Annotated in this window: 42 protein-coding genes, 1 pseudogene, 1 riboswitch and 1 other annotated feature (1 of these 45 only partly in view); of the genes and pseudogenes, 28 read left to right on the forward strand and 15 right to left on the reverse strand. The window is 56.1% G+C overall.

Going from position 1 to position 57671, the window contains the following annotated elements:
• Positions 1–115 precede the first annotated feature (115 nt).
• Both AC3Y2E_RS00450 and AC3Y2E_RS00455 read left to right on the forward strand, forming a co-directional pair.
• Complete coding sequence (locus tag AC3Y2E_RS00450) at positions 116–403, forward strand: hypothetical protein (protein WP_332072714.1); 288 nt, start codon at positions 116–118, stop codon at positions 401–403.
• Positions 404–1110: 707 nt separating this feature from the next.
• Entirely contained in the window at positions 1111–2976 is a 1866-nt protein-coding gene (locus tag AC3Y2E_RS00455) for an SLC13 family permease (protein ID WP_379206009.1), read from the forward strand.
• Between the two features lie 845 nt (positions 2977–3821).
• On the opposite strand, the gene ileS is transcribed toward AC3Y2E_RS00455, so the two are convergent.
• On the reverse strand, positions 3822–6902 hold the full coding sequence (gene ileS / locus AC3Y2E_RS00460) for an isoleucine--tRNA ligase (protein WP_379206011.1): 3081 nt from the start codon (positions 6900–6902) through the stop codon (positions 3822–3824).
• 58 nt (positions 6903–6960) lie between these two features.
• Positions 6961–7214: a binding site (T-box leader), on the reverse strand.
• A 194-nt stretch (positions 7215–7408) separates the two neighbouring features.
• Between ileS and AC3Y2E_RS00465 the strand changes: the two genes are divergently transcribed.
• The 4 genes from AC3Y2E_RS00465 to abc-f all read left to right on the forward strand — a co-directional run bounded on the left by AC3Y2E_RS00465 (position 7409) and on the right by abc-f (position 16134).
• Entirely contained in the window at positions 7409–7978 is a 570-nt protein-coding gene (locus AC3Y2E_RS00465; RefSeq protein ID WP_379206013.1) for a hypothetical protein, read from the forward strand.
• Between the two features lie 205 nt (positions 7979–8183).
• Positions 8184–9101: an AraC family transcriptional regulator gene (locus tag AC3Y2E_RS00470; RefSeq protein ID WP_379206015.1), complete on the forward strand. Its 918-nt coding sequence runs from the start codon at positions 8184–8186 to the stop codon at positions 9099–9101.
• Positions 9102–9485: 384 nt separating this feature from the next.
• On the forward strand, positions 9486–13583 hold the full coding sequence (locus AC3Y2E_RS00475) for an S-layer homology domain-containing protein (protein ID WP_379206017.1): 4098 nt from the start codon (positions 9486–9488) through the stop codon (positions 13581–13583).
• Positions 13584–14142: 559 nt separating this feature from the next.
• Positions 14143–16134, forward strand: coding sequence for a ribosomal protection-like ABC-F family protein (abc-f, locus tag AC3Y2E_RS00480; RefSeq protein ID WP_379206019.1), 1992 nt, complete (start codon positions 14143–14145; stop codon positions 16132–16134).
• Between the two features lie 243 nt (positions 16135–16377).
• On the opposite strand, the gene AC3Y2E_RS00485 is transcribed toward abc-f, so the two are convergent.
• Together AC3Y2E_RS00485 and AC3Y2E_RS00490 are read right to left on the reverse strand one after the other, a co-directional pair.
• Positions 16378–17742: an ABC transporter substrate-binding protein gene (locus AC3Y2E_RS00485; RefSeq protein ID WP_379206021.1), complete on the reverse strand. Its 1365-nt coding sequence runs from the start codon at positions 17740–17742 to the stop codon at positions 16378–16380.
• A 281-nt stretch (positions 17743–18023) separates the two neighbouring features.
• Positions 18024–18887 (reverse strand): AraC family transcriptional regulator, encoded by an 864-nt coding sequence (locus tag AC3Y2E_RS00490; RefSeq protein WP_379206023.1) that lies wholly within the window; start codon positions 18885–18887, stop codon positions 18024–18026.
• A gap of 140 nt (positions 18888–19027) precedes the next feature.
• Between AC3Y2E_RS00490 and AC3Y2E_RS00495 the strand changes: the two genes are divergently transcribed.
• Positions 19028–20344 carry an ABC transporter substrate-binding protein gene (locus AC3Y2E_RS00495; RefSeq protein WP_379206026.1) on the forward strand — a complete coding sequence of 439 codons (1317 nt, stop codon included), beginning with the start codon at positions 19028–19030 and terminating at the stop codon, positions 20342–20344.
• 147 nt (positions 20345–20491) lie between these two features.
• Complete coding sequence (locus AC3Y2E_RS00500; protein ID WP_379206028.1) at positions 20492–22414, forward strand: glycosyl hydrolase family 28-related protein; 1923 nt, start codon at positions 20492–20494, stop codon at positions 22412–22414.
• A 140-nt stretch (positions 22415–22554) separates the two neighbouring features.
• Here AC3Y2E_RS00500 and AC3Y2E_RS00505 read toward each other — a convergent pair whose 3' ends face one another.
• The 6 genes from AC3Y2E_RS00505 to AC3Y2E_RS00530 form a co-directional block, all read right to left on the reverse strand.
• A complete protein-coding gene (locus AC3Y2E_RS00505) occupies positions 22555–22830 on the reverse strand; it encodes a CD3324 family protein (protein WP_379206030.1) in 276 nt (91 codons plus the stop codon).
• Positions 22827–23789: a hypothetical protein gene (locus AC3Y2E_RS00510; RefSeq protein WP_379206032.1), complete on the reverse strand. Its 963-nt coding sequence runs from the start codon at positions 23787–23789 to the stop codon at positions 22827–22829. The genes AC3Y2E_RS00505 and AC3Y2E_RS00510 overlap by 4 nt, the downstream gene beginning before the upstream one ends.
• Positions 23790–24875: 1086 nt before the next feature.
• Positions 24876–25208, reverse strand: a complete 333-nt coding sequence (locus AC3Y2E_RS00515; protein WP_379206034.1) for a hypothetical protein — start codon at positions 25206–25208, stop codon at positions 24876–24878.
• Between the two features lie 234 nt (positions 25209–25442).
• Positions 25443–28037 (reverse strand): hypothetical protein, encoded by a 2595-nt coding sequence (locus tag AC3Y2E_RS00520; RefSeq protein ID WP_379206036.1) that lies wholly within the window; start codon positions 28035–28037, stop codon positions 25443–25445.
• A gap of 159 nt (positions 28038–28196) precedes the next feature.
• Complete coding sequence (locus AC3Y2E_RS00525) at positions 28197–29507, reverse strand: aminotransferase class I/II-fold pyridoxal phosphate-dependent enzyme (protein WP_379206038.1); 1311 nt, start codon at positions 29505–29507, stop codon at positions 28197–28199.
• Between the two features lie 160 nt (positions 29508–29667).
• A complete protein-coding gene (locus tag AC3Y2E_RS00530; RefSeq protein WP_379206040.1) occupies positions 29668–30426 on the reverse strand; it encodes a YceI family protein in 759 nt (252 codons plus the stop codon).
• Between the two features lie 183 nt (positions 30427–30609).
• On the opposite strand from AC3Y2E_RS00530, the gene AC3Y2E_RS00535 reads away from it, so the two are divergent.
• From AC3Y2E_RS00535 to AC3Y2E_RS00555, 5 genes are all read left to right on the forward strand, one after another.
• Positions 30610–31293, forward strand: coding sequence for a response regulator transcription factor (locus AC3Y2E_RS00535; RefSeq protein WP_379206042.1), 684 nt, complete (start codon positions 30610–30612; stop codon positions 31291–31293).
• Positions 31278–32702, forward strand: a complete 1425-nt coding sequence (locus AC3Y2E_RS00540; RefSeq protein WP_379206044.1) for a HAMP domain-containing sensor histidine kinase — start codon at positions 31278–31280, stop codon at positions 32700–32702. Before AC3Y2E_RS00535 ends, AC3Y2E_RS00540 begins: the two co-directional genes overlap by 16 nt.
• A 413-nt stretch (positions 32703–33115) precedes the next feature.
• Positions 33116–33592, forward strand: a complete 477-nt coding sequence (locus AC3Y2E_RS00545; RefSeq protein ID WP_223836315.1) for an NUDIX hydrolase — start codon at positions 33116–33118, stop codon at positions 33590–33592.
• A gap of 194 nt (positions 33593–33786) precedes the next feature.
• Positions 33787–34743, forward strand: a complete 957-nt coding sequence (locus tag AC3Y2E_RS00550; protein ID WP_379206047.1) for a VanW family protein — start codon at positions 33787–33789, stop codon at positions 34741–34743.
• Between the two features lie 244 nt (positions 34744–34987).
• On the forward strand, positions 34988–36025 hold the full coding sequence (locus tag AC3Y2E_RS00555; protein ID WP_379206049.1) for an NAD(P)/FAD-dependent oxidoreductase: 1038 nt from the start codon (positions 34988–34990) through the stop codon (positions 36023–36025).
• Positions 36026–36090: 65 nt separating this feature from the next.
• Here AC3Y2E_RS00555 and AC3Y2E_RS00560 read toward each other — a convergent pair whose 3' ends face one another.
• Positions 36091–37758: an AraC family transcriptional regulator gene (locus tag AC3Y2E_RS00560; protein ID WP_379206051.1), complete on the reverse strand. Its 1668-nt coding sequence runs from the start codon at positions 37756–37758 to the stop codon at positions 36091–36093.
• Between the two features lie 465 nt (positions 37759–38223).
• Between AC3Y2E_RS00560 and AC3Y2E_RS00565 the strand changes: the two genes are divergently transcribed.
• The 5 genes from AC3Y2E_RS00565 to AC3Y2E_RS00585 all read left to right on the forward strand — a co-directional run bounded on the left by AC3Y2E_RS00565 (position 38224) and on the right by AC3Y2E_RS00585 (position 43534).
• On the forward strand, positions 38224–39273 hold the full coding sequence (locus AC3Y2E_RS00565) for a FecCD family ABC transporter permease (RefSeq protein ID WP_379206053.1): 1050 nt from the start codon (positions 38224–38226) through the stop codon (positions 39271–39273).
• A 1-nt stretch (position 39274) separates the two neighbouring features.
• The gene (locus AC3Y2E_RS00570) at positions 39275–40309 is read left to right on the forward strand and encodes a FecCD family ABC transporter permease (protein WP_379206055.1); all 1035 of its coding nucleotides are present in this window, start codon (positions 39275–39277) and stop codon (positions 40307–40309) included.
• 63 nt (positions 40310–40372) lie between these two features.
• Entirely contained in the window at positions 40373–40513 is a 141-nt protein-coding gene (locus AC3Y2E_RS00575; RefSeq protein WP_379206057.1) for a hypothetical protein, read from the forward strand.
• Between the two features lie 306 nt (positions 40514–40819).
• Positions 40820–41782, forward strand: coding sequence for an ABC transporter substrate-binding protein (locus AC3Y2E_RS00580; RefSeq protein ID WP_379206059.1), 963 nt, complete (start codon positions 40820–40822; stop codon positions 41780–41782).
• A 129-nt stretch (positions 41783–41911) separates the two neighbouring features.
• Positions 41912–43534 (forward strand): helix-turn-helix domain-containing protein, encoded by a 1623-nt coding sequence (locus tag AC3Y2E_RS00585; RefSeq protein WP_379206061.1) that lies wholly within the window; start codon positions 41912–41914, stop codon positions 43532–43534.
• Positions 43535–43729: 195 nt separating this feature from the next.
• On the opposite strand, the gene AC3Y2E_RS00590 is transcribed toward AC3Y2E_RS00585, so the two are convergent.
• A complete protein-coding gene (locus AC3Y2E_RS00590; protein ID WP_379206063.1) occupies positions 43730–44386 on the reverse strand; it encodes a pyridoxamine 5'-phosphate oxidase family protein in 657 nt (218 codons plus the stop codon).
• A gap of 215 nt (positions 44387–44601) precedes the next feature.
• On the opposite strand from AC3Y2E_RS00590, the gene pdxR reads away from it, so the two are divergent.
• Positions 44602–46098: a MocR-like pyridoxine biosynthesis transcription factor PdxR gene (gene pdxR / locus AC3Y2E_RS00595; RefSeq protein WP_379206065.1), complete on the forward strand. Its 1497-nt coding sequence runs from the start codon at positions 44602–44604 to the stop codon at positions 46096–46098.
• 111 nt (positions 46099–46209) lie between these two features.
• Here pdxR and AC3Y2E_RS00600 read toward each other — a convergent pair whose 3' ends face one another.
• The 4 genes from AC3Y2E_RS00600 to AC3Y2E_RS00615 all read right to left on the reverse strand — a co-directional run bounded on the left by AC3Y2E_RS00600 (position 46210) and on the right by AC3Y2E_RS00615 (position 48803).
• Positions 46210–46365, reverse strand: coding sequence for a hypothetical protein (locus tag AC3Y2E_RS00600; protein ID WP_379206066.1), 156 nt, complete (start codon positions 46363–46365; stop codon positions 46210–46212).
• Between the two features lie 213 nt (positions 46366–46578).
• Positions 46579–47364, reverse strand: a complete 786-nt coding sequence (gene asd / locus AC3Y2E_RS00605) for an archaetidylserine decarboxylase (protein WP_379206068.1) — start codon at positions 47362–47364, stop codon at positions 46579–46581.
• Positions 47365–47570: 206 nt separating this feature from the next.
• A complete protein-coding gene (locus tag AC3Y2E_RS00610) occupies positions 47571–47807 on the reverse strand; it encodes a hypothetical protein (RefSeq protein WP_379206070.1) in 237 nt (78 codons plus the stop codon).
• Between the two features lie 132 nt (positions 47808–47939).
• Positions 47940–48803, reverse strand: a complete 864-nt coding sequence (locus AC3Y2E_RS00615; protein WP_379206072.1) for an alpha/beta hydrolase family protein — start codon at positions 48801–48803, stop codon at positions 47940–47942.
• 268 nt (positions 48804–49071) lie between these two features.
• A riboswitch (TPP riboswitch) is annotated at positions 49072–49180 on the forward strand.
• Positions 49181–49352: 172 nt separating this feature from the next.
• Between AC3Y2E_RS00615 and AC3Y2E_RS00620 the strand changes: the two genes are divergently transcribed.
• From AC3Y2E_RS00620 to AC3Y2E_RS00660, 9 genes and pseudogenes are all read left to right on the forward strand, one after another.
• On the forward strand, positions 49353–49952 hold the full coding sequence (locus tag AC3Y2E_RS00620) for an ECF transporter S component (RefSeq protein WP_379206074.1): 600 nt from the start codon (positions 49353–49355) through the stop codon (positions 49950–49952).
• A 23-nt stretch (positions 49953–49975) separates the two neighbouring features.
• Complete coding sequence (locus AC3Y2E_RS00625; RefSeq protein WP_379206076.1) at positions 49976–51508, forward strand: ABC transporter ATP-binding protein; 1533 nt, start codon at positions 49976–49978, stop codon at positions 51506–51508.
• A 2-nt stretch (positions 51509–51510) separates the two neighbouring features.
• Positions 51511–52305, forward strand: coding sequence for an energy-coupling factor transporter transmembrane component T family protein (locus AC3Y2E_RS00630; protein ID WP_379206078.1), 795 nt, complete (start codon positions 51511–51513; stop codon positions 52303–52305).
• A 17-nt stretch (positions 52306–52322) separates the two neighbouring features.
• Positions 52323–52985: a thiaminase II gene (gene tenA, locus AC3Y2E_RS00635; protein WP_379206081.1), complete on the forward strand. Its 663-nt coding sequence runs from the start codon at positions 52323–52325 to the stop codon at positions 52983–52985.
• Positions 52986–53465: 480 nt separating this feature from the next.
• Positions 53466–54353 carry a helix-turn-helix domain-containing protein gene (locus AC3Y2E_RS00640; RefSeq protein ID WP_379206083.1) on the forward strand — a complete coding sequence of 296 codons (888 nt, stop codon included), beginning with the start codon at positions 53466–53468 and terminating at the stop codon, positions 54351–54353.
• A gap of 264 nt (positions 54354–54617) precedes the next feature.
• Positions 54618–55934, forward strand: a complete 1317-nt coding sequence (locus tag AC3Y2E_RS00645) for an ABC transporter substrate-binding protein (RefSeq protein WP_379206085.1) — start codon at positions 54618–54620, stop codon at positions 55932–55934.
• Between the two features lie 22 nt (positions 55935–55956).
• Positions 55957–57006, forward strand: coding sequence for a M14 family zinc carboxypeptidase (locus tag AC3Y2E_RS00650; protein WP_379206087.1), 1050 nt, complete (start codon positions 55957–55959; stop codon positions 57004–57006).
• Positions 57007–57275: 269 nt separating this feature from the next.
• Positions 57276–57428 (forward strand): annotated as a pseudogene (locus AC3Y2E_RS00655) (zinc ribbon domain-containing protein); the annotation flags it as partial.
• Positions 57429–57643: 215 nt separating this feature from the next.
• Positions 57644–57671, forward strand: partial view of a transposase gene (locus tag AC3Y2E_RS00660; protein ID WP_379206089.1) — the start only. The gene runs 275 nt beyond the window's last position; 28 of the gene's 303 nt are visible here — the first part of the coding sequence; it begins with the start codon at positions 57644–57646; its stop codon lies off the right edge, out of view.

Consider the following 57671-nt stretch of genomic DNA (forward strand, 5'->3'; position numbering starts at 1 on the left):
GCGATAAGGGTTACGGAATGCGGTGCGGCGCAGCTGGGGGGCGCATTTTACTAATGCGCCCGGATCGCAGTTGTGCTAAGCAGTCGTTTCTAAAGGCGGAGCTTGGAGGTGTCCTGTGCCTTATGTGTTAAAGCATGCGGGAAGCTCGGAACTGTTCGCCTGCAGGCTGGTCAACCGCTATGAGCTGGACTATTTCGGCGTGAAGGACTGGGAGGACGAGTCGGCTGCGCGGGAGGAGAAGGATTCCTTCCTCGCCGGCCGTGGAGTCCCGGACGCCCCGGACTGGGAAATCGCCGAGCTGGAAGAAATGAAGCTGAAGATGTGCAACGTGAAGCTGCGCAACGATCCGTCCAACCGCGTTTATGTAGGCGGGGATGGCACGATTCGTGTGGAGAAGCGATGAAAGCGGACTTACAACAGAGTCTCTGGCGGAAGCCGGGGGCTTTGTTGTTTCTGCGACCTGTCTGACACACAGCGTCTGAACGGGGAGTTGCGGCTGTTACGGAATTGAACCAAGGCCGCCGCCTCTGAACCCTGACCTCGCCCCCACCCCAGCCTCCAACTCAAACCAAACTCGGTAGCCACAGTAAACTCGCAGTGCTTCCCAAGCTCATGCTGCTCAAACAAACTAAATAACGGACTTTGTCACCCCTTATTTTTCGGTAGGATGGGCATTTTCCCCATATAGCGGATGATTGTGCCTCCTATTTCAGGCAAAAAGACCGAAGCTGGGTAGCATCAAGCTGAAATAAGAGCTTCCAAAAGCTTCTATTTCAGGAGTTTAGTCAAAGTCGCCTAAAATAGCATGTACAAAAGCCTCTTATTATCAAATCGCCGCGCGAAATGCCCGGTCGCCCCACTAACAGGTACAAACCACATCCAAGCAAGCATTCTCCCCTTTATACCTCCCTCCAAACGAATGTAACTTGCCCTGACACCGCCGTTTACCTCCAAATGGTGCGTCTGCCTCCGATCGGGAACGACTTGATCTCCATCTCAAACTTGAACAAACTCCGACAAGTCGCCCACTAGGCAGGAATGCCCAGAAAAATGTCGAAAAGAGGGGAGACAACGAGTTGCTTAAGTTACTATTGCAAGGGGGAACCAGATGTGGATGGACCGATGATTATTACGCTTGGTACGCTGGCGCTGGCGTCCGCGTTGTTCATATCCGGCAAAATACGTTCGGATTTGGTCGCGATCGGGTCGTTGGTCGTGTTGATGCTGTTTCAAATTTTAACGCCGGGCGAAGCGTTGTCCGGGTTTTCGAACTCGGTCGTCATTATGATGATCGGCTTGTTCGTCGTCGGAGGCGGCATATTCCAGACCGGCCTCGCCAAGATGGCGAGCAGGCAACTGCTCCAGTTGGCTGGGACAAGCGAGACGAGACTGCTCATTATGGTTATGCTTGTCACTTCGGTGATCGGGGCATTCGTAAGCAATACGGGAACGGTGGCGGTGATGCTGCCGGTTGTCGTCAGCCTGGCGATGAGCGCCCGGACGAATCCGGGTCAGCTTCTGATGCCGCTTGCTTTTGCAAGCAGTCTCGGCGGGATGCTGACGCTAATCGGGACGCCGCCGAACCTCGTCATTCAAGAAACGCTCCAAAATGCCGGCTACGGCAGCTTGTCTTTTTTCTCGTTTACCCCCATCGGATTGGTTAGTATTGCTACCGGCATCGTGGCGATGCTTTTCCTGCGCCGATTTTTGCCTAAAAACGATGAGGACGGCGATAAGAAGCACAATGGCCGGACGTTGAAGGAGCTGGCGCGGAAGTACCAGCTGTCCCGGAATTTGTTCCGGATTCAGGTCGGCACGAATTCTCCGATTCACACGAAAACGCTGCTGGAGCTGAATATCCCGGCTTCGTTCGGCATTAACGTCATTGAGATCCGGCGCAAGACGTCGGCGAAAAATCAGTTTTTCAAAACGATCAATCAGGAAATCGCCGGACCGGGAACGGTCATTCAAGAAGATGATATTTTGTATGTAAACGGTACTTTCGAGCACGCACAACGGTTTGCGGAGACGTACGGCTTAGTGCTGCTCGACCGGCAAGCTCCGGAGAATCAGCCGCCCGCAAGCGCGGAGCGGTATGCGACTCATGACGTAGGCATTGCCGAAGTGATGCTGACGCCGAATTCCAGACTGATCGGCCAGCTCGTCAAACAATCCGGGTTTCGCGAGAAATACCGGATTAATATTTTGGGCATTCAGCGGAAGGAGCAATATTTGCTTCACAATCTGAAGGAGGAGAAGATGCGGTTCGGCGATGCGCTGCTCGTTCAGGGGACATGGAAAGACATCGCCCTGCTCGCGGCGGAACAGGCGGACGTCGTCGTCGTCGGTCAGCCGATCGAGGAATCCCGCAAGGTGACGATGGACCACAAAGCCCCGATCGCCGCCGGCATCATGCTGCTAATGGTGCTGCTCCTGATCACCGAGCTGATCCCGGCAGTCGCGTCGGTCATGATCGCCGCCGTGCTGATGGTGGTGTTCGGTTGTGTGCGCAATATGGAAGAGGCGTACAAGACGGTAAACTGGGAAAGCATCGTGCTGATCGGCGGGATGATTCCGATGTCGATCGCGATTGAGAAGACGGGCGCCGCGAAGCTGCTTTCCGAAGGGCTCGTCGGCTCGCTGGGCGGCTTCGGGCCGATTGCTTTGCTGGCGGGCGTTTATTTTACAACGTCGATCTTAACGTTGTTTATCAGCAACACCGCTTGCGCCGTCTTGTTCGCCCCGATTGCGCTTACGGCCGCCGTCCAGCTGGGCGTCAGCCCGATGCCGTTCCTGTTCGCCGTCTCGATAGGAGCGAGCATGTGCTTCGCGTCGCCGTTCTCCACGCCGCCTAACGCGCTTGTAATGTCGGCGGGACGGTATAAGTTCAGCCATTATCTCAAGGTCGGACTGCCGCTGCAGCTGCTGATGGGGATCGTGATGGTTGCCGTGCTGCCGTTCTTTTTTCCTTTCTAACAAAAGTAGAAGCCGCTTCCGGTGGACGTTATTTTAAGTGCGAGTTCAAAAAGTCCGGTTTTCAGCACCGAGAAGATGGGATGAAGCTAGGAAATGAGGAGCGGAGCGTAGTGAAAGCTACGTGAGCACCGGAAGTTCCGGCTGAATGCCATATTCGATGTCGAGCAGGCTTCCTGTATCTGCTTCGTGATCAAAAGTGGACTTTTTGAACAACCTCTTTTAGTCCGGGAAGCGGCATTTTTGGCTTAGTAAAGCAGGAGGGAGACAGTTTTTTTCAAGGATCTGTCGCATCAGATTGGCTGCAGTGATGTTCATTAGCCATGTAGCGGAAGAATGATTTCCTCTATTTCCCCGAAATACGTCAGTTTTACGCTATAGCGGAAATCTGATTTCCGTTATTTTCGCTATACCGGGTAATATAGGCGGTAATACGGGAAATAGCGGAACAGTTTCTTCCGCTATGCGTCTAATTCCCGCTATTGGAAACAAATAGCGGAAGTTTATCTTCCGGAAGCAGCTTCACAGCCAACCCCTGAAGCCGATTACCACTATAACCCCCAACACGAGATAAACAGCTGCCGCGCAACCGAGCACAATGTGTGGGGAGACGAACGGTACGAAATAATCGCCAACTCTAACTGGAGCAGCGAACATACCTGTTCCTCCCGCCGACAAACGGCCATGGGATTGACCAATGACATGCGAGTCCGCTTTTCCGCACCACACCATCCCCCCGCCTCCCCGGGAGCATCGCGCGGTACGGTGGAAAAGCGTCCCCGCGCACGCCAAAAACCGTCCGGTCAACTGTACCGGACGGTTTTCCTGCGTCTTTACCTTGCGCAACGTTACTCAATCAGCAATCCGGCCTTCGACTCCCCGATCGCCACGATCTCCATGCCGGACACTTGGGCATAACGGACGCCGGCTAACAGCACATTGTCGTGCAGAACGTCCGGGAAACGCTCCAGCGCCGTTTTGACTTGCGGGCTCACGTCCAGCACCAGGTTGACGCGTTTCTCGATCGGCAGCTCCAGCTTTTTGCGGTAATCCTGTACGGCGCGTACGACTTCGCGGACGAGGCCTTCCTGTTCCAGCTCCTCGGTAATCGTCGTATTCAAGGCGACGGTCATTTTGTAGCCGGAGGCGGAGGCGAAGCCTTCCTTCGCCTGCTTCTCGACGAGCAGCTCCTCCAGCGTGACGCGGACCGATTCTCCCTCGACCGTGATATCGAGGTAGCCGTTATCCACCGCAAACTTCGACTCGGCCGAAGGGAGCTGCTTCAGATGGTTTTGCAGCGGACCGACCAGCTTGCCGTACTTTTTACCGGCCGCCTTCAGATTCAGCTTCAGGGCGAAGTTGACGAAGCCGCTGTCGCCATGGACGAGGCGGATCACTTTGACGTTGATTTCTTCCTTAATGATCGCCTCGAAACGGCTGAGATCGAATTCGCGGTCAAGCGCGACGAGCAGCTCGGACAAAGGCTGGCGCGTTTTGATTCCGGTCTCGCTCCTGACACTTCTCGCCAGCTCGACGATTTGGCGTGCGGTTTCCATATCCGATTCCAATACGGAATCGATCTCCGCTTCGCTCGCCTGCGGATAATCCGCAAGATGAACGCTTCCCTTGCCGCCGAGGTTGTCGTACAAATCCTCCGCGATCAGCGGCGCATAAGGCGCGATCATCCGCGCTACCGTCAACAGCACGCGGCGCAGCGTCTGGTAGGCTGCGACTTTGTCTGCGGTCAAGCCGCTTCCCCAGAAGCGGTCGCGGGAGCGGCGGATGTACCAGTTGCTCAGCTCGTCGACGAACGTCTCCAGCTGCTTCGCCGGGTTCAGGAAGTCGTACGTCTCCAGCCCTTTGCTTACTTGCTGAAGGGTGGTGTTCAGTCTGGAGAGAATCCAGCGATCCAACTCGTTCGTTGAACGCTGCTCCGGGTGATCTTCCGGCTTGTATCCGTCGATCGTCGCATAAAGCGCATAAAACGCGTGCGTATTATGGATCGTATCGATCACCTTCGATTTGGCTTCGGCCACGATGCCTTTGGAGAACCGCTTGCTGTTCCACGGCGCGCTGTCGGCCAGCAGCGCCCAGCGGAACGCATCGGTGCCGAACTCGTCGATGATGTCCCACGGATCGATGACATTGCCTTTGCTTTTAGACATTTTCTGCCCGTTCTCGTCGAGCACGTGTCCCGTAGAAATAACGGCTTTGTACGGCGATTGGTCGTTATACAGCGTGGACACCGCCAGCAGGCTGAAAAACCAGCCTCTCGTCTGATCGATCCCTTCGCAGATCATGTCGGCCGGATACTGCTCCTGGAACAGCTGCTTGTCGCCGAACGGGTAGTGCTGCTGGGCGAACGGCATCGAGCCGCTGTCGAACCAGACGTCGATCACTTCCGGGGTACGGTCCATCGTTCCTCCACAAGAGCAGCGCAGCAGCACCTCGTCCACGTACGGCTTGTGCAGCTCCAGATTCGGATCGACCGGCTGAACCGCCCGTTCCCGCAAGTCCGCCGCGCTTCCCGGCGCATATTCGCATCCGCAGTCGCGGCATAACCAGACGTTAAGCGGAGTCCCCCAGTACCGGTTCCGGCTGATGTTCCAGTCGACCAGCTCCTCCAGAAACTTGCCGAACCGGCCTTCCCGGATATGGGACGGGTACCAGTCGATTTTGCTGTTGTTTTCGATCAGCTGATCTTTCACCGCAGTCGTCTTGATAAACCAGCTCTCCATCGCGTAATACAGCAGCGGCGATTTGCAGCGCCAGCAGAACGGGTAGCTGTGCTCGTACCGCTCTTTGGCGAACAGCAGCTTGCGTTCGGACAAGCTCTTGACGATATCGACGTCGCAGTCCTTTACGAAACGTCCGGCAAACTCGGCGACCTGCGCGGTATAACGCCCGGCCAGATCGACGACGCTTACGAAGTCGAGCCCGTGCTGGCGGGTCGTCCGGTAGTCGTCCTCCCCGTGAGCCGGAGCGATATGGACGATCCCGGTACCGCTCGAATCGCTGACGTAATCGGCATCGACGACGATAAACCCTTTCTGGGCGGTCAAGTAAGAGAAAGGAGGCTCGTAAGCGGCGCCTACGAATTCCGAGCCTTTATGCACGGACAGCCGTTCGAAGTCTTCCTTGAACCATTTGTCCGCCAGATTGTCCGCCACGATATAGACTTCGCCGGCCTGTCTCACTTTGACGTAATCGAGGTTGGCGTTAACGGCTAACGCGACGTTGGCCGGCAGCGTCCACGGCGTAGTCGTCCAGGCGAGGAAATACTCGCCGCTTTGCTTATTCCGGAACTTCACGGTCGCGCTTAAATCTTTGACGTCCTCGTAGCCTTGAGCGACCTCGTGCGAGCTGAGCGTCGTCTGGCAATCCGGGCAGTACGGGCTGACGCGATGGCCTTTGTACAGCAGCCCCTTCTTATGAATCTCCGCTAAAATGTGCCAGACGCTCTCAATGTAGTCATTGGTCAGCGTGACATACGGGTGGTCCATATCGGTCCAGTAGGCGATGCCTTCAGTCAGCTCGCGCCACTGCTTCTCATATTCGAACACGCTGCCTTTGCAAGTCTCGATGAATTTGGCAACGCCGTACTTCTCGATCTCCTGCTTGCCGGAGATGCCGAGCTGCTTCTCGACGCCGAGCTCTACCGGCAGACCGTGCGTATCCCAGCCGGCCTTGCGGACGACGCGGTAACCGGACATCGTCTTATAGCGGCAAATAAAGTCTTTGATAACGCGTCCGAGCACATGCCCGATATGCGGCTTGCCGTTGGCGGTCGGGGGGCCTTCGTAGAACACGAAATTCGGCCTGCCTTCCCGGTTTGCGATCGACTGCCGGAACGTATCCTCCTGCTTCCATCTCTTTAGTACGCGGAGCTCGCGTTCTCTTGCTTTTTCTTTGACATCCACTTTTCTCATCGCGTTTAGCCATCCTCTCGGGTTCATAACCATAATCAAACAAAAAAATCCCGTCCCTCTAAGGGACGAGATTATCTCTCGCGATACCACCCTTGTTCCGTTCGACCCATGCTCCGAGTCTCCCGGCACCTCAACTGCGCACTATCATGCGCGTCCCTTGTAACGGCGGGACCCCGGGGCGGCTTACTGGAGCGCTTCAGCTTTCCTTCTCGGAGAGGATGTTCGGCTAACACTTGAACGTTGGCTTTCAGCACGTGGCCAACTCTCTGGGGGACAAGGGATTAGCGTACTCGTTCTCGTCAATGAATTTGGTTATGGCATGTAATTATCTCTTTTGTACACTATTCCAATTCAATTGTCAACAAGTGGAACAAATTGGTGCTGGGGTGCGTCTAGTAGTACAAAGTCAGAGTTGTATTTTGAAAAAGGGAGAGAGACTTGCCAAGCGCTTTTTAATCCACTCTCCCTATCGGGTCTGACATCGTACTAAAGGCAGAGGTGATAAGATGAGAAAACGTATGATGACCATCCTGTTGTGCAGTTTGCTAGCTATGGCGGTGATCGGGTTCGCCGCTCCTGCGGACGTATTCGCCTGTTCCTGCGCGGCGCCTCCGTCCGTACAGTCCGAGATGAACCGGAAGACGGCGATCTTCGCCGGGAAGGTGAAGGACGTCAAGCAGCCGGGCAAAATCGGCTTCGCGCAATCGTCGGCCGATCCGGTTCGCGTTACGTTCGAAGTGACGACGGTGTGGAAGGGGCAGGTAACGTCCACGACGGAAGTGTACACGGCGATGAGCTCGGCGAGCTGTGGCTATACCGGATTTGCCGTCAACCAGAGCTATCTCGTCTCCGCTTACGGAACGTCGGACCGGCTGGAGACCGGCATGTGCGAGATGACCAAGCCGTTGTCCGCGGCAAGCCTGGAGCTGGCCGAGCTGGGCGCGGGTCAAGCGCCCGACCCTTCCAAGGCAGTCGCCGAAGGGAGCTACATCGTTCCGGTGATCGTGGCGGTATCCGTGCTGGTAATCGCGGCAGCGGCAGCGCTGTTCATGCTATCGAGGAGGCGGAGAACGTAAACTTGCGCCTTCCGTCCGATTGAAACGCGTTTCGTTCGAAGGTACTATGAAGCTAGTGTCCAGCAAAAAGTTACGAAGTTCGAAGTATAGTTCCGTGTTCCTGGTCTGCATCTGAGATCCGCATACCTTACCGCTTGCAAGTCCGGACGCACGTCTGGACTTTTTTGCAGCCTTTGCCGTATGACGTTCCGGATGAAGGAAGGGGATGGACCGCTTGAATACGTCGCCGCAGCCGCTTGTATCCGGCAGGTACCGGTTTTTATTCGAGAACAAGTTTTTTTTGAATCCGAAGCACTACGAGCTGATTACGTTATTTCAGATCAGCGATCTCAGCTGCAATTCCGGTTTTGTGCTGCGCGAGCATAAGCAGATCTGTTATGAGATCACGTATGTCCTGTCCGGCAAAGGATGGTTTGCCACCAACGGCACGAGGTACGACGTAGAAGCGGGCGACATCTATATCAATACGCCGGGGGAACTGCATTCCGGCGGGGCGGACGATAAGCAGCCGTATCGGTATCTGTGCTTCGGTTACCGGTTCAGACAGAAGCCGGGAGCGGAGCATCCGTTTCTGCATATTCAAAAAATGATGGATGCCAAGAATACGCCGCTCCAAAAAGACCGGTTGGACGTGAAAGCTCCGTTCCTGAACGCGCTGCGGGAGTTTCGGACAATGGAGCGGTATTCGCCGATGCTGAGCCAGATGTACCTCGATCAGATCATTGTACTCACGTACCGGAATTTTTTCTCGGACTGGGACAAGACGTACCGGATGGACCTGCGCCCGCGGGAAGGGTTTCAGGAGGCGGTGTACAATGCGATCAGTTATATCGACAACAACCTGTTGACGATCAAAGATTTGACCGACGTTTCCGAAGCGCTCGGGTACAGCTATTCGCATCTGTCGCACATCGTGACCGAGGAGACCGGCATAACGCTGCGCGACTTCTATGCGCAGAAACGACTGCAGAAGGCGATCGAGCTGTTCCGGTCGAGAAACCATTCGATTACCGAAATCGCTTCCATTTTGGGCTACCAGTCGATTCATTCGTTCAGCAGAGCGTTCAAGAAAGCTTCGGGTTTATCGCCGACTGAATATATTCGTTTGCACTGCGTCGATTAAGGGGAAGCGACCGTTTCGCAACATCCGGATCAGACCTGCCATCTTCGCCTCCATCGTCTTTTCCATATCGTCAAGACCGGGATTCCGTTAAGGAGCTCCGGTCTTTTTCGCATTTTGGAAGGAAACGGCCGCCCAACGAACAAATTGCAAAAAATGTACAATAGAACCGCATAACTGAATAAATACACCTCTATGAAAAACACGTATATTGGTTTTGCAAACGCTTTTACTATAGAAGCGAAGGTGAAACGGGCACCGGGCGGGGGACGTATTCCGCAAAGCCGGCACGAACGCCGAACATGGCGCGTTGGGGCGGGCCGCTCGGCTTGCAGCCGTTAGTTCACCGGGCAGCCAGAGTTTATAGGTGAAAAGGAAGGTGTATGTATGAGGAGCAGGCGAATCTGGTGGAACCGCAGTTTGCTTTACGTGTACATGATCTGTTTGCTCGCCGCCGCATTTCCGTCCGCCGCGTATGCTTCGGCCGGTCCGTCTGCCGGAACGGGCAGCCAAGGCACAGGCGATCCGCAGGCTGCGGCGAGCGGCTCTGCCGGGGAGAGCCCAGTCACGGCTTCGGTTTACGAACCGTCCGTAACGGACAGCGTCTACATCGAATCGGCCGGCGGTCTGAGGAAGCAGATCAACATCGTCGACGCTCAGGGCGCGGGCAATTATTTGGCCGTCTTGACGAGCCGTTTCGGAGATAAAACGAACAATACGAGCAAGTACAACGTCGCCGTTCAGGTCGACGAACATTTCCAAGTGACGAAGGTCGCCAACAAAGCGCCGGCGAACGGCGGCTCGCCTGCCTGGCAGGATTCTCCGGATCTGGCCATTCCGGAGGGCGGGTTCGTGCTGCTGGCGTCCGACAGCGATTATGCGACCAAAGGATTCAAGAAATACGCTGCGGAACATTTCAACGTGGGCGATACAGTCAAGCTGATTGTGAACGGGCAATCGGTGAATCTGGCCGAATTCAAAGCATTAACCGAATCGCTGGCTGAGCCGTCGGTCCTGATGCTGGATCAGGATCATATGTTCACCGTAGCCAAAGAAGAAACGAAAACGGTGTTGTCCGGCAAGCTGTCCAACTACCAAAATGACGGCGTATACAAAATTACAATAAACGGCAAGCCGGTGGAGATCCGGGAAGACGGAACGTTCGCCGAAGAGGTCGCGCTCCAGCCGATGACCAACTACATCGACGTCGACCTGTACCGGGGAGAGACGGTCCGCAAAAAAACGCTTGTCACCGTATACCGGTATATGAAGGTGCATCCGGAACGGGAGGTTTATTTGTGGATCGAGCAGTCGACCAATCTGAACAAATATCCGACCTCCGAGTCGATCCGCAAGCTGCTCGTCAAGGCGAAGGCTGCCGGCGTAACCGCCGTGTCGTTTCCCGTCAAGGGCAGCGAAGGCTTTGCCTCGTATTTGAAAAACGATCTGTCGGGTATCCCGCATATCAGCCAAATTACGGAGACGATCAAAGCGGGCGTTCCCGCCGATCTGGATGTGCTGCAGGAATTTATAAGGCACGGACATGAGCTCGGCCTTCGAATCGACGCTGTATTTAATTTGTACGGAGCGGGCTCGGCCAAGGATACCGGGCTGACGAAGGAGCAGTTTGCCGAATTCGAGGAGTGGGTATACCGTCCGGAGGACCAAGGGGCGATTGTCCCGATCAGCCAAAGCAGCTACAAGCCGCTAGTATACTTCATGAACCCGGCTAACGACGCGAATCAGCTGTATCAGATGAAAGTGATGGAAGAGGTTATGCGCCATTATGACGTGGACGGCGTCGTGTTGGACCGGGCCCGGTACGACAACATTTACGCGGACTTCAGCGACATTTCCAAACGGAAGTTCGAAGCTTACCTGGCCCGAAAAGGAAAAACGCTGGAGAAATGGCCGCAAGATATTTTCGAGCATCAGTATGACGACTCCGGCAATTTTGTCAAAACCGTTAACGGGCCGCTGTTCTACGATTGGCTCACCTACCGGTCCGCCGGAGAGAAAGAGATGTTCATCAAATTCCGGTCGAAAATCGATGAAGTGAACCGGGATACCGGCAAACGGATTCCGTTTGCGATCTCGATGGGGTCCTGGTATACGTCCTATTACGAAGTGGGGCAAAACTGGGCGAACCCGAACTTCAAGTACGATCCTCGGCTTGGCTTCCCGCTGGGCAGTCTGTATACGGAGGAGTATGCGAAAACCGGCTTCGGCTCAAAAGATATTTTCGACTATATGATACTCGGCACCTACTATAACACGCCGGCCGCGGTAAAGCGCGGAATTACGCTGATTCATGTGCTGACTCAGGAGGAGTTCCCGGTGTATGCGGGCTTCCAGCTGGAGCAGCTGCCGCAGCCGGAGGATCAGCGGGAATCGTTTCAGGCGGCATTAACGTATACGAACGGCTTGAAGCTGTTCGACCTGTCGCAAGTGAACTGGGACATCCAAAAGGCGGCGCTCGAGAATCGGACGTATGTCAAACCGTTTCAGCTCGGAATCAGCATCCCGGACGGTCTGACGCTGCCAAATGAGCTTATGCCTCATATCGCTAAAGGGTTCATCGAAGGGGAGTATCATAACCAGAACCGGGCTCTGGGCGCGACGGGCGTCTATACCGACGACTTCGGCCAGACGACCGGAACGTCGGGAAGCTACGGCGTGGAAGTGATCGTCGGAGCGGACGGCAAAGTTGCGGAAGTCGTAAACAAAAAGCAGGCGATGGAATGGAAGTGGACCGGCAACAAGCCGAACAACAGCACGATTCCGAAGGGCGGCTTCGTCGTCTCCGCGCTTGATAAAGACGGAGTCCGGACGCTCCGGCAACTGCTGGCCAACAGCTTCAGCGCCGGGGACGATATCCGGGCGGCGATGCTCCGCGGACATCTGGACTATGACAAGCTCGTGACGGATAAGCAAAGGATCGAGCTGAAAGGCTCCGTCGAAGTGCTCGGACCGGGAACCGCCAAGCTGCTGCTGAACGGGGAGGAAGTGTCCTTGACGGACGGCTTGTACGACATCCCGGTAACGCTAGTGCAAGGGAAAAATGAATTCAAGATGGAAGTGCGGATAGACGGCCGAAAGACGAATGAAGTCAGCTTTGAGGTAACGTATACGCCGGGCATTACGCCTCCTGTCGATCCGGAACCGTCCGAGCCTTCGGAGCCATCCGCTCCTCCTTCAACAACACCGGCTCCTGCGCCAAACATCCCGACGCCTCCGGCAACCGGCACCAGTACGGACCTGGGAACGGTGAAGACGGTGACTGATGCGGCGGGACGGCAAGTAAGCAGACTGACCGTCGATGCGGAGAAGCTGGAGAAGGCGGCCGAACGGCTGAAAACCGGCCAGTCGGATGATCCTACGATCCCGGTTCGGATCGAAGGCAGCGCTGATCGGGCGGAAGCGGTTTTTCCCGGGACGGCGATCCTCAAGCTGATGTCCGCCTTGCCGGATGCCGTACTGGCTGTCTCAACAGAGCGGGCGGGCTACCAGCTGCCGATCCGGCTTCTGGACCTGAAGGAAATCGCGGCACAACTCGGCGCCGCTGCCGACCAGTTGGCCGTACACATCACGGCCGAACGGGTAACCGGCTCCGCGCTGGAAGCGATACGCGGCAAGGCGTCGGCGGGCGGACTGACGATTCTCTCCGATGCCTACGACTTCAAGGTTGCGGTGCTGGCCGGAAGCAAGAAACGCGAACTTACAACGTTTACGCAATATGTGTCCCGGACGATTGTCGTACCGGGGGCGGTTGATCCATCCGCCTCGACCGCGGTCGTATATGACGCGGAGACCGGAGCTTTGACGTTCGTCCCGGCACGTTTTGCGGCGCGCGGCGGACAAACCGAAGCGACGATCAAGCGAAGCGGCAACAGCACCTATATGATCGTATCGGCGAAAAGGACGTTCTCCGACCTATCCGGACATTGGGGCCAAGCGGATATCGAGCTGCTCGCCTCCAAGCTGCTCGTGCAAGGGCTGGAAGAAGGCCGCTTCGGTCCGGACGCCAAGCTGAAGCGGGCCGAATTCGCCGCACTGCTCGTCCGTGCTCTGGGACTTGCGGAGAATAAAGCGGGAGCTTCCGCCTATGCCGACGTATCTACTGACGACTGGTATGCGGGCGCTGTAGGCGCGGCAGCGAAGGCGGGGCTTGTGCAGGGCTTCGAAGACGGCACGTTCAAGCCGGATGCGGCGATCAGCCGCCAGGAGATCGCCGTCATGATCGCGAGAAGTTTGCGGGTGGCGGGCCAAACGGCGCCGGCGAATTCCGCGGGAGAAGCGCTGTCCGCATTCAACGACCGGAGCGAGATCGCGGAGTGGGCGCAGAGCGCGGCTGCCGCCGCAGTTCGCGAAGGCATCGTTAACGGCGTAGCGGAAGGGCAGTTCGCCCCGGCGGACGACGTCACGCGCGCGCAAGCTGCAGCTATGCTGAAGCGGATGCTGCAGGCGGTGCAGTTTATTAACTGACGGACGGTGGCGCATCACCGGCCAGAATAAGGTGCGGAAGAAGGCGATTTCTCGTGAATCGCCTTCTTTGGCGTTGGATCGGAGATGCGATCGCCATCATCCGTTATAAAGAATTTTTAATTATAATGAAAATGCCCCTTATTCTATTCGATGGAATTGGGTAAAGTTAACCTTGTACGTGCAGCGTTGCCGAATCAGGGTCTAACGTTCGTGTGGCTGCACCGTGCCTGCGTTCCAAGTTCGAAAATCGAGACGTAACCAATTGCGTCGGATAAGGAGGTGTCCAAATGTTGCAAGTCGCCGTTCGTAGCGGGTGGTCCGTATTTTGGGTGCATCAGGCTACTATCGTATTCCGTTTTGCCGATAACGGGAGACGTCTGTCTTTTTTTGGCGACTGCAGCATTTTGACCCTGTAGTTCGAGTACGTGCACCGGTGTAAGCGCCGGAACGGACTTGGCTTATTCGGCTATGAGAAGCCGCGGGTAAAAGGCTGTATGCCTGAACCTGCGGCTTTTTGGCGTACAAATAAACGAAACTATACGTACGGAGATGATCGGCGATGATGATGTGTTATGCGGAGAAAATAAGCAAAAGGTGGGGAGGGGCGCTCGTATTCGAGCAGCTCTCGCTGGAAATTCAGGACGGGGAGCGGATCGGACTGGTCGGACCGAACGGCTGCGGCAAATCGACGGTGCTGAAGCTGCTGTCTGGCACGGAGCCTCCCGATTCGGGAACGATTCATTATAAAAAAGGGAGCCGGACGGCGATGCTGGCGCAAATCCCGGATTACGGTCCGGACGTAACGGCGCTGGAGGTGCTGGAGCTGGCGTTCGCCGAGCTGCTCCGGCTGAAGCGGAGAATGACGGAGCTGGAAAGCGATATGGCGAGTCCCGATCCGAATGCGATGGAGAAGGCGCTCAAGGAATACGGTACGCTGCAGGACGTTTTTGCCGGAATGGGCGGTTACGAGATGGAGGCGAACCGGTCGCGCGTAGCCGATGGTTTGGGGATCAAGCATCTGCTGCGGATGCCGTTCGACCGTTTGAGCGGGGGCGAGCGGACCAAAGTGTGCCTGGGGCGGATTTTGCTCGAAAGTCCGGATCTGCTGCTGCTGGACGAACCGACGAACCATCTCGATCTGAGCGCGGTCGAATGGCTGGAGACGTATTTGCAGGATTACCGGGGCAGCGTACTGATCGTATCGCATGACCGTTATTTTCTCGACCGCGTCGTGACCAAAGTGTACGATCTGGAGGGCGGCGCCGTAGACATTTATCACGGCAACTACTCGTACTTCGTGGAAGAGAAGGAGCGGCGGCTGCTGCTCGATTTTGCCGCTTTCCAGGAGCAGCAGAAGAAGATCAGGAAGATGGAGGAAGCGATCAAGCGGATGCGGCTATGGGCGGCGCAGGCCGACAATCCGGCGATGTTCAAGCGGGCGGCGGCGATGCAGAAGGCGCTGGACCGGATTAATAAGCTGGATCGTCCTGTGCTCGAGCGTAAGAAGATGGGACTGACGTTCGAGATGAACGACCGCAGCGGCAAAGACGTCGTCCGGCTCGAAGGCGTCAGCAAGTCTTTCGGCAGCAGCGGCGGAACGGCCGAGTTAGCCAATGACGGCGGCGGTCTGGACCGCGGCATCGATCAGCACGAGGGCAGGACGCTGTACGCAAATGTCGATCTGCACGTCCGCTTCGGCGAAGCGGTGGCGATCGTAGGCGATAACGGGAGCGGCAAATCGACCCTGCTCCGCATGATTCTGGGCCAACTGCAGCCGGACAGCGGGACGGTGACGGTAGGAAGCCAGGTGAAAATCGGCTATCTGGCCCAGCACGATTTGTTTCCCGACGAAGAGAAAACGATTGTGGACGCGTTTCGCGACATGGTGATGGTCGAGGAGGGGGAAGCCCGCCATCTGCTCGCCAAATTTTTGTTTTACGGCGCGTCGGTGTACCGCAAAGTAAACTCCCTAAGCGGCGGCGAGCGGATGCGTCTTAGGCTGGCGCAGCTGATGCATCAGGAACTGAACGCACTCGTGCTGGACGAACCGACCAACCATCTCGATATCGATGCCCGCGAAGCGCTGGAAGATACGCTGGCCGCATTCCCCGGCACGCTAATCTGCGTATCGCATGACCGGTATTTGCTGAACAAGCTGTTTCCGGTCACATATTGGCTGGAAGACGGTGCGCTTACCCGTTATGAAGGCGGATATAACGACGCGAAGCGAAAACGCGGGGAGTTGCGATCCGGGAGACAAGCGGCGGCGCTAGCAAGTAAAGACGGCAAAACTCCGGCGGCTGCCGGGAAAAACGGCGGAGGAAGAGAGGAGAGCCGGAGCGGCGGGAGAAGATCCGCGGACGATCACGGGAAGCTTCTTGCCGATCTGGAAGCCGATATTGCATCGATGGAGCGCATGCTGGCCGTGCTGGACGAGGCGATGATGGCCGAGGCGGACCCGAAAAAGCTGGCGGAGCTTCACGGAGAGAAGCAACTGCTGGAGGCGGAACGGGAGTTGCTGTATCAGCGGCTCGAGCAGGCGGAGAGTTAGGGACGACACGCCAGTAGGAACGTACAAACTAAATGCGCTCAGGACGAACGATCGCCCTCTCTTGGCAATAGCGGCCAAGAAAAGGGCGATTTGTGCAAAATCAACATAGGGCGTCGGACGAGCGGTCTGCGGGGGCTCCGCCGTAAAGATCCACAACAAGGTAACGGAGCGGAACTCATTTCTTTTGGCCGTTTCCATAAAGACGATTACAAGGACGCTGAGTTTTTCCTGCCCGCTCCAGCTTTACTTTTTGTCCGCGAATTCCTGGTCCAGCAGCTTCTGCACCTGATCCTGAATCGTTTGCAGGCCTTCCGTTACGTTTCTTCGCCCATAGATCATATTGTTGAATTCTTGAGTTGCAATCGCCGCAATCTCCATACTCGTTTGTACGGAAACAGGTGACCGGGAGGGGTTTTGCAGCGGTTTGCGCGAGTAGAAGGCTTCTAGGTGGTACCCGTCCCTGGTTTTACTTGCGTCTGTGCGGATCGATAAAACTCGCGGTTTCGTTTTCTCCAATTCAGCTGCCATCTCCGGCCCAATCAAAAATTTAATAAACTGCCAGGCGGTTTTCGTATTCGGGGAGGACGAAACAATACCGAATAGGTCACCTACTTGCACATGGATGGACTGGCCCGGTTTTTGCGGGTTTATGGGATCGGTGACTATGCTGAGCGGAAATGCGGGAAATTCGGGAACGCCGGAAGCGATCTGCTTCTGGGTTCCGATCAAGCTTGGATTGTCAATTCGCATGGCCGCTTCGCCTGCAGCGAACTTATTCCGGAGCAAGGTGTGCTCTTTTATTTTCAGTCCGCTCGGGATATTTTCGGGAGGAACATATACAGCTCCATTTCGGACTGCATCAATGAACTCGTTGGTCGCTCTCTTATTCGCTTCCAAAGTATATTGAGCTTTACGCCCGTCGCTGCTTCTGGATTCCGCCCCCGTTCCCGCAATATAATTGGACATCAAGGTGTTGGGGGTTCCGAAATACTCCAATCCGTACAACTGCTTCCCGTCCTCCACCCGGGCAACCCGCTCTGCCAGCTGAAGGACGCTGCGCCAGCTCATATCGCTCGTCGGGTACGGAATGTTCAGCCGGTCAAATATCGCTTTGTTGTAGTAAAGAGCAGCGGTTTGGAAGCTTGGGGACAAAGCTACAAGCGATGATCCGCCGCCATAATTCACCCGGATCGCTTCCAGGGCTGTTGACGAAAACTGGTTCTGTTCCATCTGATCCTGCTTCATAAGTTGTTCCAGATCGAGCAGTTTCCCGGATGGGCTTAGATCACTAAGCAGCGAAGCGGAAACGATATCCGGCTTTTGGTCCATAAGCACCGACGATTCCACAGGAGTCATTTTCCCGCCATTTGATACGAGGGCGGGGATGATTTGAATATCGATATCGGGATGATGCTTTTTGAAGAAATTGCCGTAATCCGTCTTAAATTGGTCCTCGGTGAAATAGACGATCTTTAAGCTTCCCCTTTCGCTTTCGGCTGGAGGCGGCTGTGCCGGCGGAGCGACAACCGGACTGCTCTTGCAGCCGGCAAGCAGCAGCAGAGCGGCGGCCATTCCGGCCGTCAACGCGAGAAACCGTTTATTTCTCAATAACAACACCCCTTCACATTGGATTAATCGGTTGCTTTCGGCATCTATGTACATGAAAAAGCAGCAATTCAATGCACTGCCCATAAATGGAACATATAACCAATTATAACGGATTCTATTGTTTTTGTTAATGAAAAAAGGCTGTTTTATCGCTTGGCTTGAAACGCAGGCGAGCCGCATCCTGACAAGGCGCGGCTGTGTGGCTTTCGTATGGAGAGGCTGATGACAGTCGACGGTGAACGTGCTTACGGATTACGTCTTCGTGAATCGAGGGAACACTTTCAAGAAAAGTAACTTTTCCTGAAATTCGCCGGCGACACGCCCACGTACTTCTTGAACAGCCGGGAAAAATAAAACATATCGCCGTATCCGAGCATATCCGCGATCTCCTTGATCGTACGTTCCGTATTCAGCAACATATTTTTCGCTTCGGCCATTTTTAAACGGTGCACGTATTCGTTTAAAGGGTAGCCGGAATATTTTCTCACGTTCCGTTTCAAGGTCGAAAACGAAATATGATGCTTCTCGCACAGTTCTCTGGTATTAAAGGGACGGTATAAGGAAGCGGCGATGTCGTCCATCAATTGGATGATTTCTTCGTTTTTATCGGCTCCCGGAGAAGTACGGGCATTCACCATAAACTCGAACAGCAAAGCTTCCAGTAGCAGCGCAGCCCGGTCCGCGTTGATCGGAACGCCGCTCTCCATCAGCATAAAGATCCGCTCGATTTTGCTTTGCAGCGAATCGTCGAATTCGAGCGTCTTGACCGTCCCCGGCTCCAGAAGCCACGTATCCAGCCATTCCCGAATCCGCGGGCCCTGGATAGTAAAAAAATATTCGTCCCAGCAGCCGCCCGGTTCCGGCCCGAAGTGAAAGACCGCATCCGGATAAAACAAAAACAAGCTGTTTTTCGCCACCGGCTGCTTCTCTCCGTCATTTACCCGATAAGAACCCGATCCCCCGGCGATGAAGACGACCGCCCATTTATCGACAAAGCGGGCGTTGTGTCTAAAAAATGTTCTGCCGGGCAAGTGCCCTACGTCGAGAATGGTCAGCGATTTATGGCTCAATTTGCTTTTATCCACTTTCAAATCGATAATCCGCATCGGCTTCAAACTGATCCTATAGTCCATATATCTTGTCATGGCTTCCATTCCTTCTTTGCTCGGCAGGTGCTACTTTAAATATACAGCCTGCAGCTTATGCTGCATAGCCGGAACATATCGTATGTTTAGAACGTTGTTCTGAATTTTGCATCAACAGAAAACTGAAGGGGGAAACAAACATGAAGGGAAACAAGATTTCCGTTTTGGCCATGACAATTGTATGCGCTTTACTTAGTGCCTCGTGCTCAAGCGGCAAGCAGCCGGCCGCGAACGGCGCCGATTCCGGCGGCAAAGTCGCCGAGTTGCAGCCGGTAACATTAACCTTTTACACCCGTACCGTGCTGGACGACTTCGAGTTGTATGTGAACCGGTTCGTACAGAAAAAGTTCCCGCACGTGACATTAAAAGTGGTCGAAAACAAGCAGGGAACACGGATCGAGGAACTGGTGGCGGCAGGCGATATCCCCGACATCATCTGGGAAGGCTTGACGAACATCGGAACACTGGTCGATCTGAAGGTGCCGGCTGACCTAACGCCGCTCGCACAAAGGTACGGTTTCAAGTTCGACAAGTATGATCCGAAGATGCTGGATACGATCAAGTCGTACGCGCCCAAGAGCGAAATCTACTACCTTCCGTATAACGTTTTAGCTTTTGCCCTGCATTACAACAAAGACATTTTCGACAAGTTCGGCGTTCCTTACCCGAAGGAAAATATGACGTGGAACGAAGCGATTGAGCTGGGGAAGAAGCTGAACCGCAGCGATGGCGGACTTACCTATGTCGGGCTGCGCCCTCCGCTCGATATAAACCGGATGCAGAGCCAGCTGTCTCTCGCCTATGTGGACCCGGCAACCGAGAAAGCGGTCGTGCACACGGATAAGTGGAAAAAGCTGTTCGAGACGTTCAAGTCCACGTACGGAACGCCGGGGCAGCCGGTTGTCAAATCGTTCTTCGAAGCGCGCGATGAGTTTCTGAACAAGCGGACTGTGGCGATGCTGCCGGATATTTTACTGCTGCAAAACTCCGAGATGCCGAAGCTGGAGAGTGACGGGTTCAGATGGGATTTCGTTACGTATCCGTCCTTCGAAGACAAGCCGGGGATCGGTCCGGGCGTTTTCTCCGACGGGTTCGTGATCCCGAACGGCAGCAAAAATCAGGACCTGGCTTTCCAAATCGCCGCGTATTTGAGTACGGATCCGGAAGTACAGATGGAGGCCGGTAAAAATGGGCGCTTGACGGCCACGAACGACAAAAAGCTGCTGGAGCAGGCGTTTGACAACAATCCGGCGGCGAAAGGGAAAAACGTGAAAAGCGTCGTCAGCCAAAACTACCCGGAGCCTTATGCGACTTCGTCGTACCATACGGCTGCGCGAGCCATTGTGAACGGCCGTCTGCTCGACTACGTGAACGGCAAAAGCGATGTCAACACGCTGCTTCAGCAAGCGGAGGAGCAAGTGAACAAAAAAGTCGGAGAAATGAAGGCAGCGAAGTAACACGAAGCTGCGGGGAAAACCGCGCGCTCAGCATCCCGGTTTCAGTAACGCGCTGCGTGGCGGCACTCGGTCCACTGCATGAACGGACGTGATCGCCTGCAGCATACCAATAACGGCGGCAATGCCGTCGAATGGAGGATGACATGGATGGAAAACGATCATGAAGCCCGTGAAAAACGGCCTGAATCGGAATTAATGCCGGACGACTACAGAAGCCGCGGCGAGGAGACGGCGAAGCCGCACAAGCGGATCACCCGGCGAACGATGCTTGCTTCTCTCGGCATTACAAGCGCCGTCCTGGCAGCGGGCGGACTGAACCGGCTCGGAGGCCCCGGTACCGTCTCGGCGCAGTGGAGCGTGTACGGCAGTGGTAACGACAGCGTCGACAAGAACGGCAAGACGAAGCCGAAAGAGCTGATGGCGCTCGATTATTGTATAGCCGTGACCCTAGCCGGGCTGCGAGCAATGACCGATCCGGATCCGTCGTGGATTTATTACGTGACGGATGCGGGACAGGAAGGTCCCTTTTATTACGAGGCTGGGGATCTGACATCACCCGACAACAACGCGGGAACCGTGCTGGTCGGCGCGACGGGAGCGCGCTTTAAGCGGATTGTGCAGGGCGAGGTTAACGTCCGCTGGTTCGGAGCGAAGGGAGACGGGCTAACGGATGATACGGCCAAGGTCCAGGCTGCGCTCGATACCGGGCTTGGCGTATACATTCCCGAAGGCCGTTACCGGATCAGCTCCACTCTGATTATGCGGACTCCGGGGCAGCAGCTGCGCGGAGCGACCAAGCAGGGAGCGGCGATCTTCAACGATTCTACGGACGCCAGACTGCTCTCAGTGGGAGACCCGGCCGTCAATCAGAATGGTATGGCGCCTTATAGCAGCATCAGGGATCTCGGGTTTGAGGGAAATGCTTCGACCGTCGCCGGAATTACGCTGTTCGGGAAACTGTCGGCGAACGCTACATGGAAGGACGCATCCAAAAATGTTTCCTTGTCGAACTTGGTTATTAACCATGTCGGGGCGGGGACGGCTCTTGAAGTATTTACATGGTCCAATACGATAACGGGACTGACCTTGTATACGGGAAACAAGGCAGGTATCGTTACGATGTGGGAGAGCAATGCCAACAACTGGTCCCACCTGTACATTACAGGCTGTGCGCAGGAGTCGATTGTCGTTGGAGGTCAAGGGGTTACCCGCGGCAATTCCTTTACGAGCGTAGTCGTCCAGCAATCGGGAGGGCCGGCCGGAGCGATCGATATTCGCCAAGCGGAAAACGTGCTGCTGCAGGGCTTATATTCGGAAGCCAACAACCGTAAAGGAGCTCCGTGCGTCGTCAACGTGCAGGATTCGGCCAGCGCGGTGTCCGTCCGGAACGTCAATCATCTGGGCGGCGGGGCGATCGTTGTACGCAATGCGGGAACGGGAACGATTATCGAAAACGTCGTTTCCTCAAACCTTACCGGCGCAATCGTTCAGGTTACCGGGACCAAGGCGGTGACTTTTACATCCGATGTGCGTTATATGGATGGCGTCGTGCCGAGGGGAGCGGTGTACGCCGATTTGTCTGCGAACAAGCAAAGCTTGTTTTTCGACGGCCGCAAGCTTACGGCAGCGGAAATCATCATTGAAGGACATCTGCGTCCGTCGGATGATAATGTCCGGAATTTGGGCAGCAGCACGAACAGATGGGCGGCCGTCTACTCCTCGACCGGGGTCGTTACGACTTCGGACGGCAAGCTGAAGACCGACATTAGCGACGAAACGCTCGGACTCGACTTCGTCGACAAGTGGCGGCCTCGGGTATACAAACGAAGCGATAACGGAGATACTCAGCTTCTCCATCACGGTTTTATCGCCCAAGAGTTCAAGGCGGTTCTGGACGAGTTCGGAGTGGAGCATGCCGCCTACGTGGAGGAGCCGCTTACAGATGAGGCGGGGCGCGATACAGGCTCCGTCCGCTGCGGGCTTCGTTACGAGCAGTTAATCGCTCATTTGACGCTGGCTGTCCAGCAATTGGCGCAGCAGGTTCGGGAGCTGAAAGCCGGTCAGTCGTAGCCGGCGCCGGCGGATTCTTCGCGAGCTTCGAGCTTCAGAAGGGTCCGCAGGGCCAGCGATGACAATCTGTTGACGATTGCAGCTCGATTGCATCACGCTTGCGTCGGAGAGCGATTGTCTGAGCTTGAATCGGGCGAGCTTTAGATTTCGCTGCTGTACACAATCGATTCAATCCGCTCCACGCTGAGATGGAACATCTCCGCAAGCTGCTCCATGTTCATTCCGCTCCGGTACCGGCGCACGATGTCCCGGTTTCGCTCCCGCAGCTGCTCCCGGCTCCCGGTGGCGGAGCCCCAAGCTTTCCGCTCCGTACAGGGGATGTACAGATGTTTGCCCTGCACGTACTTTTGTATTTCCTCCACAAGGTGAGGGGGGAGCACTTCTTTGGCGTTTACGTATTTCTTGGGGTGGTTCATACGTTCCGGCACATCCGGTTTTGAACTTCGGGAGAACCTTGGAAATCAAATCCTTCCGCGAACAGCTCGATCAAACAGTCGAAATCGCGGGAGGACACCCGGGCGCTGGCGAAAATAACGTCCAGCTGCTTCATTGAAGCGAGTACCGCTTGAATAAAGCGCCGCTTTTGCGGACGAGGCAGACGGTACTCCGGCCGGAAATGAAACCCGACACTCCATGCGCCGAGCCCGTCATACGTTTTGCCGTCCTTTCGTTTGTCCTTAAACCGGCTCACGCGGTAGTAAGCGATCCCGAGAATCTCGCCGTTATCCGGTTGTTTCAGCGTCAGATACACTTGGTCCGGCGATGGCTTCTCGTAGTTCTCCGTATATTCGTCCGCCAAATACTCCTCGTTATCTTCGAGCAGCATCCGGGCGATATCTCCGATCTCCGACTCGGCTGCCGGGCCAATCCCCGTCGTATCCAGTTTCTCCGGAACCGACCATTTGTCTACTTCCATCTTGATCAGCGTATGGTAAAACGGATCGGCCAAAAAGCCGTACCGTTCCCAAAACGTAATCTCCTCGTTGCGGATATGACCCGGCTCAAGCGAGATGAAACGCCCGATTCGGGAGCCTCCCTGCCGCCGGACCGACTCGATGCACAAATCCAGCAGCGGGGGCAGCTCCTGCTCGTCTACAGGATCGAAGCCGACGGACAGCAGTCCGTTTCTGGATTGCTCCGACAGGTACACCCCGGCGAATGCGACGATTTGCCCGTTTCTTGTAGATACGAAAGCTTTTTTGGCGGGAGCTGCTTCGGAATCTTCCCCGAAATAGACGCTTTTTAAGTAGTCCGCATTCGGGGCGCAGCGGATCACCGTCTTTTTGCGCATACGGCTTACAGAAAGGCCCATTAGCTCACTGATGCGGCTGAAGTCGTCTGTTTCTTGCAGCTCTCTAATGTGTCCGGTGGACATGTTTCTTCACCTCCGTTAGATTGCAGTTGCCCTGAAAACAAGTAAATGCTTGGTTTGGCGGCGTTGGCTTCGGCTGACGAATGAGCGGTTGTTCGTCTGAGTAGTGAAGCAGGGCGTCTACAAATCTAATTTTGGATCATTTTACCATCAGGTTCAACATTGAGAATAAGTAAAAACGTTGGAGAGCAGGGAGGGCAGGGGGCAGGGAGAGGCAGGGAGCGGCAAGGAAGCGAGGGAAGCAGGAGGGACGACAGTATAGGGAGCGATCGCCGGAGTAACCGGAGCGACTAGAATGCTGGAATAGCTGGAATAGCTGGGATGGCTAAAAAGGATAGAATGACTAGAATGGCTGGAGTGCTGGGAGTACTGGAATGGCTGGAATAGCTGGAATAGCTGGAGTGATTGAAGTGGCTAGAATGGCTAGAATGGCTGGGTTTGCTGGAACGTAAACTGAGTAATTAGAAAGACTGGGGCCAAACGTTCAAACAGCAGCCCAGCCGTATAAGGGAGTAGCGGGAAGCGGACGCGCCGAAGCCAAGGCATGTACATCGGCTTAGAGGAAGTTTCATTTCCTTTATTGGAGTAAATGGCTCCCAAAAATGAAATACCGGAAGTTTCGTTTCCGTTATTCCGGTGTAAAACTCCCGATTGCGCACAGAAGACGCGAATAACGGAAGCAAAGCTTCCGCTATCACCCTAAAAAGCGCATCTATGGCGAAATAACGGAAGTGTTTCTTCCTTTATCCTTGCGCCCCTATCCTTGTTGCCCCGAAATCCTTTGACCGCACCCCGGCATCATTGACTGCTCCCTGAAATGCCTTATCTGCATTCCGGCATCACGACTGCTCCTTGAAATCCCTTACCTGTAACCTGATAGTCTCGACCGCAGTCTGACACATGAGAATAATCGACCGACCGACCCTGAGGTTCACCACCTGCAGGCATGACCGCCCATCGTATCGCAGGGGGAATCAGCAGGCCTCCCGCATTCCCATCCTCTGTTCCGTTGGCCCGAATTCGAATGTATGGATTATTTCTCCATACGCTACGACTCTTCTTTAACCTCCATAATCGGCAAATAACAGGTTACCGAAGTAGACCGATCAAGATCCGCTCCGTCTGCCGCCGCTCCGGGCAGATACTCGGCAAACCATGGCCTGCTGTCGTCGAAGGCGTAGTTCCGTTCGTATACAGCCACCGGTGAATCAGGTCCAGCACGCCGGTCAGCAGGCCGTATGCCCCTGTGGTCAGACTAACGTACAGACCGCCGGCCAACAGCCGCGGACGGATGGTGCTGATCCCGCTAACCTCGCCAACCTCAGCCGGCGCTCTATGTCCGGCCGGAACCGATACGGCTAGTTCGAACCAATAATCGTCATCCGGATCGGTACCGTAGCTGTACGTCATGAACAGCTTCATTTCCGACCGTTCGGCCGGGATATGACGGACGATTGTCCGCCGGCAAAACGCCGGAAAGTTTGCTGCTTAACAATGTCAATCACCCGAACGATTATGGTCATCTGCTGTATGCCCGAGCTCTGGAACGGTTAATACCGGGTGAGTCTGATCTTAGCTAGTACCCAGGAACTGCCCGGCGAGTGAGAAAAAAAGCTGCGGCCCGCCTCCCTCCAGGAAAGCGCCGCAGCGCGACATTTACTTCAATAGATCGAGCGGGAAGCTGCGAGTCATCGAAGCTTCACTCGCCGGATCAACCCCCGGCAGAGGAGCGATAAATTCCAGATCCCCGTTCTCCGTGATCCGGCTCGTAACGAGGCCGGCATCCAGGCCGTACCGGGTTACATGCCCGGAAGCGAGGTCCAGCACGACCAGCTGATTGGTCCTCTTCTGCCTGTCGTCGTACAAATCGCCCCGGTGCAGGGTGAAGATCAACTTGTTATCGTGAAGCACCAAGTTGCCGGCTGTAGCGATATTTTGCCGGAACCGTTCGGCGTGTTGGCCGGAGACGAGATCGATCCCGATAATCCGATAACCTTGGACGAGATACAGCTTCTTGTTCACCATGTCGAGCTGATAAGAGCCTTCCCCGGACAAATGGTAGATGTACTCGCCATCCGGCTGCACCCGCGGGAACGTCAGGGTGCGCTTCCACATTCCGCCGCGGCTGAAGATCAGCGCTTTCTCGTCCATCAAGACGATGATCTCGTCCCCGTAAGGAATCAGCTTCGTCCGGAACGAACCGTTCAGGTTGAAGCCTGTGTAATAAGCCCGGTAGCGCTCCGACCCCGGCTCGTATATGATCACATGGGCGAGAAAATGAATCCACGTACGTCCCGTCTCCGGATCGGCAAGATACGACTCTTGGAACCAGTCGATCTCCTCCATAGGTTCCCACGTCTCCGGCAGAGCAGCGGTCTCGCCAATAATATGCAAATCGGCGTTCATTCTCGTTACTCCGGATATTCCGACGACTTGCAGCGTATCCGGTATCCCGGCATCGATGGAAGCCGGATACGGCAGCGGCTGCTCCTTCACGACCGCGAACCGGTCGTCCAGCTTCAGAATCCGGTTGCCGAACGTATCGGCCACGTACCAGTAACCGTCTTTTTCCGTAAAATCCGAAGCCGTTCTGCTGCTGCCGCCTTTACCGTAATAAGCAGTATAACTCAACGTCACAGGGAGCTTCGCCAGCTCGGCCAGTTCGCCGTTCTCAACCCGATAGAGCGTCTCTTCGACCAGGACGATCCACTCGCTGCCGATGTGCCGGACGACCGGTAGAGTGCTGTAGTCTCCGCAGCCGACTATACACGACTTTTCGAGCGCTTCGCGCACAGGCTGGGGGAAGCTGGCATACGAATCTACGCCTTGCCATAACGATTGCGGCACTTTTAGAGGGCTGAGCTTGTGTTGCTCGCCGCCGTTCGTTGTGGAAGTGATCGTCCATGTCAGGTCGGGTTGATGAATCCATAAGTCCTCCAGCCGGTTAACCGCTGTCCGGTCTGCGGGACGGTAGTGAATGAGATCGTAAGCGGATAAGACAAGAGATTCGCCGCTGCGTTCGAAATGGAGCCAATCCCCCGAACGTCCGGTAAACCGGGCTCCGCTTAACGGATACGATTCGTAGATCTCGGCCGCTTTCCTCGTGCTCCAATCGATCTCGTAGTGAAACAGCTCGATTTGCGGTCCGCCGATCTTGTAATAATTGTACAAATTATACATGTTCCATTCGTCCTGAAAAAGACGCGGGTTATCGTCGAAGAAGAGGAGGGAGCTTCCATTCAGAAAAGCCAAATCGGCCTTGCCATCCGGAGCCTGAAATCTGCCAAGCAAATAACGGTTCCCATGGATATCCTCGAACGGTCTGAATCCGGTAACCGCATGATCGACGAACCGGGCGATAACCGGATATTCCGCTTCCCAAAATACGATCGTGCCCCGCTCGTCTTCGAATACGGACACGAGGGACCCTTGAGGAAGAGGAAACTGCCGCTGCCGCTCGAAAGCAAGCGGTTCGGCCTGCGGCGACGGTTTCCGCAGACGGTAGCGGTCCCAGGTGTCCGGGTCACTAGGGTTCGCGAATCGGAGATTTACCGACAGGAACCTGGATTCCCCCGGCTTATAGACATACTCGGAGAAGCCCGATCCGTTCATGAATGTCAGGAAGATTAGCCGCGGGTTTTCGGTAAACGTTGCCGTCAGCAATTGTTCCGGTCCCAGCATGGGATCGAGTGGGATAACGGCAAAAGGGCGTGCGGGATCGGCATGCTGCTCGATCGAATGCCATTTTCCCATCGGATGGTCACGGGTACGAAGCTGCTCGCCGATTAATACATGGTCTCCATTGCGCCATAGTCCGGCCGATGTTCCCTGATCGAACTTGAGCAGTTGCTGCTGCCGGAACGCTCCGCGCTCATCCGAGAAGAGGCGGTATATGTGCTGGTTCTCCAAGTAAAGGAGCCCCCGGCTGCGATCCGCGTTATCGATGAGCACCAAAGGTTCGGGCGAAGCGGTATCGAACAAGCCATCCGCCCGCTTCCATTCGGCCGACTCGCTCCACTTCTGTCTCAGCTCCCGAGCTTCCTTGGACAGGAAGCCGTCTCGGCTGCCAGTCAGATCCAGCAGAGCGGAAGCCGGACTGGTATGGCCAAACCGGCCGTCCGGCTGCCGACCTGTCCCCTCCTCCAGCCGGTGATCGGTAGCCGGAAGCCCCCAGTCGGAAGAAGCGGTTATTGTTAGGAATAATAACCCGATTACGAAAGCGCCCCATACCGCCACTCGTCTCCGAATCAAAGAAACCCCCTCCTTACTTTCCTTATATAGGAAATAGACGCGGCGAAGGGCAAGATGTTTCTGTGTCCGAAAACAAAAAAACGCCGCTTGCCTTCAAGCGGCTTCCGGACAGATCCGGGAGCCGGGAATCGGGCAAGGGCGTAGCTTTTCGTCGAACCACTATCCGTTGGAAGCGGCTTTCTCCAGATCCAGAACGCCTTGATAAATCGTATCGAACAGCTCCTCCAGATGATCCGCCTCGATGCAGGAGAAGGCGACGCGCAGATCGGTTTCGCCCAGGGCGATCGTCCCGATGCCGTATTGGTCGAGCAGGTGGAGACGGAGCTGCTCGGCGTCGACGGTCTTCAGCTTCAAGCACATGAAGTAGCCGGAGTTGAACGGATAATACGTCCATGCGGAATCGAATTTGCCGCTGTCGAGCAGCTCTTTCGTCCGGTTGGCGCGGGTTTTCATAATGTTGAACTTCTCCAGACGCTGAGCTTCGAACTCCGGAGATTGAAGCGCGCGAAGGACGAACGTCTGCGACGGATGCGGCCCGCTGGAGATCGTGGCGCGGATGATGCCCATCGTCTTCTGTTCCAGAGCGCTGAGCAGCGATTCGCTTTCCGAAGCGAACGTGATGAATCCGACGCGGAAGCCCCATACGAATTCTTCCTTGGTAGCGCCGTCCACCTTAACGGGCAGGATGCGCGGGTGAAGACCAGCCAGATGGCCGAACAGCGACTCGTGAAGCGAATCTTCGAAAAACAGGCTGAAGTAGGCGTCGTCGGTGACGGCAACGATATTGATTCCGGCTTCGGCGCCTGCGACGAGCGCGGCGACGATCGCTTTGCCTTCCTCGGCGTTCGGCGTATAACCGGTCGGATTGTTCGGGAAGTTCAGGATGACGATCGCTTTGCCCTTGTCCTTCTGGGAGAGGACGGCTTCCTGCAGAGCGGCGGCGTTAAACTTGCCGTCGTCGCCGTATAACGCGAAGTTGACGATCTCCGCGCCGCGGCGGATGCTGAAGCACAGCTCATAGTTCTCCCAGTTTTTGTCCGGGAAAATGACGGCGTCTCCCACATCCGCAAACAAATCGGCGACGATGCTGAGCCCGTGGGTCAGCGCGTTTGTGACGATCGGATTGCTATATGTTTTCCCTTGCAGCGAAGGGTTTTCGACGAGCATCTTGTCGCGCCATGCTTTGCGCAGGGCGGGCTTGCCTTCCGGCGGAGCATACGGGTATATGTCGCTTGGGTCATAAGCTTCGAGCGTATCCTGGATCGCTTTCAGATGCATCGGCTTGCCTTGTTCCAAAGCAATCCCGATTGTAGCGTTAAATTTCTTGGCCTTCGTCTTCGCTTCGGCCGACTGGCTCAGGATGCCTTCTTTCGGAAAATAAATCGCTTTGCCGAGCCCCGACAGCATGGAGAATACATGCGGGTTCTCACTTTCGATGGTCGCGTTCAGTCGTTTCACCAATTCGTTCATCGGTTCCATCCTTCCAAACCTTGTTATCTTTTTCGAAGTCGGTCCTATTATATCATTTAGCCTAATCCGAGTCACTCACGGATTCCAGCGGTCTCCCGACGCAAATCGTCCCGGCAGATCGCTAGGGACCCGCGGGACGACAGTTCGAGAAATTTATCTATTATTTATTCAACACAAGCTCCAGACGCACCGTCACGTTGTTCTCCGTCTGCAGCACGACGGCATGCGGATTTTTCATCCCATAGTCATCGAACGTCACGACGGTCGAGCCGGACAGCTTCAGCTGGTTTTGCTCGTACAGGGCGTTGGAGTCGAACGTAACGTCCTTGTCGACGCCCTTGACGCTCAGCTTGCCCTTCAGCTTGAGAGGAACGACCTGGCCTTCCTTCCATTCGGCCGGCACGCCCTCGAACGACGTGACTTGAAACGTAGCTTTCGGATAAGTCGCGGCCTGCAAATAATCGTTTCCTTTAATATGTCCGTCGCGCTGGCCGTTGCCCGAGCTGAGCGAGGCGATATCCGCTTCGCCCTGGCCTTTCATATTCGCAGGCGCGCTCAGGTCGACAAGCCATTCGCCCCGTACCTGATCGCCGACGAAGTTAACCGTCTCCTTGGAAGTCGTTACCGAGAAATAAACTTTGGAAGGAGCGGCTACTTTCCACGTTCCGTTCAGCTTGCCCGCGATCGGGGCAGCCGCAGAGGAAGCGGATTGTCCGCCGGAAAGTTGTCCGCCGCCGGAAGGCTGTTCGCTTGTCTGTTGCCCGGCGGAGGCTTGTCCCGCTGCCGGAATGACGCCTTCGATCTCGACGTGATTGCCGGCATAATAATCATAGGCCGCATAACCGCCCGCGAGCATCACGAACAGGAAACCCGAGGCGAGCAGCACCGTTTTTTTCGGTTTTTTCTTATTGTTGTTCATTATTCATCCCTCCATGTTTATCGTTGTATGGGTACAGGCCCCTAGTGTATCAAGCTTACGTGTCGGGAACATGTCGGGATGCTGAGCGTTAGCTGAAAGACGGCGCAGTTGACGCCGGCGTATCGCAATGTTGTACAATTAGAAAAGATTGCGGAGTACGGATAACGGAAAGGGGGGAGCCGGATGCGAACGATTCTTCTGGCCGAAGACGAGGAAGCGATTGCCAGAGTGATTGCGGCGTATATGAAAAAAGCCGGCTTTCATGTGGAACGGGCATCGGACGGGGAGGAAGCGCTGCGGCGATTCGAGGAGACGGGCCCTGATCTCGTGCTGCTCGACGTGATGATGCCGGGCTTGGACGGCTGGGATGTGCTGAAGCGGATCAGGGAGCGCAGCAGCTGCCCGATCATTATGCTGACCGCCAAGGGAGATGTCCGCGACCGGCTGGAGGGACTGAATCTGGGAGCGGACGACTATATGTCGAAGCCGTTCGTGCCGGAGGAGGTTGTTGCCCGCGTGAATGCGGTGCTTCGTCGGCCGACGCGCTGGATTGAAGGCGAGGACAAGCGCAATTTCGGCAATCTGTCGATCGATTTCGCCGCCCGGCGGGTTTGTCTGAACGGGGCCGAGCTGCCGCTCAGCCCGCGCGACTTGTCGCTGCTGCTGTTTCTTGCGGAAAACCCGAACCGGACGTTTACGCGCGATCAGCTGATCGAGCAAGTATGGGGAATGGATTACGACGGAAGCGACAGGGCGGTCGATCTGTCGATCAAACGATTGCGTCAGGCGCTTTCCCATTGGCCGACAGTCGAAGGGGAAATTCGCACGCTGCGCGGAACGGGGTATCAATTTTGGGCCGGCGAATGAAAACGACCTCCATCCTGTCGTATTGGACGATCCGTTACGTGCTTATCCTGTGTATCGGGCTGATTCTGGTCGCCTCTGTCGCGGTAATGTGGGTGCGCCAAACAACGATGGACAACCGGATGCAGATGACGCGTCTGTTAGCCGAAGAAATCGCCGACCGGGTGTCCGGCGATGGCAGCATTCCGGTAATCCGCCCCACGCTGGACGGTCTCATCGAGAAACGGAAACGATATTTTGAGCTTAGCGAAGAATTGTGCGTAATCGTCACGACTTCCGACCACAAGATGCTGTATCAGGACCGGACGTTATCACCGGCCGAGATTCGCGAGCGGCTTACGCCCGATCTGTCGGAGTCGGTCGATTCCGACTTTATTACGATATCCGCGGTGATCCATAACCGGTCCGGGGAAGAGATCGGCCATGTGACGCTGATCCAGTCGAAGAAGTCGCTGACTTATATCGAGAACGAATACCGGCTGCTGACGGTGCTGTTGGTCGGGCTGGCGCTGCTTGGGTGGCTGACGATTTATTTGCTGTCCCGCAAACTGTCCCGGCCGATCCGCCAGGTCGCCGTCGCGGCAGGGGAAGTAAGCCGCGGCGTCTACGATATTCGCCTCGAAGGCGAGTGGCGGGAGCGGGAAATTAACGAGCTTGTCGTTTCGTTCAAGGAGATGGCTGGCCGGTTGAAGCAACTGGAGGATTGGCGCTCCCTGATGATGGCCGGCATTACCCACGAGCTGAAGACGCCCGTCACGTCGGTGAAAGGGCTGATCCATGCGGTCCGGGAAGGGGTCGTCACGGATAAGGAAGCGGAGGAGTTTCTCGACATCGCCCTGAAGGAGAGCGAGAGACTGCAGACGATGGTGTCCGATCTGCTCGACTATAACGCGCTTGCTTCCGGTTTTGTGGAAGTGCGGCACGATCGTGTGAACGTCAGTGTGCTGATCGCCGAGATCGTTCACCAATGGAACTTGCTCCAGCCGGATGACGAGCCGGCGGCCGTACTGCAATGTGACGGGCCTGACACGTTCGTCGCCGGGGACGCGATGCGGATTCAGCAAATTCTCGTCAACCTGCTGGGCAATTCCAGACAAGCGGCGGTGCCGGGACGCCCGCTCTCAATCGTCGTTACCGTGAGGAAGCCGGATGCGGGATACGCGGAAATAACGGTGACGGATAACGGGCACGGGATCGGGGAGCCGGAGCGGCCGCTCGTTTTCGAACGGTTTTTCCGCGGTGAGCGGAAGCGCCATCGGGTACGGGGGCTCGGACTCGGCTTGACGTTCAGCCGGATGCTCGCCGAAGCGATGGGCGGGGATTTGCTGCTCGTATACAGCTCGGACGAAGGCAGCACGTTTGCGCTCAGGCTGCCGCTTCGTACCGCTGATCCGCAGCCCGGAAACGGATAAGCAATGAAGTTCCCCGTTATGCCTGTGCTGGCCGATTAAAGGCAAGCTTGCGGCGTACGGGGTTTGTTTTTGGCAAGCAGGCTTTCCGTGCCCATTGCTCATGAATTATTCCGTGCGGCCATAGAGATGTATAGAACGGAACTTTTGGGTTTATACCAACAAGAGAAAGCGCATTTTCGGCTCGTTTTGAGACTGGTCCGGATTTTCTTTTTTCAGTGGGATCGGTTACAATAAATGAACATTGTTTTTCAGGCTGCAAGGTTCGGACAGGGGCAGGCAGGTTCACCCCGCAGGAAGAAGAGATCGGCACGTTCAGCGTTCAAAGACGATATGCCGCAAAAATCGGACAGCTAACAGTCAACGGTCATGGCGCCGGCGTTCGCCTCGGCTGTTGCAGGCGGAAAGGGGGACGTATGCATCCGAAATTAAGAGCCGCGGGAGTTATGATCCGGGACGTCGCAGCGGGGGAGGGCCGGCAGGGCAGCACCCGGCAAGTGCTTGTGCAATGCGACGAGGACGAATCGTTTTACCGGTTCGCCGGCGGAACGGTGGAGTACGGCGAGACGGCTGCCGAAGCGATTATTCGCGAGTTTATGGAAGAATATGATTTGGAGGTTCGGGTCGGGCCTCTTATGGCGATTAACGAGCATTTTTTTCAATATTACGGCAAAGAACACCATCAGGTGACGCTGATCCATCTGTGCGAGCTGGAGCAGACGGACGAAATTCCGGAACCGCTCTGGCATAAGGAGCATTCGTCGGTGAAGCTTGTCTGGAGGACGCTGGGCCAACTGAAGCGCAGGCCGGTGTATCCGGAAGGCATATTCGCCCAGCTCGAAAAAAACCAGCCCGGTATGTCCCATCTAGTAACCGGCCGCGGCTCTCGTTAAATAATGGGCCGCCGCAATCGATTAGCCGAATAAAGGAAGACGTGCAGGGCGCCCGCTACGGGTGCCTTTTATTATTCCGGAAAGGCTGTGCTTTTGCACGATTTTTCGGCAGCGGTAATAATTCCACCGGATGTAGGAAAATGTATCAAGAGGAACTTTTCCTGTTCAACCTACCGGTGGGAGGGACGCCGATATTGAAAGCCGCATGGATGATCGGACTGCTGCTGCTGGTCCAACAAGTGAATGCCCCCGGAGAAGCCGTAATCCAGCATGAGGGGCAGCGGATGGCTACGGCCGTTCGCAACGAATATACGCTGCCGGGGCAGTCGATGGTCGATGGGGACCGGCTGGGCCGGTTAATGGACGAGCTCGACCAAAAGATGTACCGGGCACCGGAAAATGCGCGAATCGGCGCGAACGGCAGAATCGAGAAGGAGCAGCCCGGCTACAGGCTGAACCGCACCGCGTTCGAGGAGCGGTTTTATTCGTATTTTTACGGAACCGGCCCTTCGGTCATCGATCTGCCGAGGACGGCGCTGTATCCGAAGGTGGACAGCGAACTGCTGGCCAACGTCCGGGTCAAGCCGATCGGGCACTATGTCACCTACTACAATTCGAACAACAAAAACCGGATGCACAATATCTCGACCGCGGTAAAAGCGATTAACAACCATGTGCTTTTCCCCGGAGAGCTGTTCTCGTTTAATCAGGTGGTTGGCGAGCGGACCGAGAAAAGAGGATACCTGAAAGCTCCGGTAATCGTAAGGGGAGAGCTGGCCGAAGGGATCGGCGGCGGCATCTGCCAGGTGTCGTCGACGCTGTTCAACGCCGCGGACCGCGCCGGCATGCATATCGTGCAGCGCTATTCGCACAGCCGCAACGTGCCGTACGTGCTGCCCGGACGAGACGCTACCGTGAGCTGGAACGGCCCCGACTTTACCTTTATGAACAAGTACAATCAGCCTGTTCTGATCCGCGCCTTCACGGGCGGCGGCAGTTTGTTCGTCAGCCTGTATTCGTCGGACGTGATCGAATACAAGCCGCGCGAAGTGCCCAGCACGGCGGTGCGCATTCCGGAAGAAATCTCGATCGAAACGGATGCGGACGACCCGGACGGCCCGCTCCGTGCACGGCAGGAAGAGCGCGAGTGACCGGTTATTCGAATGCGATGCATAATAAACCTCCAAGTTCGCGAATTCCGCGGATTCGGGGGTTTTTCGCGTTTGCCGATAAGCGGATCGTCTATGCGGGCCGAAGAAGGCGTTCATTTTGTACAAAGATAAGGTTACGTTTGTCCATTGCCATGCCAAGCCATGCGAGGCTACAATGGTCGGGAGAGATTGATAATCAATATCATTTACAAATACAAAACGTTTGGTTGCGGAGGAACGGGTTATGGTGGAGCCATTGGAATTGTACGACGTGACGATCATCGGCGGCGGCCCTGCCGGGATGTACGCCGCTTTTTATAGCGGAATGCGCGATTTGAAAACAAAGCTGATCGAGGCGAGGGAAGAGCTCGGCGGCCGTATGCTTATCTATCCGGAGAAAATGATCTGGGACGTGGGCGGCTTCGCCCCTGTCGTCTGTCAGCAGCTGATCGCCCAGCTTGCCCAGCAGGCGAACGTGTTCGACCCGACTCTCGTCTTCGGCCAGCATATCAAGCATCTCGAACGAAAAGAAGACGGCACGTTCGTGCTTATAGCCGAATCGGGTGAGAGGCATTGGACGCGGACGGCGGTGCTTGCTTTGGGCCGGGGAATATTGAAGATGGCGAAGCTGGATATCGAAGGAGCCGACCGGTTCGAGATTACGAATCTTCATTATACGGTGCAGGAGCTTGAGCCGTTCCGCGGCAAACGCGTGCTTATATCGGGCGGAGGCAATTCGGCGGTAGACTGGGCCAACGAGCTGCAGCCGATCGCGCAAAGCGTAACGGTCGTCCATCGGCGCGCCATGTTCGGCGGACACGAGAAAAATATTATCCGGATGAAGCAATCCGTTGCGGCTGTCCGGACTCCGTATGCGTTAACCCAGCTGCACAGCGAGGACGGGCAGACGATCGGCAAAGTGACGATTTGCCACGTGGAGACAGGCGAAACCGAGCAGCTGGAGGTCGATGCGGTTATTGTCAATCACGGGCTGAAGTCGGACTTCTCGGGAATAAACGAGTGGGGACTCGAGATGGACGATTGGAACGTGTACGTGAACGGCAAGCTGGAGACGAACGTGCCCGGCATCTATGCCGCCGGTGATTTCGTCAATTTCGACAGCAAGGTGAATCTGATCGCGGGGGCGTTCTCCGACGCCGTGCTAGCGGTCAACAGCGCGAAATTGCATATGGAGCCGGAGGCGCCGCGGATGGCGTACGTCTCGTCGCACAATGACCGGTTCAAGGAGAAAAACCGCGCGCTCGGCGTCGCGGACGAATAACAGCCGACCCTCTTCAGGGACGGCTGGTCATGAAGCCGGGGCTGGGGCCGGGGGAGAGGCCGGGTTCAACTGTTGGCGAGGAGCAGGCGGGGAAGCGCATCGAGCAGCTTTTCCCGGGTCAGGGCGTCCCCGAAGTTCCATTTGGCCGCTTCCACGTAGTAGACGCGTCCGTTCCGGACGGGAGGCAGGCTGCGCCAGAGCGCGCTCTTCATCAGCTTCTCCATCGCGACTTTCGATTCGGCGTTTCCCGGCAGCAGCATGAAGATGCGGTCTCCCGTATAGGCGGGCAGATGACGCTCCGTTATTTCGGCGAATCCTAAACCGGCGTCCAACAGATCGCGGATTTTGTCCACCGGCTGGAAGCCATGCGGATGGTACAGCACCGAAGAAAGTCCGGAAGCCCCCATCACGAACAGCCGGTTGCCGTGATCGAATACGAATACGGAAGCCGTCTCGCCCGGCTCGATAACCGTCCGAAGCTGCTGCCACACGACAGCGGCTTTATTGTTGTAGGTGTCCAGCCATTTTTCCGCTTCGCGTCTTTTGCCCAGCAGATGTCCGAGCGTAAGCAGCCGCTGGTCGAGAGGGGCGAAGGAGTTAAACGTTACCGTAGGAGCGATTTTCGATATTTTCGTATACTGCTTCTCGTCCGAGCAGGCGAATATGATCAGATCCGGCTTCAGCTCCATCAACTTGTCCGGGTTGATCGGATTGCCGACGTCCTGCACGTTGCGTACCCGGTCTTTGAAGAAGGTGCGGTTTTTCCAGGATATATTTCCGCCGATCGCGTCGACTCCGAGAGCGAGCAGGTCGCCGAACGTTTCGCCGAAGTAAATGATTCGTTTCGGCTGGGCGGGGATATCGACTTCGTGTCCGGTCCAGTCTCTTACGCGCGTGTTATGCTTCATATATTTGGCATACTGCTTGGGCGTCACGCCTGTCGTCTGGCGGAAGCGGCGGTTGAAATAATATTCGTCGGCAAAACCGACCCGGCCGGCGATCTCGCGTAGCGGTTCGTCGGAATGAACCAGCAGTTCCTTGGAGCGGTTGATGCGCAGCTCGGTCAAATAATCGAGCGGCTTCTTGCCGGTTAATTCCTGAAAGATCGGGGTGTACTGATAGTAGGGCACCCGGGCCATCTCGGCCAGCTGCTTCACGGTTATGCTATGCATGTAATTGTTCCGCATATAACGGATCGTCGATTCCACCGCTTGCGTGGAATTGGCGGGACCGGCGAACTCGAGGTTGTGCTCGAGCAGAAAACGGATCAGCTCCTGAAACCGGATATGCCGGTTCATCGATTCGATATCGCCGTCGCTGTCTTTCGCATCATACAGCTCCTCGGCGAGGCGAATCAGCCTGGAGAACGGATAAGCGGTCATTTCAAGCCGGCCGGAGAACAAGCTGCCGGTGTACGTCTCGGTGGTCCGTTGACCCGCGATATGGACGGCGGCAAAGGCCAGCTGGTAATACCGGAGCGAGCTGTCGAATCCGTTGACGGCGCGGTAAGAGCGGCCCGGCGGGAGCAGGTAGCATTTGTCGGTCTTCAGAAGGACGGTCGTATCGCCCGTATGGAGGCTGCCGCTTCCGTTCGTTACGATCAGAAGCGTGTACGGATCGCTGGTTTGTATATCGGAATCCCATCCGACAGGGCGGACGGACAGGCTGATGTCAGTCATATGAAATAGCAGGGAGCGAAGCGGGACGGAAGTTGTCGGCTGTAAACCCATCATTCGTGCCTCCTTCAGGCAGGACATATTCGGAAGGATATTGATAATCATTATCAGTCACAATCCATGATATAAGATTTCGGGTCGCCGCTCAACTGAAAAAACGTGTTTTTCTTAGGAATGTTAAATTTGTACAAAAAAAACTTTCATTTTGTCTATTGCCGAGGAGAGGTCAGCTGATCTACTATTTATAATTGAAATTGAGAATCAATATCAATCGTCATCTTGCTATAAGTGCGAGTTCAAAAAGTCCGGTTTTCAGCACCGAGAAGATGGGATGAAGCTAGGAAATGAGGAGCGGAGCGCAGTGGGAGCTTTTGTGAGCACCGGAAGTTCCGGCTGAATTCCATATTCGATGTCGAGTAGGCTTTCGGATCGGCTTCGTGATCAAAAGTGGACTTTTTGAACTACCTCTATTAGAGACGATCGAAAATAATTGGTCCAACCAATGTGACAAAGGTGGCACTCATGAATCCAACAAGGAATGAAGCAACGGCTTCGAAGTCTCCCGTACAAGTCCGTTCCCGTCCATGGGCAGCGACCCTCATCTTGATCGGAGGGGTGATCGCACTGATGCTCGGGATCGCTGTATCCGTGTCGTTCGGAGCGGCGGATATTAAGCTGTCCGTCGTATGGGAGGCAATCTTCCGATTTAATCCCGATCTGACACAGCATCAGATTATTCAGGAGCTCCGTCTGCCCCGCGTGCTGGGGGGAGCGATGGTGGGCGCCTGCTTCGCCGTAGCCGGGGCGATCATGCAGGGGATGACGCGCAATCCGCTTGCGGACAGCGGACTGCTGGGGCTTAACGCAGGCGCAGGTTTTATGCTGGCGATTTGCTTTGCCTTTTTGCCCGGCTTGCCGTTCATGTATTTGATTCTGTTCTCGTTCCTCGGCGCGGCGATCGGAGCCTTGCTCGTCTTCGGTATCGGTTCCCTCGCCAAGGGCGGCTTGACCCCGGTGCGGCTCGTGCTTGCCGGTGCGGCGTTAAGCGCCTTACTGTCGGCATTAAGCGAAGGAATCGCGCTTTATTTCCGGATCGGCCAAGATCTGGCTTTCTGGTACGCCGGGGGAGTGGCGGGAACGAAATGGTTCCAGCTCAAAATTATGTTTCCGTGGATTGCCGCGGCTATTATCGGAGCGATTATTTTGTCGCGCTCGATCACGATGCTGAGTCTGGGCGAGGATGTGGCCAAGGGGCTCGGCCAGCGGACGGGACTCGTGAAGCTGGCCGGGACAGTGCTCGTGCTGATTCTGGCGGGAGCTGCGGTATCGGTCGTCGGCGCTGTCGGATTTGTCGGACTTATTATTCCTCACCTGACCCGTTATATGGTCGGCGTCGATTACCGCTGGATTATTCCGTGCTCGGCGGTGCTCGGCAGCCTGCTGGTCGTCTTCGCCGATCTGGCGGCCAGAATGGTGAATCCGCCGTTCGAGACTCCGGTCGGGGCGCTGATCGCGCTCATCGGTGTTCCGTTCTTCCTTTACCTGGCGCGTAAAGAAAGGAGGGAGCTGTAGGATGGAGCGTGTGCCTCTGTTAAGAAGCGAGAAACAGAAAAGAAGGCGGAATGTTACCGTCCTCGTCGTACTCGGGCTGTTCATCGTCACCGTCTTTATGATCAGTATGAACACCGGTTATATCCGGCTTTCTCCGGTGGAGCTGATTCAGACGTTATTCGGGATGGGAACGAAGAAGCAATCGCTCATTTTGTTCGAATTCCGCCTGCCGCGCATCGTCATTTCGCTGCTGATCGGCGCCGGACTCGCCGTCTCGGGCTGTATCATGCAAGGGATATCGCGCAATGCGCTCGCCGACCCGGGTATACTCGGGATCAACGCGGGGGCGGGATTAACCGTGATGATGTTTATATCGTTTTATCCGGCGACGGCGGCCGCACCGGTCTTCATGCTTCCGCTCGTCGCGCTGGTCGGCGCGGGGCTGACCGCGATTCTGATCTACTCGCTGGCGTACAAGCGGCATCACGGCATAGCGCCGATCCGGCTGCTGCTGACCGGTATCGCCGTGGCCGCAGGGATTAGCGCGGCGACGATCGTCATGACGCTGAGACTTAGCCCGGAGAAATATCAATTTGTTGCGACATGGATGGCCGGAAGCATCTGGGGTGCGAACTGGAAGTTCGTGCTTGCGCTGCTGCCGTGGCTCGTCGTATTGCTGCCGTTCGTCTTCTACAAGGCGCGCGTCATGAATGTGCTGAACCTGGGGGATCAGACGGCGACCGGGCTTGGCGCGCCGGTGGAGAAGGAGCGGCTCGTCCTGCTCGCGGCTGCCGTCGGTCTTGCCGGCTCCTGCGTAGCGGTGAGCGGCAGCATCGGCTTCGTCGGGCTGATCGCCCCGCATCTCGTACGCCGTCTCGTCGGTCAGAAGCATCAGATGCTGCTGCCGGCCGCGGCGCTTGCCGGTGCGCTTTTGGTCATTACGGCCGATACGATCGGCCGCTGGATTTTACAGCCATCGGAAATTCCAACGGGGATTGTGGTGGCCGTGATCGGCGCGCCTTACTTCCTGTATTTGCTGGCCAAATCGAAATCCTGATCGGTGGCCAGCTTCGATTGATCGATTGGAAGATTTGCTTACAACACGAAGACGGGGCATCGGATGTCGGGGCTGACGAACGACAGGATGCAGAGCGGCGAGATGGCCCGTCACGGGCCGGAGGATCTCCGGGAGCGGAAGGTCAGGTGCTTCGCCGTGCCGGTAAGCCGGGAGTCGCTTATAGGCAGGAAAGGTTCGGAATAGGAGCGGTTTGTGAGGCTGTCGATTCAATGTGGACAACCAAGTGGAAAGGGAAAAGATTACCTTCTGGCGAGTTTTGTCTGGAATCCCCTACCTTACGCCGGAGGCCCTTTTCCGAGAGAGCAGATCCCGCCGCGCGAAGGCGGGCTGCACCCCAACCGCGTTTGTATAAAAAATGAGTAGAGAATGTGTATTGTGGCATCAAAAAGTGTGAGATATAATGATCCCGAACGAAAATGAGAATGATTATCATTTAAATTCGGCTCTCTTTTCGTACCTTTTTGGTTAGACATAGGAGTGAACGCGGTTATGGCAAAATCACGTCGCATGCTGGCGGTAGGAATGACGCTTCTGCTCGTTTTGGCGGTAGGTTTGACAGGATGCGGAGCAACCAATAACGAGACGCCGGCAGCCGGCCAGACGGATTCGAACGAGAGGAAAACAAGGGTTGTCAAAGGGGAGTTCGGAGACGTTACGATTCCCGTCAAGCCGAAGAAGGTTGCGGGGATTTACGTTGAGGATTATTTGCAGGCGCTCGGCGTAACGCCGGTCGTCCAGTGGTATCATCCGAACTGGGGCAAGCAGGACTATTTGGGTCTGAACGTGCCGACGTTCGATACGACCGGGAGCATCGAGGCGCTGGTCGCGGCCGGTCCCGATCTGATCATCGTCGACGGCGGGGCGGATGCGGCCAAGTACGAGCTGTACTCCAAAGTGGCGCCGACGTATCGTCTACCGGAAGCCGTGCTGCAGAGCCCGCCGGAAATATTAAGGAAAATTGCCGATGTGCTCGGCATCCCGGAGAAAGTCGAAAGCGTGCTGGCGGAATACAATCAGAAAATGACGGATGCGAAGGCGAAGCTCGACAAAGCGGTCGGCGAACAGACGGTGGCGGTCGTCCGGATTAATGTGGGAGACAAATCGCTGGCTCTGTTCGGCATCAATAACCGGTATACCGGCAACATTTACTCCGAGCTTGGACTCGCGCCGCACCGTTTTGTCAAGGAAATGAAGGAGTTCCAGGCCATCTTGTCCGAGGAGAAACTTCCCGAGCTGGATGCGGATCATCTGATCGTGTTTCCATCCAACGGAAGCTGGACGTCCGAGGAGAACAAGGAAGCGGTCAAGCTGCTGGACAGCCCGCTGTGGAAATCGCTTCCCGCCGTCAAAAACGGGCATGTGTACAAAGCGGAGCGGACGCATTGGCAGTCCGGCGCGATTACGGCCAATAAGATGAAAACGGACGATGTTTTGAAGTGGCTTGTTAAATAAAGAGACATGCCCCGCAGATCGGATGAAGCGGGCCAAGGGAAAGCCGTCAACACCCAGTTGATGAGCTTTCCTTTTTTCTATATACTAATATTTGAAAATGATAACCATTCTCATTGTAGGTGAGCCAAAATGAAACAGGTAACGGAGCCGGCCTCGTATGCCCGGACTTTGTTTTATGTGCTGAAGGAAATTCAGTATGACGTTCAAGCTTCGAAATGGCAGGAGCACGGCGAGACCGGCAGCCATTCTACCTTATGGGTGATTACCGGAGGTTCCGGTACGATCGCTATCGGCGGCAGCCGGCTTCGTCTCGGCCGGGGGATGTGCTGTCTCGCCGCTCCGGATGTGGCTGTCGAGCTGGCGGCGGGTGAGGACGGCCTGATCTACTATCGGGTTTCGTTCGAGTGGTGGAGGGGATACGGGGCAGACTCCGGCTCCGGCCAGAACGAGCCGTCCGGCGGCGGATTTCCGTTACAGGGAGAAGCGCTGTGTCATCCGTTCTCCACTTGTATGGACTATTTGGAATCGATCTACCGCCACCGGGATTCGGACGACGATCTGGAACAGCTGGACAACCATGTGAGGTTTCAGGAATGGATGCGGTTCCTCCTGGCGCAAAATCGTTCCTTGGGCTATGAAGGAAATATGCGCAAAGCGGTGGAGCAATCGATCGAGCTTATTAAGGAGCAATACCGGGACATGTGGACCGTGAACGAGCTGGCGGACCGGGCGAATGTCGCACGCTGGCAGTACTCGCGTCTGTTTAAGGAGCTGACCGGACAAATTCCGCTGGATTATTTGAACGGGGTTCGGATCGACCGGGCCAAAAAGCTGCTGCTGACGACCGACGACCGGCTGTACGATATCGCCCAAAACGTCGGCTTTAACAACGAATATTATTTCAACCGCCGGTTCAAGCAAACGCTCGGGATTTCTCCCGGCCAGTACCGCCGTCATTACCGTGAAAATGCCCGCGTGTTCGCTCCTTTCCTGGAAGATTTCCTCGTGGCGCTCGGCATCACGCCGGTCGTTCAATGCTCCCACCGCGGCTGGGGGAGACAGGAATACCTCGGCTTGAACGATGTGCCCGTCCTCGACCTTGCGGAGGAGGATGAGGATGATCTCTCCCGGCATCGTCCCGATTTCATTATGCTGGACGGAGGGTTCAGCAAGTGGATTCCGAACGACCGGCTGGGCCGGCTGGCCCCGACCTTCCATATGCCGCATCCGGGCGAGGACTGGCGCTCGACGCTGCATAAAGCGGCGCGTCTGCTCGGGCGGACGGACCGGGTGGAGGAAGTGATCCGGCATTATGAGCAGAAAGCGCGCGACGCCCGCAGCGTGCTCGGCCGGTCGACCCGCGGACAGACGGTCGCCTTTTTACGCATATCGGCGCTTGGCATAAGTCTGTACGCCGGGCCGGACTACGGTTATACCGGGCCGATCCTGTACAAGGATCTGGGGCTTGCCCCGCATTCCCTCGTGATGGAGATGGAACAGGAGACGAGAAAGATGACTTTGCCTCCGGAATGGCTGGAGCGGCTGGATGCGGACCATCTCTTTATTACGTTCGACCGGCGGCATTCCTCCGTGCCGGGAGAGGAACGGGAGATGCTGGAGACGGCTTCGTGGCAGGCGCTGCCGGCGGTAAAGCAGCAGTGCGTATACGAGGTCGATTTTATGACCTGGATGAACTACGGGGTTATCTCCAACAGCAAAAAGATCGACGACGTGCTGAAGGTGCTCGCTTGACAGGCAGGGGCATTAGCTTCTGCGGCCCGCTCTTTCGGGGGCGCGCTGCATCTGTCGGCCGGCCGGCGTCATGCGGCGGTTGCTCCCGCCCTGCACATTCGCGCCGGGAGCCGCGTGCGATCGCTGCTTCCACTTACGCAGTCGCTTCCTTATCCAAGCGTAGAGCTGGAACAGGGAACGGCTGCGTTTTTGGATTTATGAAGCGTCGCCATCTCCAGCCGGCCCTTCGTGTTTCGGGCATCTGCCCGAATATTTCCGCATCAGCTCCGCCGTCTGCAGGTCGCCTTCCGTTCCCCGCTCCTCCAATCCGCCGCATACCCGTTCGAACCGCTCCTCGTTCAAATGTTGGCCGAAGGCGAATTTGGCGGTAAACGAATCCGCCGCCAGCCGCAGGACAGCCACGCCGCGAATTCGCGGCAAGTAATCCGGATCGGCCGGATCGATCGGCTCGTAGCCGCCTTCGGGCTGCAGCTTGCGCATCAGCGCCCCGAGCACCTCGGCTTTCTCCTCGACGCTTTCTACAAGCTCCGCCTGTCCCCGGATCAGGACGGATTTGAAATAGGCGGTCGCCGGGCAGGCCAGTTTCGGATCGCTGAAGTAGGAAGGGACGATGGCGTATTCTTTGCTGACGGAAAACGCCACTTTGCCGCTCGTCCGGATCATCTCCATCTTGTGCCCCGCCTTGCTGCCGTGCAAATAGACCTGATTGCGGTGATAGACGTAGTTGATCGGTACGGCATACGGCCACTCCTCGCCCTGCATCGCCAGCGTTCCGTAACTCATCTCACTCATAAACCGGTTAATCTCTTCCTCGGACGTCATCTCGTACGCGGTTCTTCGGATTGTGCTCATACGGTCGGGCCCCTTCCATTTTTTCTTATCATAAACAAAAGATTGACAACAGAAAAGCGCCAATTATGATAGAAATCAATAGACCATTGAAACGTTGGCTGCCGGATTTGTGACTTTGTTGGCGGATTCGGCTGTGAACTAAAGCCGCGGAAGGGTTGATTTTGCGCATCGGCGGTTTTTGAGGCGGATAGGCCAATTGAAGGGGAGGAGTACATATGACCGATTTTCATCTGCCATTAAATCTATATTTGGAGCGGTATCCGCTAAAATACTCTGCTTTGTATCATGCGTTAAGGGATGCGATCGCATCTGGCCGGCTGGAGTATGGCATGAAGCTGCCGTCGAGCCGGGAGCTCGGCGGGTTGTACGGGCTGTCCCGCGGCGTAGTCAGCCAGGTGTACGAGATGCTGGCGGCGGAGGGGTACGTCGTGTCCGGAGTCGGCCGGGGGACGTTCGTCGCTTACCGGCATGACCATCAGCCGGGGGGCGGAGCGAACGTGCAAACCGAATTCGAGCTGTCCGCGTGGGGGCGGCGGATGTCCGGGCTGCCGCTGCGCCAGCCTGCTTCCGGGACGGCCGGCGACATTCGCTTCATGATCGGATACAGCGACCGGAGTCATTTCCCCAAGCAGGCTTGGAACCGGACGTTGTACGCCCAGGTGAGGGGGATGAACGATTCATATTACGGCGACGGATTCGCCTCGCAAGGGCATCTGGCGCTGCGGGAGGCGATATGCCGCCACCTGCTCCGGACGCGCGGTATCGAAGCGGTGCCCTCGTCCATCGCGATCGTTAACGGATCGATGCAGGCGATCGCGCTGCTCGCCCAGCTGCTGATCGACACCGGAGACCCGGTCGTCACGGAAAGTCCGTGTTATTCCGGCATCTTGTCCGCGATCCGGGCGGCCGGAGGCGAAGCGGTAGCCGCCTGCATCGACCGGCATGGACTCGTTCCGGACGACTGGGAGGCCAAGCTCATCTTCGTCACGCCGAGCCGGCAGTTCCCGACGGGAGCGGTGCTCAGTCTGGAGCGGCGACAGCAGCTGCTCGCCTGGGCGTCCCGGCGGGGAGCGGTCGTCGTCGAGGACGATTACGACAGCGAGTTCCGTCACCTGGGCAGGCCGATCGAGCCGCTTAAGCTGCTTGACCGCGAAGACCGGGTCGTATATATCGGCACCTTCTCGCTGACGATGATGCACCATTTCCGGATCGGCTATGCGGTGCTGCCGGCGGCGCTCCGGGAGCCTTTCCTGCGCGCCCGTCAGCTGTTCGAGCCGCATCCGACCGCGATCCTCGAGCAGCGGGCGCTCGCCTCGTTTATGAACGGTGGCGAGTATGAACGCCATTTGCGCCGGATGGGGCGGTTATACAGCCGCAAATTCGAGCTGCTTCAAAGTTTGCTGAAGGACACGGAGGAGCTGGCCGAATTGTTCGAGCCGGTGGCCTCCGACGCGGGGCTGCACCTGTTTGCCTTGTGGAAGCGATCTGCTGACGAGTATGGCCGATTCCGCCAGTTCTGTCACGATTCCGGCGTCACTTGGACGGACGGCACCGGCTATTACCTGGAACGTCCGGTCCCGTCCGCCTGTTTTGGCTTCGCCCATTTGGAGGAAACCGAAATCAAGGAAGGCATCTCCCGGATGGCGGCAGCTGCCGCTCGTCTGCAGCTCGTATCGCACGATTCGGCAGCGGGGAAGGATTATTCGGATTGATTCCATGCTCGAAGCGGCAATGAAGGGCATACGGGAAGTTTGGCGGACGACTTGACGGCCCGGCTGGGGGGAGGGAGCGTAAGCCGCAATAGAAGGAGTCGCTTGGCGAGGCTATTGCCGGCCATGCCGTTCGGTCGGTTTGGTTAATTCCAGCGTCGTGCCGTCGCCTTGAAGCAGGCCAAGCCCGACGGAAGTTTCGATGCTGCTCCTGCGGGAAGGATCGACCTGCGCCTCATCGCCTTCCGGCAGCGCACCTTGGCCCTGCACGCGAGCTCCGGTCGCCTGCACGAAAATCCACAGCAGTTCCTGGATTTGAATCTATCGTAAGGTCGTCCGGTTTGGCGGCACAACAAAAACATCCCGGACCGCTTTCAAGAAGAAAGCGTCGGGATGCAGGGCGGTGAAGACTCCGTCTTCCGGAGCCTCGATTCGGTTGTTGTTCCGCTGTCGTATGCAAGCGGACGCATGTCCATGCGCAGGCTATTTGCCGATTAGCGTGCCCAGCGATTCGCCCATCTTCACTTTGCTGCCGACGGCAAGGTCGGATCGCGGTACGAAGATGTCGTTCTCGGTTAACAGGACGACGGTCGAGCCGAACTCGAAATAGGCCAGATCGCCGCCACGCTCCAGCTTGTCCGGAAGCGGTTCCGCATAGCGGATGCTGCTTACGTTGAGAGCGCCTACCTTAACGACGGCAATCTCTCCGCACTCGTGATCGATATACGTAATCAGCCGCTCGTTCCGGCTTAACACCCGTTTCATCTCACGAAGACCGAAATCGTTGACCGGGTACACTTTTCCTTTGACATGCTCCTTCTCCACAATCGTCCCGGTAACGGGGGAGTGAATCCGGTGATAGTCGGTCGGGCTTAAATACAGCACAAAAAAGAAACCGTTCCGGTAGTTTAACGTTCTGGGGGAACGGTTGAGCAGTTCATCCACGGTATAGTCCTGGCCTTTGACGTTCAGCATCGTGCCCGATTGAATCGATCCCATGCCGGTTATAAGCGCATCCACGGGGCTCAGCAGCGCGTCGGCCCGTTCGGCGAGCGGGCGAAGGCCCGGTTTTAGGCGCCGGGTAAAAAAGTCGTTAAGCGACCGGTATTCCCCGATCGTCTTCTCCGCATCCTCGATCGGGATGCCGTAGGATTTGGCGAATTGCGGAATAAAGTACCGGCTTGCCTTGGACTTTGCAAAAGCGCCGGTCATGCGGGACACCCACTTGCGTGAGGAGAGTTCAGTTAATAGTCGAAATAACGGTTTCATTCAGTTCGTCCACCTGTTCCGTTCCCCGTCGTTAAGCGGTCCCGGTGCCGAAGCGGGAAAGCGTTCGGCCGCGCCGCCGGGGGCAATCATACCTTAGTTTGACACAGAAACGAACGAAGCGCAACAAGTGCGGTCCCCATGCAGGCGAATCCCGGTCTCAGCCGTTCCGGCGTAAGCCGAAAGACGACCCGGAGGGAGCGGTCTGATCAGCCGCCTGATGCGATATTCTGACGCTCGTTTTTGTTGCTGCGCTTATATTCCTGGCAGGACAGACAGGTAGCGGTATTCGTATGTACCGGGATGGAGCAGCCGGAATACTTGACGCATTGTATCGGCGTTTTGTCTTCGGGATCCAAGGAGATTTGCACACAGAAGCGGCACCCGGAAATTAATTCGTGCGTGACGTTCAGCATCGTCTGCTTCAGCTTGACGATTTCTTTCATATTGTTGCGACTCCTTTGTCGACGTATCGGACCCATGGACACTCCTGCAAATAAACCGGATCGTACAGGCTTAGTCCTATCGTATCATACCAAAATGATTATTGTCACTATTTCCCAAATGATCCAGCGCGTTTATTCGAGGTCGGCCGGTCTTTGGAGCATGCGTTCCCGGATCTCCCTCCCGGTGGCGGCAATCGCTTCGTCCAGCGGGGTCGTGGAACCGTTGAACGGATGTTTCGCGCTGAACGTATGATCGCCTCCAGCTATGTGAATCCAAGGGACCGACGGAGCGGCCGATACGAGCTTCTCCGATCCGGCCCACAAGCTGCGGAAATCGTCCGTGCCTTGAATGAGCACGAGCGGTACTTGCAACTGGGAGATGCGGGCGATCAGATCGAACCGGTCGCGGTTGCGCTCCAGATCGTCCGCGATGATCTTCTCAAGCGGCATGCGCTGCTTCGTGCGCGCATTGTCAATGTAGGCGATGCCGTCCTCGCGCATCGCGCGCAGCGCGGGCTCGCCGAATATCGCGGGGAACGACGTCGAGCCGTTCCAGGAGACGACCCCGTCGACCAGCGCCGGTTCATCCAGCGCCAGCACGATCGACTCGCCGCCGCCGCGGCTGTGGCCTACGAGTACGACCCGTTCCGCCACCGGCTGTCTGCCCGCCACCGGCAGCTTGCCTTCGCGAACGAGGACGACGACATCTTTTAAATCTTCCAGATCGCCGGTAAACGTTTGCTTTCCGAATTTGTCCAGCTCGTCGAAATCGGTTAGCGACGCCCCGACTCCGTTGCGGGACAGATTAAAGCGTATTACATCAAACGACTCGGCGAGCCGCCCGGCCGCATAGGGGAACATCCCCCAGTCCTTGAACCCTTTGAAGCCGTGCACCAAAATAACGGTCGCTTGCGGGTTCGGGCGCAAGGCCGGGTGGAAATCCCCGCGGATGATCCGCTCCGGTCCTTGCTCATATTGAAACGTAATCGAACTCATAGTCAGGTCCTCCAATTCCATACGTAATCGGATACAGCTTTGGGAATCGATGCGCGCGAATAAGCGGTCACATTCCCATGCGAACTAACGGATCAAAACGGTTATCGATAAAGCGCGCCCGGGGTGTTGAAAGTGGTTTGCTTTCATTGAAGCATTGCATCGAAGCTATGTCAATTTGACCGGCTTGAAAAGATCGGTTCGTTACAAGTATTCGCAGCACTTGCCGGGAAAGGGGATATTGACAACAACATAAATCGTGTTAAGATAAGTGTGTCACTAGGGGAGCCCGGCAGGGCTGAGATTGGATGTGCGCACATCCTAGACCCTTCGAACCTGATCTGGATGATGCCAGCGTAGGGAAGTGGGACACCTGACCGTTCGAACCGATCGTTCCGATCGATCCTTCATTCGAATGCCAGTCCACCTCTAGGGGGTGGACTTTTTTGCGTCCAACGGGTCCCGGCGATTGCCCGGATTAGGAGCGAGGCTGCCCGCCGCATGCCGGCAGGCGGCAAAGAGACATCAATAGGAGAAAGGGAGAGGATACCAGTGTCTAACGTATTGCAAAGCTCCAAAGGATTAAAGCTGACCGACATTCTGGTCACAGTCGTCATTGCGATCGTCTTCGGCGTCATCTTCCGGGTATGGGGATCGGTGTACGACCTCGTCAAAATTTTCGGCTTGCAGGCCGAACAGCTCGCGTACGGCATGTGGTTTATTGCGGCTACCGTAGCGTTTCTGATTATACGCAAGCCCGGAGTCGCGCTGCTCGGCGAAGTATCGGCCGCCGTATTCGCGATGCTGATCGGTTCGCAGTACAGCGTAGAGTCGCTCACTTACGGACTTGCGCAAGGGATCGGCGCGGAGCTCGTATTCGCCTTGTTCGGCTACCGCTCGTATTCGCTGGCCGTGGCCTGTCTGGCCGGAATCGGAGCGGGCCTGGGCTCGCTGGGAATGGACTGGTACAAAGGTTATCTGATCGAACTGCAAGGCTGGAACTTGACGCTGTACTTCGTGTTCCGCTTCATCAGCTGTATCGTCATTACGGGCGGCGTCGCCTATTATCTGGTCAAAGCGCTCGACGCAACCGGCGTTACCCGGATCGTACGTCCGGTAACCGAAGCAGACCGGCGCTCGCTGCACGATTAATTTTAGTATCGGAGTGATTCTGCATGAACGCTGCGGCGGGAGTTGAACGGCTAAGGCTTAAATTTCCCGGCGCGCCGGCGCTGACGTTCCGGGACTTGTCGTTTGAGGTGAAGCGCGGGGAAAAGGTGCTGCTGCTCGGACCTAGCGGATGCGGCAAATCGACGCTGCTGCAGGTGCTGTCCGGTTTAATCCCGCGGGCGGTGGACGTGCCGGTAACGGCAGAGCGGATCGTCGTACCGGAGCGGTGGGCGTTCGTTTTTCAAGATCCGGATACGCAGTTTTGCATGCCCTTTGTCGATGAGGAGCTTGCCTTCGTCCTGGAAAATCTGCTCGTTCCGCGCGAAGAGATGAAGCAGCGGATGGGCGTGCTGCTCAGTCAGGTCGGATTGGAGCTTGAGGAGCTGCATACCCCGATAGCGGCGCTGTCCCAAGGGATGAAGCAGCGGCTCGCGATCGCAAGCGCGCTGGCGCTTGAGCCCGACGTGCTCTTCGTCGACGAGCCGACCGCGCTGCTCGATCCGGAAGGGACGAAGCAAGTATGGGAGACGATCCGCAAGGCGGGAGAAGGGAAAACGGTCATCATCGTCGAGCATAAGATCGACGAGATCGTCGATTATATCGATCGCGTCGTCCTGTTCGGCAAATCGGGGGAGATTACGGCGGACGGCCCGGCGGCGGATCTATTCGCCAATTACGGTCATCGCCTCGCTGAAGACGGAATCTGGTACCCCGGCGTCTGGGACAACTATATCCGCAGCGGCCGTTATGCGCCGTGGACCGGTGAGCCGGCAGCGGCTTCGGCCGGACCGCTCATCCGACTCGACCGGTTCGAGGTATGGCGCGGCAAGAAGCAGAAGCAGTACGTGGAATCGGCGGAAGTGTCCGCTGGCGAATGGATCGCCGTAACCGGTCCGAACGGGGCGGGCAAAAGCACGCTGCTTCTCGGCTTGATGGGGCTTCTTCAGACGGCCGGCGGATACGAGCTGAACGGCAGGCCGGCGGAGCAGACACGCGGGTTGTCGGCCGAGATCGCCTTCGTGTTTCAAAATCCCGAGTTTCAATTCGTCACCAACTCGGTTTATGACGAGGTCGCCTTCTCGCTCCGGCAGGAGAAGCGGCCGGAAGCCGAGGTGGAGGCGAAAACGTCCGCGCTGCTGGCGGACTTTGATCTGACGCAGCGGAAGGACAATCATCCGTTCCAACTGTCGCTCGGGCAGAAACGCCGCCTCAGCGTCGCCTCGGCGATCGTGAAGGAGCAGCGCATCCTGCTGCTGGACGAACCGACTTTCGGTCAGGATGCGAAAAATACGTTCGCATTGCTGGAACGGCTGGAAGCATGGCGCAGACAAGGGACCGCGATTGTGATGGTGACGCATGATCCGGATATTGTGAGCCTGTTCGCAACCCGGATCTGGGAAGTTCGCGACGGACGGCTGGAGCACGATCTGCGCGGGCCGCGGCAGCTCGCGGAGGCGGCAGAATCGGCAGAGCCGGCACCGGCAGAGGCGCTTCCGGAGAAGGAATCGGAACTCGTTCAGAGAGGAGGGAGCCGCTAACCGTGAATATCGAGTTTTCTTACCGGGAAACGTGGCTCCACCGGGTGAACCCGTCTCTCAAACTGTTGTTTTGCCTGACCTTGTTCATGTTCGTCCTGTTTACGCACAACCCGAGCGTGATGCTGAACGTTACGGCCGTTACGCTGCTTGGCTACGTCGCGGCAAGCGGCCATCCGTGGAAACGAATGGCGCTGTTCTCTCTGCCTGCCCTGCTGCTGTTCGTATCGTCGACGACGTCGATGATGTTTTACGGCAAGGGGGAAACGAACTGGTGGGACTTCGGGCTGATCCATATTACGAAGGAAAGCTTCTTCCGGGGCGTCCAGATCGGCCTCAAATCGCTGTGCTTCGCCTTCGTCGGACTGCTGTTCGCGCTTACGACGCGGCCCGTATTCTTGTTTTACTCGCTGATGCAGCAGTGCAAAGTACCGCCCAAATACGCCTATAGCTTCATGGCCGCGATGCGGCTGCTGCCGATCATGTTCGAGGAGTTTCAGACGCTTCGTCACGCGCTGGCGGTCCGGGGCGTCGGCCGGGAGAAGGGGCTGAAGGGACTGTACCGGAAAATGAAAGCTTATTCGGTTCCGATGCTGGCCCAAAGCATCCGGCGCGCCCAGCGGATCGCCGTCGCGATGGAGGCGAAGCGGTTTGCCGGAAACGGCCGCCGGACGTATTACTATGTAGTCGGCTTCGGCGCCGTGGACTTGTTCTTCGTCGCGGCGGCCGCCGCTTTATGCGCTGCGGCTTATGCCGCGGGAATTTTGTTTCCGTACGTCGATATTACGGATGTAAGATAGAGAAGGAGGAGAATCTTATGTTGTTTTCCAAACGTCTGAGAGAAGCCGCGGATGCAAGCTGGCAAGCCAGCTTTACCCATCCGTTCATAACGGGGATTGCCGATGGCAGCCTGCCGCTTGACCGGTTCAAGCATTATATGATGAACGACGCCTATTATTTGGCTTGCTACGCGCAAGTGCAGGCGCTCGGAGCGGCGAAGGCGCCGGACCTGCATACGTCGAGCCGGATGGCCGTCCACGTTCAGGGCACCTACGGCGCGGAGTTGTCGATGCATGAGAAATTTTCAGGCATGCTCGGCATTACCGACGAAGAGCGGGCGGCGTTCCAGCCTGCGCCGACGGCGTACGCCTATACGTCGCACTTGCTGCGTGCCGCTTATACGGGCCATTTCGGAGATATTATGGCGGCGATCCTGCCTTGCTACTGGCTGTACTACGAGATTGGCGAAAGACTGCAGGGCGCGACACCCGAGGAGCCGATCTATCGCGAATGGATTGCCGCATACGGCGGCGACTGGTTCCGCGATCTCGTGCAGGAGCAGGTCGACCGGCTCGACCGGATCGCCGAAGGCGTGACGGAAGCCGACCGTGCGCGGATGGAGCGGCAGTTCCTGATCAGCAGCCAGTACGAGTACCAGTTCTGGGACATGGCTTACCGCAAGGAAGCGTGGCCGGTTTAATCAAACATACGATGAATGTGACAGACAGCCGAATTGGATTCGGCTGTTTTTTTGATCTGCCAGAAGTTTAGGTTCTTTACCGTGCTAAAGGGAAGGGGGTTTCTTACTTGGCGCTAGTGAACGTATACTCGGGTTCGATGACTAACGAATCGTATCGATCGCGTTTATGGCTGAAAAACGACGTTATTCCAGTCGTAACGAATCCGGGCATCGTTATCGAACCGAAATTGGAAAAAAACGATCCGATTTGCGGGGAATTACCCTACAAGAGTTCGTTGCAAATTCAAACGTCCGCATTCGGCTCTGATAACAAATGCCGGAATCGTTAGCCATACCACCCACATGAAGACAACACGACTGCTTTTAGCGGACGGCTTTTCTTAATAACAGGAAATGATGCTGCTGAATTTGTCGGGCGTGGGGGAAGGAGATGGGCGCAGCTACGTGTAATATTGGAACGTATAGGAGAGGGGGCCGCGTATGATCGTAGCGAGAGCGCTGGAAAACGAGCTCTATTTTTTTGAATATTTGTCCACCCGGGATGAGATGTCCGAATCCGCATATTACTTTCATACTCACCAAGGGATCGAAATCTTGTATGTGTATGAAGGCAGCGGCCAAGTCATTCTTGACGATCGCTTTTATGCCGTCCATCCCCGTACTTTGCTTATTTTTAAACCGTTCCAGCTCCATTACATCCGCATGGACGTACCGCCGAAATATACGTGCTCGCTCATTAAAGTGAAGCCGATCTTCATGGAGCAATGCGCGTCCGTTTTCCCCCAGTGTCACGACCTGATCTCCGGTTTTTTGAACGACGCCGGGAGCAGTCAAATATTCGGGTTAAACGAAGCCCAGCACGCCCAGCTCCACGAAAAGTTTCGCAACTTGAACGAAATCTTGCAGACGTCCGGCAGCCGCCAGCTTCATGAAGAGGCCGTTATTTTGTTTCTGTTCACCTTTTTCGTTAACCTGGTCACAACCGTTATGCCGAATGCCGAGGCGGGCAAACCGGTCAAGCCGATGCGTACGACGCAGCACATCGGCGGCATCTTGAAATGGATCGATGCCCACTACAAGGAGCGGTATACGTTGGACCGGCTGGCGGAGGAGCTGCATTTTTCGGTGAGCTATATGTCGAAGCTGTTTCGCCGGCAAACCGGGAAGAGCATTCACGAATATATAACGGAAAAAAGACTGGACCAGGCGCGTCTGCTGCTGCACACCCCGAAGTCTGTCGAAGCGATCAGCGAAGAGACGGGTTTTCACTCGCCGTCTCATTTTATTCGGACCTTTAAAGCCAAATACGGGGTTCCCCCGCATCAATACAGACTGGGTGCATCTAAGCGGTACATCCCGCCGGAATGAGCGGATTATGCAATTTTTAAACCGGTTTCTGCTACCGGGGGTGTTGTATGCTTGAGGAGCGACGACCTCCCGGGAATGCGGATTGCAGCGGGCGGGAATCGTGCGGCGGTTCGGCTTGGCGGATGCATTAGCGGTGAAGCATGAGGGAAACGACTAATCGTGTAATCGCATACACTTCAAAAACATCTTTTATTTGTAAAATTATTCGAGTGCCGCCTAGCCGAAAAAACGCCGGTGAAAACAACAAAATAGGGGAGATGTCGGATGAAAAAACAGGGGGCCGCGTTGTGCGCCATCCTTACTGCGGCCATGCTGGCCGGCTGCGGAGGAGGAAAGGCGGGGGACGCCGAAGGCGAGACGGCCCACAGCCCGGCCGATACGAAGCCGAAGGAGCCGGTGGAGCTGAAGCTCGTTCCTTATTGGCTTTCGATGAGCGATCGGGAATTCGAAGAACTGCTGTTTCAGCCTTTGAAGGCGAAATACCCGCACATTACGATGAAGCTCGATCGGACGGACCCGGCCCAATTGGCGGCTTCGGGGGAGTTTCCGGATCTGTTTTACGTCGCCAACGTCAGGTACAGCACATTCAAAGATTTGGACATTCCGTACGATATGAGCGCGATGATCAAAAACAAAGACCATCCGATCGATCTGAACGCGTTCTCCAAGCCGAATATCGACTGGATCATCGAACTCGGTTCCAAGGGAGAGCTGTACGGGGTGCCTTTCGATCTGAATCATTACGCTTTGTTTTACAACAAGGACATTTTCGACAAAAGAGGGGTTCCTTATCCGAAGGACGGGATGACCTGGGGAGAGCTGCTCGAGCTGTCGAGAAGACTTACGTTCATCGATGCAGGCGTCCAATACCGGGGCTTCGTGCCTCCGAATCCGAACGTATTCTCCGGTACGAAAACGATGCCCATCTACGACCCGTCGACTAAAAAGGCGCTGCTGAACCGGGACAACCACAAGTCGATCCTGGAGCTGATCAAGCCCTTTTATGAAATACCGGGCGTGGTGGTGAATAACGAGTTTCCGATCAAAGGCGCGGATTTCCTGAAAGACCGGACCGTAGCGATGATGGCGAACTGGCTGACGGACGTACCGAGCGCGATGCAGGCGGGCAACATTCAGATGAACTACGATATTGCAGGCATGCCGTCCTTCGAGGACCTGCCCGGCGTTACGATTCATCCCGGCGCCAAAATGATGGGAATATCCAAGACGAGCAAACATAAGGAAGATGCTTATCTGGCCATTCAGTTTTTCACTTCGCCCGAAGTGCAAAAGAAAATCAATCGGGGCGGGCGTTTGACCGCTCTGGCGGATGAAACGATCCGTAAAGATTTCGGTGCCGACATGGAAGTGCTGAAAGGCAAGAACATTCAAGGCGCGCTGGCGGTCAAACCGGCCAAAATGATTCCTCCGCATGAATACAATGCGATCATCGACGGGTTGTTCAACGGGACGGCGGCGGGACTCGCGACAGGGTCGAAAGATATCAATACGCTGCTGAGGGAAGCCCAGGAAGCCGCGGATAAAGCGATTGCCGAAGCGGAAGCGGCCAAGAAAAAATAAGAGGATGACCGGAGGCTCACGAATGGGCGATTCGCAAACGATTCCGACGTATTGGAAAAGCAGTCTGGAGCATGTGGAGCAAACGTTGTCCCTCGTCAAACGGGGACAGGTCGAGACGTTTGCCCGTTCGGCGGGCGGCAGGAACATCTATGCCGTCTCCTACGGGGAGAAGCAAAACTTCGGCAGAAAAGCGAACTACAACTCCGCTTGCGGGGTCGGCGATGTATCGGCTTATGCGCAGAAGGGCAGGAACCATAAACCCGTCATCTCGATCGTAGGGGGCGTTCACGGCGGAGAGCTGGAAGGCGTGGCGGCCGTCTTGAATCTGATCCGTTTGCTGGAAACCGGCTCCGATTGGGGCGGGAAGGAGAATGCGTATTTGTCTCGCTGTGCTGCCGAGCGGTTTCGGCTTGTGCTCATCCCGTGCATGAATCCCGACGGCCGGGCGCGCATTCCTTTCGATACGCTCGTAGGCATGCCTTTCGCCGACATGCGTTATTACGTCCAAGGTACTTGGAAGGATGGCACGCTGTGCGGCTGGCCGGGGTGCAAGGCGGTGCATCCGATCGCGGACGCGGTAGATTTTCTCGGCGGATATTTTAACGATGAAGGCATTAATATGATGCACGACAATTTTTTCTCGCCGATGGCGGAAGAAACGAAACGGCTGATGGAGCTGATCGACCGGGAAGCGGCAGACGCGACCGTGCTTCTTCACGGCGGCTCCAACTCGGTCAACCATATTTTGCCGACCACTTACGTTCCGCCTTTGATCGAGAAGAAACAAAACCGTCTGGTCGATCTGCTGGCTGAAGCATACCGGGCGAAAGGAATTCCGTTCAAAGCGATCCATGGACGGGGAATCGGGGAGGAGGCCGGCGCTCCGCCTTCGTTTAATCTGACTTCGGCGCTGCACCACGTCAGCGGCGGATTGTCGATGACGTTCGAGTCGAACATGGGGCTTGACGCTCCCGGCCCCAGATACACGTACGAAGAGATGCTGCAGGGACATTATATTTTGTTTGAAGAGCTGCTGCGATTTATGGAGAAGGAGTGTCCGTTATATTCGTGATAGAGGTATTGTACGGGGGAGCGGATATTTGCTGACTTGATGCATAGTTTTCTAACTCATGACTTCAGTCATGAGTTAGAAAACATCGGATAGGGCGTGGCTTATGCCACGTTAACTATCCGATACATGTTTAGGTGACTATTACAACAATCCCTTTAATGTCAAGGTTTCTATAGGTGAACAACACTGACATATGTTATCCTGTAATCAGAGGTGATTATGTGTCAGAAATAAAGCGTGGTCGTGGTTACGTCTATGCCATTCAGTAGCAATTATGCTCCTGCTGTAGCTATAAGCACAAAGATGTAAAAGATTTGAAGTTGCGTGAATGGGACTGCCCGGAATGTGGAGCGCATCACGACCGAGACTTTAACGCAAGCCTGAATATTCTTGCCGAAGGCAAAAGACTTCTTGCTGTGTAATCCTTACACGAACTGTCGGAACGACAGGGTTAGCTTGGTGAACTTCTCTTCGTTAGAAGGGACTACCCAAGAATCTCGTGTCTTTAGTCATGAGAGGTTCAAGAAAAGTAGAATCTGATTGGATCGCCGACCGAACATTTTTGATCCCGCACGTATCCCACCCGGCGCTTCTGTCCATGCTGAATGCAAAAGCGGCAAGGAGTGTGGGATGGGAAATGAAACTGTTAATCGTCATCGGGATGC

This window comes from Paenibacillus sp. MAH-35, from assembly GCF_058135425.1.

Coding starts and splice junctions, on each gene's coding strand:
- ileS (WP_379206011.1), bottom strand. CDS start 6,902: ATGAGAAAAGTGGATGTCAAAGAAAAAGCAAGAGAACGCGAGCTCCGC.
- AC3Y2E_RS00465 (WP_379206013.1), top strand. CDS start 7,409: ATGAGAAAACGTATGATGACCATCCTGTTGTGCAGTTTGCTAGCTATG.
- AC3Y2E_RS00470 (WP_379206015.1), top strand. CDS start 8,184: ATGGACCGCTTGAATACGTCGCCGCAGCCGCTTGTATCCGGCAGGTAC.
- AC3Y2E_RS00475 (WP_379206017.1), top strand. CDS start 9,486: ATGAGGAGCAGGCGAATCTGGTGGAACCGCAGTTTGCTTTACGTGTAC.
- abc-f (WP_379206019.1), top strand. CDS start 14,143: ATGATGATGTGTTATGCGGAGAAAATAAGCAAAAGGTGGGGAGGGGCG.
- AC3Y2E_RS00490 (WP_379206023.1), bottom strand. CDS start 18,887: ATGACAAGATATATGGACTATAGGATCAGTTTGAAGCCGATGCGGATT.
- AC3Y2E_RS00495 (WP_379206026.1), top strand. CDS start 19,028: ATGAAGGGAAACAAGATTTCCGTTTTGGCCATGACAATTGTATGCGCT.
- AC3Y2E_RS00500 (WP_379206028.1), top strand. CDS start 20,492: ATGGAAAACGATCATGAAGCCCGTGAAAAACGGCCTGAATCGGAATTA.
- AC3Y2E_RS00505 (WP_379206030.1), bottom strand. CDS start 22,830: ATGAACCACCCCAAGAAATACGTAAACGCCAAAGAAGTGCTCCCCCCT.
- AC3Y2E_RS00510 (WP_379206032.1), bottom strand. CDS start 23,789: ATGTCCACCGGACACATTAGAGAGCTGCAAGAAACAGACGACTTCAGC.
- AC3Y2E_RS00515 (WP_379206034.1), bottom strand. CDS start 25,208: ATGAAGCTGTTCATGACGTACAGCTACGGTACCGATCCGGATGACGAT.
- AC3Y2E_RS00525 (WP_379206038.1), bottom strand. CDS start 29,507: ATGAACGAATTGGTGAAACGACTGAACGCGACCATCGAAAGTGAGAAC.
- AC3Y2E_RS00530 (WP_379206040.1), bottom strand. CDS start 30,426: ATGAACAACAATAAGAAAAAACCGAAAAAAACGGTGCTGCTCGCCTCG.
- AC3Y2E_RS00535 (WP_379206042.1), top strand. CDS start 30,610: ATGCGAACGATTCTTCTGGCCGAAGACGAGGAAGCGATTGCCAGAGTG.
- AC3Y2E_RS00545 (WP_223836315.1), top strand. CDS start 33,116: ATGCATCCGAAATTAAGAGCCGCGGGAGTTATGATCCGGGACGTCGCA.
- AC3Y2E_RS00555 (WP_379206049.1), top strand. CDS start 34,988: ATGGTGGAGCCATTGGAATTGTACGACGTGACGATCATCGGCGGCGGC.
- AC3Y2E_RS00560 (WP_379206051.1), bottom strand. CDS start 37,758: ATGATGGGTTTACAGCCGACAACTTCCGTCCCGCTTCGCTCCCTGCTA.
- AC3Y2E_RS00565 (WP_379206053.1), top strand. CDS start 38,224: ATGAATCCAACAAGGAATGAAGCAACGGCTTCGAAGTCTCCCGTACAA.
- AC3Y2E_RS00570 (WP_379206055.1), top strand. CDS start 39,275: ATGGAGCGTGTGCCTCTGTTAAGAAGCGAGAAACAGAAAAGAAGGCGG.
- AC3Y2E_RS00575 (WP_379206057.1), top strand. CDS start 40,373: ATGTCGGGGCTGACGAACGACAGGATGCAGAGCGGCGAGATGGCCCGT.
- AC3Y2E_RS00580 (WP_379206059.1), top strand. CDS start 40,820: ATGGCAAAATCACGTCGCATGCTGGCGGTAGGAATGACGCTTCTGCTC.
- AC3Y2E_RS00585 (WP_379206061.1), top strand. CDS start 41,912: ATGAAACAGGTAACGGAGCCGGCCTCGTATGCCCGGACTTTGTTTTAT.
- AC3Y2E_RS00590 (WP_379206063.1), bottom strand. CDS start 44,386: ATGAGCACAATCCGAAGAACCGCGTACGAGATGACGTCCGAGGAAGAG.
- pdxR (WP_379206065.1), top strand. CDS start 44,602: ATGACCGATTTTCATCTGCCATTAAATCTATATTTGGAGCGGTATCCG.
- asd (WP_379206068.1), bottom strand. CDS start 47,364: ATGAAACCGTTATTTCGACTATTAACTGAACTCTCCTCACGCAAGTGG.
- AC3Y2E_RS00610 (WP_379206070.1), bottom strand. CDS start 47,807: ATGAAAGAAATCGTCAAGCTGAAGCAGACGATGCTGAACGTCACGCAC.
- AC3Y2E_RS00615 (WP_379206072.1), bottom strand. CDS start 48,803: ATGAGTTCGATTACGTTTCAATATGAGCAAGGACCGGAGCGGATCATC.
- AC3Y2E_RS00625 (WP_379206076.1), top strand. CDS start 49,976: ATGAACGCTGCGGCGGGAGTTGAACGGCTAAGGCTTAAATTTCCCGGC.
- tenA (WP_379206081.1), top strand. CDS start 52,323: ATGTTGTTTTCCAAACGTCTGAGAGAAGCCGCGGATGCAAGCTGGCAA.
- AC3Y2E_RS00640 (WP_379206083.1), top strand. CDS start 53,466: ATGATCGTAGCGAGAGCGCTGGAAAACGAGCTCTATTTTTTTGAATAT.
- AC3Y2E_RS00645 (WP_379206085.1), top strand. CDS start 54,618: ATGAAAAAACAGGGGGCCGCGTTGTGCGCCATCCTTACTGCGGCCATG.
- AC3Y2E_RS00650 (WP_379206087.1), top strand. CDS start 55,957: ATGGGCGATTCGCAAACGATTCCGACGTATTGGAAAAGCAGTCTGGAG.